Origin of the sequence: Actinoplanes sp. NPDC051861 (assembly GCF_040681145.1) — a bacterium.
Classification (GTDB): domain Bacteria; phylum Actinomycetota; class Actinomycetes; order Mycobacteriales; family Micromonosporaceae; genus Actinoplanes.
In genome coordinates this window covers 112,824-169,982 of sequence record NZ_JBFAYE010000019.1, presented here as the reverse complement: position 1 = coordinate 169,982, position 57,159 = coordinate 112,824, and the positions used below count along the sequence as shown (strand labels likewise).

At 70.9% G+C, this 57,159-nt stretch carries 51 protein-coding genes (2 of these 51 running past the window's edge); 25 read left to right on the top strand and 26 right to left on the bottom strand.

The genetic code is table 11. The annotated features are described in order from the left end of the window. Positions 1–300: the end of an MFS transporter gene (locus AB0M02_RS35680; RefSeq protein WP_364235221.1), read on the top strand. The gene continues 1,104 nt to the left of window position 1, outside the view; only the last 300 of its 1,404 coding nucleotides appear in the window; the start codon falls outside the window, past its left edge; it ends in the stop codon at positions 298–300. A gap of 297 nt (positions 301–597) precedes the next feature. Here the strand turns inward: AB0M02_RS35680 and AB0M02_RS35675 are convergent, their stop codons facing one another. Beyond that, positions 598–2,394, bottom strand: coding sequence for a LamG domain-containing protein (locus AB0M02_RS35675; RefSeq protein ID WP_364235219.1), 1,797 nt, complete (start codon positions 2,392–2,394; stop codon positions 598–600). A gap of 129 nt (positions 2,395–2,523) precedes the next feature. Here AB0M02_RS35675 and AB0M02_RS35670 point away from each other — a divergent pair, with 129 nt between their 5' ends. Beyond that, positions 2,524–2,967, top strand: coding sequence for a hypothetical protein (locus AB0M02_RS35670; protein ID WP_364235218.1), 444 nt, complete (start codon positions 2,524–2,526; stop codon positions 2,965–2,967). A gap of 10 nt (positions 2,968–2,977) precedes the next feature. Further along, the gene (locus AB0M02_RS35665) at positions 2,978–3,748 is read left to right on the top strand and encodes an LLM class F420-dependent oxidoreductase (protein WP_364235215.1); all 771 of its coding nucleotides are present in this window, start codon (positions 2,978–2,980) and stop codon (positions 3,746–3,748) included. A 3-nt stretch (positions 3,749–3,751) separates the two neighbouring features. On the opposite strand, the gene AB0M02_RS35660 is transcribed toward AB0M02_RS35665, so the two are convergent. From AB0M02_RS35660 to AB0M02_RS35620, 9 genes are all read right to left on the bottom strand, one after another. Beyond that, a complete protein-coding gene (locus tag AB0M02_RS35660) occupies positions 3,752–5,314 on the bottom strand; it encodes an FHIPEP family type III secretion protein (RefSeq protein WP_364235214.1) in 1,563 nt (520 codons plus the stop codon). A 2-nt stretch (positions 5,315–5,316) separates the two neighbouring features. Then, positions 5,317–9,630, bottom strand: a complete 4,314-nt coding sequence (locus tag AB0M02_RS35655; protein WP_364235212.1) for an FHIPEP family type III secretion protein — start codon at positions 9,628–9,630, stop codon at positions 5,317–5,319. After that, positions 9,630–11,267, bottom strand: a complete 1,638-nt coding sequence (locus AB0M02_RS35650) for a hypothetical protein (RefSeq protein WP_364235209.1) — start codon at positions 11,265–11,267, stop codon at positions 9,630–9,632. Before AB0M02_RS35650 ends, AB0M02_RS35655 begins: the two co-directional genes overlap by 1 nt. Then, entirely contained in the window at positions 11,264–13,603 is a 2,340-nt protein-coding gene (locus AB0M02_RS35645; protein ID WP_364235207.1) for a hypothetical protein, read from the bottom strand. The genes AB0M02_RS35650 and AB0M02_RS35645 overlap by 4 nt, the downstream gene beginning before the upstream one ends. Positions 13,604–13,612: 9 nt before the next feature. Further along, positions 13,613–14,155, bottom strand: coding sequence for a hypothetical protein (locus tag AB0M02_RS35640; protein WP_364235205.1), 543 nt, complete (start codon positions 14,153–14,155; stop codon positions 13,613–13,615). A gap of 4 nt (positions 14,156–14,159) precedes the next feature. Next, the gene (locus AB0M02_RS35635) at positions 14,160–16,121 is read right to left on the bottom strand and encodes a CHAT domain-containing protein (RefSeq protein ID WP_364235203.1); all 1,962 of its coding nucleotides are present in this window, start codon (positions 16,119–16,121) and stop codon (positions 14,160–14,162) included. 105 nt (positions 16,122–16,226) lie between these two features. Next, positions 16,227–17,696: a gluconate:H+ symporter gene (locus AB0M02_RS35630; RefSeq protein WP_364235202.1), complete on the bottom strand. Its 1,470-nt coding sequence runs from the start codon at positions 17,694–17,696 to the stop codon at positions 16,227–16,229. 67 nt (positions 17,697–17,763) lie between these two features. Then, on the bottom strand, positions 17,764–19,308 hold the full coding sequence (locus AB0M02_RS35625; protein ID WP_364235200.1) for an alpha/beta hydrolase: 1,545 nt from the start codon (positions 19,306–19,308) through the stop codon (positions 17,764–17,766). A 61-nt stretch (positions 19,309–19,369) separates the two neighbouring features. Next, a complete protein-coding gene (locus tag AB0M02_RS35620) occupies positions 19,370–20,041 on the bottom strand; it encodes an SDR family oxidoreductase (protein ID WP_364235197.1) in 672 nt (223 codons plus the stop codon). Positions 20,042–20,113: 72 nt separating this feature from the next. On the opposite strand from AB0M02_RS35620, the gene AB0M02_RS35615 reads away from it, so the two are divergent. Beyond that, entirely contained in the window at positions 20,114–20,662 is a 549-nt protein-coding gene (locus AB0M02_RS35615) for a TetR family transcriptional regulator (RefSeq protein ID WP_364235194.1), read from the top strand. Here AB0M02_RS35615 and AB0M02_RS35610 read toward each other — a convergent pair. Then, complete coding sequence (locus tag AB0M02_RS35610) at positions 20,628–21,218, bottom strand: TetR family transcriptional regulator (protein WP_364235191.1); 591 nt, start codon at positions 21,216–21,218, stop codon at positions 20,628–20,630. The genes AB0M02_RS35615 and AB0M02_RS35610 overlap by 35 nt on opposite strands. Continuing rightward, positions 21,215–22,684, bottom strand: coding sequence for an MFS transporter (locus tag AB0M02_RS35605; protein ID WP_364235189.1), 1,470 nt, complete (start codon positions 22,682–22,684; stop codon positions 21,215–21,217). The genes AB0M02_RS35610 and AB0M02_RS35605 overlap by 4 nt, the downstream gene beginning before the upstream one ends. A 131-nt stretch (positions 22,685–22,815) precedes the next feature. Between AB0M02_RS35605 and AB0M02_RS35600 the strand changes: the two genes are divergently transcribed. Beyond that, positions 22,816–22,974, top strand: a complete 159-nt coding sequence (locus tag AB0M02_RS35600) for a hypothetical protein (RefSeq protein ID WP_364235186.1) — start codon at positions 22,816–22,818, stop codon at positions 22,972–22,974. 1 nt (position 22,975) lies between these two features. Then, entirely contained in the window at positions 22,976–23,869 is an 894-nt protein-coding gene (locus AB0M02_RS35595) for a PfkB family carbohydrate kinase (RefSeq protein WP_364235185.1), read from the top strand. A gap of 4 nt (positions 23,870–23,873) precedes the next feature. Here the strand turns inward: AB0M02_RS35595 and AB0M02_RS35590 are convergent, their stop codons facing one another. Continuing rightward, complete coding sequence (locus AB0M02_RS35590) at positions 23,874–24,110, bottom strand: hypothetical protein (protein WP_364235184.1); 237 nt, start codon at positions 24,108–24,110, stop codon at positions 23,874–23,876. A gap of 183 nt (positions 24,111–24,293) precedes the next feature. Between AB0M02_RS35590 and AB0M02_RS35585 the strand changes: the two genes are divergently transcribed. Together AB0M02_RS35585 and AB0M02_RS35580 are read left to right on the top strand one after the other, a co-directional pair. Continuing rightward, positions 24,294–25,223 (top strand): helix-turn-helix transcriptional regulator, encoded by a 930-nt coding sequence (locus AB0M02_RS35585; RefSeq protein WP_364235182.1) that lies wholly within the window; start codon positions 24,294–24,296, stop codon positions 25,221–25,223. Between the two features lie 29 nt (positions 25,224–25,252). Further along, positions 25,253–25,471, top strand: coding sequence for a DUF397 domain-containing protein (locus AB0M02_RS35580; protein WP_364235179.1), 219 nt, complete (start codon positions 25,253–25,255; stop codon positions 25,469–25,471). 57 nt (positions 25,472–25,528) lie between these two features. On the opposite strand, the gene htpG is transcribed toward AB0M02_RS35580, so the two are convergent. Beyond that, complete coding sequence (gene htpG, locus AB0M02_RS35575; RefSeq protein ID WP_364235177.1) at positions 25,529–27,364, bottom strand: molecular chaperone HtpG; 1,836 nt, start codon at positions 27,362–27,364, stop codon at positions 25,529–25,531. 280 nt (positions 27,365–27,644) lie between these two features. Beyond that, positions 27,645–27,845, bottom strand: a complete 201-nt coding sequence (locus AB0M02_RS35570; protein ID WP_364235174.1) for a hypothetical protein — start codon at positions 27,843–27,845, stop codon at positions 27,645–27,647. A 245-nt stretch (positions 27,846–28,090) separates the two neighbouring features. On the opposite strand from AB0M02_RS35570, the gene AB0M02_RS35565 reads away from it, so the two are divergent. The 3 genes from AB0M02_RS35565 to AB0M02_RS35555 all read left to right on the top strand — a co-directional run bounded on the left by AB0M02_RS35565 (position 28,091) and on the right by AB0M02_RS35555 (position 30,444). After that, a complete protein-coding gene (locus AB0M02_RS35565; protein WP_364235172.1) occupies positions 28,091–28,459 on the top strand; it encodes a hypothetical protein in 369 nt (122 codons plus the stop codon). Positions 28,460–28,600: 141 nt separating this feature from the next. Then, complete coding sequence (locus AB0M02_RS35560) at positions 28,601–29,446, top strand: alpha/beta hydrolase (RefSeq protein ID WP_364235170.1); 846 nt, start codon at positions 28,601–28,603, stop codon at positions 29,444–29,446. 68 nt (positions 29,447–29,514) lie between these two features. Then, positions 29,515–30,444, top strand: coding sequence for an endonuclease/exonuclease/phosphatase family protein (locus AB0M02_RS35555; protein ID WP_364235168.1), 930 nt, complete (start codon positions 29,515–29,517; stop codon positions 30,442–30,444). A 12-nt stretch (positions 30,445–30,456) separates the two neighbouring features. On the opposite strand, the gene AB0M02_RS35550 is transcribed toward AB0M02_RS35555, so the two are convergent. Continuing rightward, positions 30,457–31,035, bottom strand: coding sequence for a hypothetical protein (locus tag AB0M02_RS35550; RefSeq protein WP_364235167.1), 579 nt, complete (start codon positions 31,033–31,035; stop codon positions 30,457–30,459). A gap of 118 nt (positions 31,036–31,153) precedes the next feature. Beyond that, the gene (yiaA, locus tag AB0M02_RS35545; RefSeq protein WP_364235165.1) at positions 31,154–31,606 is read right to left on the bottom strand and encodes an inner membrane protein YiaA; all 453 of its coding nucleotides are present in this window, start codon (positions 31,604–31,606) and stop codon (positions 31,154–31,156) included. A gap of 72 nt (positions 31,607–31,678) precedes the next feature. On the opposite strand from yiaA, the gene AB0M02_RS35540 reads away from it, so the two are divergent. Further along, positions 31,679–32,563, top strand: coding sequence for an ABC transporter substrate-binding protein (locus tag AB0M02_RS35540; RefSeq protein ID WP_364235163.1), 885 nt, complete (start codon positions 31,679–31,681; stop codon positions 32,561–32,563). A 67-nt stretch (positions 32,564–32,630) separates the two neighbouring features. Here AB0M02_RS35540 and AB0M02_RS35535 read toward each other — a convergent pair whose 3' ends face one another. Further along, the gene (locus AB0M02_RS35535) at positions 32,631–33,407 is read right to left on the bottom strand and encodes a CDP-alcohol phosphatidyltransferase family protein (RefSeq protein ID WP_364235161.1); all 777 of its coding nucleotides are present in this window, start codon (positions 33,405–33,407) and stop codon (positions 32,631–32,633) included. 81 nt (positions 33,408–33,488) lie between these two features. Between AB0M02_RS35535 and AB0M02_RS35530 the strand changes: the two genes are divergently transcribed. Genes AB0M02_RS35530 through AB0M02_RS35510 form a run of 5 tightly spaced genes read left to right on the top strand, consistent with a single transcriptional unit; the run spans position 33,489 to position 37,823 of the window. Continuing rightward, on the top strand, positions 33,489–34,466 hold the full coding sequence (locus tag AB0M02_RS35530) for a zinc-binding alcohol dehydrogenase (protein WP_364235159.1): 978 nt from the start codon (positions 33,489–33,491) through the stop codon (positions 34,464–34,466). 57 nt (positions 34,467–34,523) lie between these two features. After that, positions 34,524–34,922 (top strand): 6-carboxytetrahydropterin synthase, encoded by a 399-nt coding sequence (locus AB0M02_RS35525; RefSeq protein ID WP_364235156.1) that lies wholly within the window; start codon positions 34,524–34,526, stop codon positions 34,920–34,922. After that, positions 34,919–35,947, top strand: coding sequence for a glycosyltransferase family 4 protein (locus AB0M02_RS35520; RefSeq protein WP_364235153.1), 1,029 nt, complete (start codon positions 34,919–34,921; stop codon positions 35,945–35,947). Before AB0M02_RS35525 ends, AB0M02_RS35520 begins: the two co-directional genes overlap by 4 nt. After that, positions 35,944–36,708, top strand: coding sequence for a class I SAM-dependent methyltransferase (locus AB0M02_RS35515; RefSeq protein ID WP_364235150.1), 765 nt, complete (start codon positions 35,944–35,946; stop codon positions 36,706–36,708). Before AB0M02_RS35520 ends, AB0M02_RS35515 begins: the two co-directional genes overlap by 4 nt. A 56-nt stretch (positions 36,709–36,764) precedes the next feature. After that, positions 36,765–37,823 (top strand): lysylphosphatidylglycerol synthase transmembrane domain-containing protein, encoded by a 1,059-nt coding sequence (locus AB0M02_RS35510; protein ID WP_364235147.1) that lies wholly within the window; start codon positions 36,765–36,767, stop codon positions 37,821–37,823. 101 nt (positions 37,824–37,924) lie between these two features. On the opposite strand, the gene AB0M02_RS35505 is transcribed toward AB0M02_RS35510, so the two are convergent. Continuing rightward, positions 37,925–38,614, bottom strand: coding sequence for a dihydrofolate reductase family protein (locus AB0M02_RS35505; protein WP_364235145.1), 690 nt, complete (start codon positions 38,612–38,614; stop codon positions 37,925–37,927). A 113-nt stretch (positions 38,615–38,727) separates the two neighbouring features. Between AB0M02_RS35505 and ribA the strand changes: the two genes are divergently transcribed. The 3 genes from ribA to recQ all read left to right on the top strand — a co-directional run bounded on the left by ribA (position 38,728) and on the right by recQ (position 43,250). After that, entirely contained in the window at positions 38,728–39,399 is a 672-nt protein-coding gene (ribA, locus tag AB0M02_RS35500) for a GTP cyclohydrolase II (RefSeq protein ID WP_364235142.1), read from the top strand. 68 nt (positions 39,400–39,467) lie between these two features. Beyond that, positions 39,468–41,372 carry a SpoIIE family protein phosphatase gene (locus tag AB0M02_RS35495; protein ID WP_364235139.1) on the top strand — a complete coding sequence of 635 codons (1,905 nt, stop codon included), beginning with the start codon at positions 39,468–39,470 and terminating at the stop codon, positions 41,370–41,372. A gap of 33 nt (positions 41,373–41,405) precedes the next feature. Further along, entirely contained in the window at positions 41,406–43,250 is a 1,845-nt protein-coding gene (gene recQ / locus AB0M02_RS35490) for a DNA helicase RecQ (protein ID WP_364235136.1), read from the top strand. A 48-nt stretch (positions 43,251–43,298) separates the two neighbouring features. Here recQ and AB0M02_RS35485 read toward each other — a convergent pair whose 3' ends face one another. From AB0M02_RS35485 to ppdK, 4 genes are all read right to left on the bottom strand, one after another. Then, on the bottom strand, positions 43,299–43,712 hold the full coding sequence (locus AB0M02_RS35485) for a hypothetical protein (protein WP_364235133.1): 414 nt from the start codon (positions 43,710–43,712) through the stop codon (positions 43,299–43,301). Positions 43,713–43,824: 112 nt separating this feature from the next. Next, positions 43,825–44,457 carry a YceI family protein gene (locus AB0M02_RS35480; protein WP_364235311.1) on the bottom strand — a complete coding sequence of 211 codons (633 nt, stop codon included), beginning with the start codon at positions 44,455–44,457 and terminating at the stop codon, positions 43,825–43,827. Positions 44,458–44,904: 447 nt separating this feature from the next. Continuing rightward, on the bottom strand, positions 44,905–45,312 hold the full coding sequence (locus tag AB0M02_RS35475) for a VOC family protein (RefSeq protein ID WP_364235131.1): 408 nt from the start codon (positions 45,310–45,312) through the stop codon (positions 44,905–44,907). Between the two features lie 119 nt (positions 45,313–45,431). After that, a complete protein-coding gene (ppdK, locus tag AB0M02_RS35470) occupies positions 45,432–48,110 on the bottom strand; it encodes a pyruvate, phosphate dikinase (RefSeq protein ID WP_364235129.1) in 2,679 nt (892 codons plus the stop codon). Between the two features lie 193 nt (positions 48,111–48,303). On the opposite strand from ppdK, the gene AB0M02_RS35465 reads away from it, so the two are divergent. Beyond that, on the top strand, positions 48,304–49,194 hold the full coding sequence (locus AB0M02_RS35465) for a DUF6545 domain-containing protein (RefSeq protein ID WP_364235128.1): 891 nt from the start codon (positions 48,304–48,306) through the stop codon (positions 49,192–49,194). Here the strand turns inward: AB0M02_RS35465 and AB0M02_RS35460 are convergent. Together AB0M02_RS35460 and AB0M02_RS35455 are read right to left on the bottom strand one after the other, a co-directional pair. Then, complete coding sequence (locus tag AB0M02_RS35460; protein ID WP_364235126.1) at positions 49,148–49,585, bottom strand: helix-turn-helix domain-containing protein; 438 nt, start codon at positions 49,583–49,585, stop codon at positions 49,148–49,150. The genes AB0M02_RS35465 and AB0M02_RS35460 overlap by 47 nt on opposite strands. Positions 49,586–49,870: 285 nt before the next feature. Then, positions 49,871–50,563 (bottom strand): hypothetical protein, encoded by a 693-nt coding sequence (locus AB0M02_RS35455; RefSeq protein ID WP_364235123.1) that lies wholly within the window; start codon positions 50,561–50,563, stop codon positions 49,871–49,873. Positions 50,564–50,693: 130 nt separating this feature from the next. Between AB0M02_RS35455 and AB0M02_RS35450 the strand changes: the two genes are divergently transcribed. Genes AB0M02_RS35450 through AB0M02_RS35440 form a run of 3 tightly spaced genes read left to right on the top strand, consistent with a single transcriptional unit; the run spans position 50,694 to position 54,689 of the window. Further along, positions 50,694–52,145, top strand: coding sequence for an FAD-linked oxidase C-terminal domain-containing protein (locus AB0M02_RS35450; RefSeq protein WP_364235121.1), 1,452 nt, complete (start codon positions 50,694–50,696; stop codon positions 52,143–52,145). Beyond that, positions 52,145–53,299, top strand: coding sequence for an FAD-binding oxidoreductase (locus AB0M02_RS35445; protein WP_364235119.1), 1,155 nt, complete (start codon positions 52,145–52,147; stop codon positions 53,297–53,299). The genes AB0M02_RS35450 and AB0M02_RS35445 overlap by 1 nt, the downstream gene beginning before the upstream one ends. 1 nt (position 53,300) lies before the next feature. Continuing rightward, on the top strand, positions 53,301–54,689 hold the full coding sequence (locus tag AB0M02_RS35440; protein ID WP_364235117.1) for a heterodisulfide reductase-related iron-sulfur binding cluster: 1,389 nt from the start codon (positions 53,301–53,303) through the stop codon (positions 54,687–54,689). A 107-nt stretch (positions 54,690–54,796) separates the two neighbouring features. Here AB0M02_RS35440 and AB0M02_RS35435 read toward each other — a convergent pair whose 3' ends face one another. Continuing rightward, entirely contained in the window at positions 54,797–56,578 is a 1,782-nt protein-coding gene (locus tag AB0M02_RS35435) for a rhamnogalacturonan lyase (protein ID WP_364235114.1), read from the bottom strand. A gap of 91 nt (positions 56,579–56,669) precedes the next feature. Between AB0M02_RS35435 and AB0M02_RS35430 the strand changes: the two genes are divergently transcribed. Further along, a protein-coding gene (locus AB0M02_RS35430) for a cellulose binding domain-containing protein (protein WP_364235113.1) crosses the window boundary here: on the top strand, positions 56,670–57,159 show its start. It continues 590 nt past the right edge of the window; the window shows 490 of its 1,080 coding nt (coding positions 1–490); the start codon lies at positions 56,670–56,672; the stop codon falls past the right edge of the window.

Here is a 57,159-nt window from a genome sequence, read left to right as displayed (position 1 = left end):
GGCGCGTTCCTGCTGGCCGGCATCGGCATGGGCCTGACCTTCGCACCGATCAGCACCGTCACACTCGGCAGCGTCGCCGAGTCCGAACGCGGCGTAGCCTCCGGCGCCAACAACACCATCCGCGAGTTCGGCATCGCCGCCGGCGTGGCCGCCCTCTCCTCCATCTTCAGCACCCACGGCGGCTTCACCTCACACCAGGCCTTCGTCGACGGCCTCCGCCCGGCGGTTCTGACCGGCGCCGCCGTCCTCGCTGTCGGCGCAGTCATCGCCACCCTCCTCCCCACCAAACCCACCGTGTGAAGTTGGGGTGCGCAGAGAGGCCGAACTCCACACAGTTGGTTTGTTGGTGAAACAGTTGGACTGGGACTGTTGCATCCGCGCAACATGACTGCAACGATGACCTTCAATTCAGCGCCTCCGGGAGTTCACCGCGAGGACACCGGCACCGTCCTCGCCGGTCGATCCCGCCTCGCGCCACACACCCGGCAGCGCCGGAGAGCGACCGCCGGACAGCCCCGGCGGTAGAAGAGTCTGCGTGTGCCGGCCCTCCGACCGGCACACGCAACTCTGTCTCCGAGGCGCGCGGACAGCGGCGGCTCAGCCGATGTGGACCCAGATGTCGTCGAGGGTGCCGTGGAACTGGTCGTTGTCGGTGCCCACGCCCTTGCCGCCCACGGTGAACGGGTGGACGGTGTCGACCGACAGGGCGGGTGGCACCGGGACGCTCGACTCCAAGCGGTCGTCGACCAGGATGGACAGGGTCGGGCCGGTGCGGCGGCATTCGAGGGAGTGCCACTTGCCGTCGGCCACCGATGTGCGGCTGCGGGCCACGTGCACCGCGCCGCCGGCCCTGTCGCCGATTCCGCAGCTCGGCTTGCCGCTCAGCCCGTCCACCTGAAGCTTGTACTGGCCGCCCCCGGTCGAGTACCCCTTCTGCAGGATGTTCTCCCCGCGCCCGGTCTCGGCCGGCGACAGCAGCACGCCCGCGCCGTACTTCAGCGCCTTGCTGCCCGGGTTGAGGTCGTCCGTGCCCTCGGCCTGCAGGATCAGCCGTGGGCAGCCGTCGCCGGCGCACTTCGCCGGGAACCGGATCGCCTGCCCGTTGCCGTGCGGCACCATCACTGGGGCACCGCCGTTGCGGGTGACCGCGCGCAGCAGGTGACCGCGGCCCGAGCCGTCGTCGAACGTACCGTCCGCGATCGTGGTGTCGAAGTTGTACGCGGCCACGGCCGCCACGGGCGCCGGAGCGGCCTCCTCGCGCGGCGTGACACCGGCGAACGAGACGTAGCGCTTGCGGCCCAGCCCGGCGACCGTGGTGAAGTCGCCGACCGCGCTGATCGCGCCGAGGGCCGTGCTCGCTGCCAGCTGCCGGGTCCCGGCCACCCCGTTGGCCTGCGGTGACCACTCCAGGAGGTTGCCCTCGCGGTCGACGGCCGCCAGCTTGCCGCGCGTCACCGAGCCGTCGGTGCAGATCCCGCGTGCGCCGTTGTTCGTGGTCGTGCACGCCTTGTCGAAGTGGCCGCCGACGTAGACGGTGCCGTCCAGGACAGTGATCGCCTGCGCGTCGCCGTCGAACACGCGGGTCCAGCGTGTCTGCCCGGTCCGGTTGTACGAGACGGCCCGCCCGCCCTGGCCGCCGAGCGCGGCCAGCACGCCGTCGTCGGTGGCGGTGAGCGCGAAGACCTGCGAGACCGGCTTCGGCAGGAAGGTGCGGTCGAGTACGCCGGTGGCCGGGTCGACCGCGCTGAGCCGCAGCGTGGAGCTCACGTTGTTGGTGCGGTGGAACCGCCCGCCGAGGTACACGCGGTCGGACGTGACGGCCAGGCTGTTCACGGCGTCGTCGGTGGCGGGCGCCCAGGCGTCGAGGGCGCCCGTTGCGGTGGTGAAGGCGGCCAGGTTGGACCGGGGCACGCCGTCCACCGCGGTGATCCGGCCGCCGAGGTAGAGCCGGCCGTGCCCGGCGACCAGGGCGTTCGGCTGGCCCAGGACGGTGTGCCGCAGCGAGGTGAGCAGGCCGCTGGTGGCGCCGATCCCGGCGACCGCGTCCCGGTTCTCCCCGTTGACCTTGTCGAAGTCGCCGGCCGCGTAGACGACGTCACCGTCCACGGCGAGCGCGCGCACGTTCGCGTCGGCCGCGGGCTTCCAGTCCATCAGCGCGCCGGTGCGGGCGCTGAAGGCGGCGAGCCGGGTACGGGGGAAGTTCTTGCCGCCGACCACCGCGCTGGTGAAGTTGCCGCCGACGAAGACGGTGTCACCGCGGTAGGCCACCGCGTAGACGGGACCGTTGAACGAGGGCGACACGACCGGATCCGAGGAGACGATCTCGGCGAACGCGGTGCCGCCGGCCGCGACGAGGACGGTCGCGACGCCGGTCAGCAGAACCCGGCGAACCACCGATTTACCATTTTTGGGGAGATTGGCCACGTTGGTAGCTAACTTCTCACCCCACACAAAGGTATCGGACCAGCGGTGCGCCAAAGGCTATGCTGCCCCGCGTACATCTGATCGATGAGGGGGAATGTCGTGCCGCAACGTCGCCGCACCACCCTGACCACCGCCCTGGCCGCGGCTCTGATCGCCGGCGGCATCGCCGGGTGCGAGATCGAGGTGGAACCGCGCTCCCTGCCGGTGCCGGTCAGCCTCAGGCCCGTGCCCTCGGCCTCCGCCGGCCAGCCGAAATACGTGTGCAGTGCGGTCTACGCGATCCTCACCCAGGGCGGCCTGCGGCTGGCGGAGTATGCGACCGGCGACGGCGCCGAGGCCCGCGAGGGCATGCAGAAGACGTTCGCCGACATGGCCGGCCAGATCACCACCGCCGGCGAACAGACCACCGACGCCGCCCAGCGACAGGCCGTCGACGCGATCGCCGCCGACCTCAACCGCGCCGCCGCCGCCGACGACCCGGCGGTGTTCCTGAACGGCGAATTCGCCACGATCGGCCAGAAGCTCGACGGCACCTGCACGTAGTCTTTGCCGCATGATCGATAGGCCGGTTCGGATCGGGCTGCAGTTGCAGCCGCAGCACATGGACTACGCAACCATTCGCCGCACCGCCTCCGAGGCGGACGAACTCGGAGTGGACATCCTCTTCAACTGGGACCACTTCTATCCGCTGTACGGCGAACGCGACGGCCTCCACTTCGAGTGCTGGACCATGCTCGCCGCCTGGGCCGAGTCCACCTCGCGCGCGGAGATCGGCGCCCTCGTCAGCTGCAACAGCTACCGCAACCCCGACCTGCTGGCCGACATGGCCCGCACCGTCGACCACATCAGCGACGGCCGCCTGATCCTCGGCATCGGATCCGGCTGGTTCGAACGCGACTACACCGAGTACGGCTACGAGTTCGGCACGGCCGGCGGGCGCCTCGACGACCTGGCGGCGGCGCTGCCCCGGATCGAGTCGCGCTGGGCGAAGCTGAACCCGGCGCCGACCCGCAAGATCCCGGTGCTGATCGGCGGCGGCGGGGAAAAGAAGACGCTGCGGCTGGTCGCACGGCACGCCGGCATCTGGCACAGCTTCGCGGACGCGCCGACGCTGGAGCGGAAGCTGGGGATCCTGCGGGAGCACTGCGCGGCGGTCGGCCGGGATCCGGCGGAGATCGAGGTGTCGGTCGAGGTGGATCTGTCCGGGGCGGAGCAGATGAGGTCGCTGGGGGCGTCGCTGTTCACGGTGGGCGTCGGCGGGCCGAAGCCGGATCTGGGGCCGCTGCGGGAGTGGCTGTCCTGGCGCGACGAGCAGAACAGCTGATCCTCACCCGGCGGATGACAGGAGCGAGAGACGCTCCAGGACCACCGCGTCGAACTGCGGGTCCACCTCGTCGTAGCTGAGCACCCGCAGATGTGGCAGCTCCGCCCGGAGCAGCCGGGCCAGCCGGGGCCGCACCTCGGGGCTGGTGAGCAACACCTGCGTCCAGTTCGCGTCGATCGAGTGGGACAGCAGGTCCAGCACGGCGTCGGCGGCCCGGTCGAGGTCGCTCCCGGCGGAGGCCGAGAGCGACGTCTCGATCTGTGGGTCCAGGGCATACACGGCTGCGGTGCCGGGCTGCCAGCTGTTGCTCCGGGCAAGCTCACGGCGCATGCCGAGGCGGACGAACTCCGGCAGCCGTCCCGCAACCGGAACCTCCGCGAGGAACTCGTCGCCGGCGTCCACGAGCCGTCCGGTGATCCGCCGCAGGTTGGATATCGGGACCCCCTCGGCGACCAGGCCACGCAGGATCGAGGTGACCTCCGCCGGGGACTGCGGTACCGCGGCGCGCAATGCGGGGTAGAGGTACTCGAGGAGGTCGAGCAGCCGGCCGGTGCCCGTCACGTCGATCAGGCAGTCCGCGTGCCGGCGCAGCACCGCCGCGAGCTCCAGCACGAGGTAGGTGAGCGGAGTGACGCCGTCCAGGTCGTTCGCCCGGGACACGTCCTCGGCGACGACGCAGGCCTCCTGCGAGGTCGCCGGATTCCGGGCCGGCGTCGCGTCGAACCCGAGCGCGTGTACCTGGCCGGCGGGCTCGCTGAGCAGCACGGTGCCGGGTGAGAGCCCCAGCACCGGATGCCCGGCCAAGTCATTGATCTTGAAGGCGATGCGGCAGGGGCCGAGGTGCGCGGCCGGTACGAGGCGGAACGGCGGCAGCCTCATCCCCAGTTCCTCGAACATGATGTCGCGCAGGCGCGCGAACAGGCCCTGTCCTGCGACCGGGACGAGGTCGCGGGTGAACAACTCGCGCAGGTAGTCCGGTGCGAGCTGGATGTCCAGAGTCTCCGGGCGCAGCCGGGCGACCAGGGCTTCCCGGGCCGTCGTGGGGTCCGGTCCGGCCTCGCCCAGGATCTCGGCCACCAGCGATCGTCTCGACACCGACACCCGCAGGTCCAGGACGCCGGCGAGCACCTGACGCAGCCAGTCCGGGTCCGGCCGTTCTCCGCCCAGGTCCTCGGCGTACGCCTGGGCCTGCGGCAGGCCGACGAGAACACCGGGCTGCCGGCGCACGGCTTCGACGCAGAGGTTCGCGAGGCTCTCCGCCGGGAGGGTGGCGTCGCCGTCGCGCACGCCGCTGTCGGCCTCGGCGATCCGGGCCGGAAGGGAGTCGGGGTATCGGCACCGCACGTCACCCACGACCAGACGCACCGGCTGGCCGGGCCGCGCGGGACGGTCCCCGGACCGGACCCGCACCACCGGCCGCCCCGGCACACCGAGGGCGTTCAGCAGGCCGGCGAGCCCGGCGCTGACGCGGTCGCCGAGCCGGTCCAGGTCCGTACGGGCCAGGACACCCGCGGCCGAGGGCGACACCACGGCCTCCACCGTCAAGGCGGGCGGTTCGCGTGTCATCGTCAGCTCCTCTTCTCCACCGGAGAATCACGCAGTTCATCCACGGTGAGCACGTCGAGTACCGGGCGACGGCCACGGAGCAGCCGCCGGGCCACTCGGCGCAGCTCCGAAGTCGATGTGACGACAACCAGGTCCGGGGCGTCCGGAATCGCGGCGAGCAGGTACTCCGTGACGGCGCCGGCCGGTATCCCGGCCAAGTCCTTCTCCACCTTCGCCGGAAGCCGGAAGCGGACCGCGTGAGCCGCGTTGCCGGCCAGCAGATGCGGCACCGCCCGGCGGACGGCGTCAACGGCCGCCGTGATGTTGCCGGTCCGCAGGCCGAAGTCCCGCGCCGCCGTCACGATCTCGCGCGGCGCGGTCAGCGGCACCCGTTCGGCGACGAGCCCGCGCAGCAGGCGGAGCAGCCGCAGGCGGGTGACCGGATCGGGGGCGGCCGCCCCGATCAGTGCCGCCAGCTCGCTGTCCTGCCCCCAGCGATCGAGCAGGGTGCTGCCTTCCTCGATACCGAGGAAGGCAGCACAGTTCACTCGCAACTGCGCCTCGAGGTGGTGGATCACGAACTCGATCGGCTCGGTCTCCACCGAGTGGCCGGACGCGCGCAGTTCGGCCGCCTCGGCGGCCGTCACCCACCGGCCGGACCGGCCGGTGCGTGGATCCTCGCTCACGAAGCGTCCTGGCACGAAGGTACGCGCGGCGGGATCGGCGAACCAGGTCATGTCGAGCGGTACCCGGCCCGTGGCCGTCATGCATTCATCGAGGCGGATGACGTACTCGCCGTCCTCGATCGCCGCGTTCGGGCGCGCCCGCACACCCGGCACGGTGATGCCGAGGTCGCTCTCGATCGCGCCACGCATGTCCGGGATGTACTCCTGGAACAGGCTCCATCCCTCCGTGCTGGTGTTGTCCGCCACAAGCCCCGCGCCGAGTTCGAGGACGATCGGTGCGACTACCGGATACTGCGTCTCCTCCTCGCTGCTGTCGATCTCCAGCGCCTCGATCAGGTATGCCCGCAGCGCCGTGCGCACCTCGGTCACCACGGCACCGAGATCCCCGTCAGCGGCGAGGGCCGCCCACTGGTCGTCGAGCCGCCAGTACTGTTCCGGCTCGGAGATCAGTGCGACACCGGTACGGCCGATCGCGGCCGGGTCCGCATCGATGAGCGCGGCGTGCACCGCGTCCCGGGCCGCCCTCGGATCACCGGCGGTGAGTGCACCGAAGGACAGCCTCGTGCTCACCTGCGACATGCCGGAGTCATCGGCACCCGCACCGAGCAGCGCCGCTCGCGCCAGACGCCACTGCCGCACCGCACCGCCGCTGTCACCGCCGCGGAAGGCCTGATCGCCCCGGTCACGGTAGGTGTCAGCGATGTGCCGCAGCGCGATCGCCGCCTCGGGGAACGGTGGCCGGGAGGCGTCGAGCAACGTCCGGTACCGGTGCGCGGCCCGGGCGAGCCGGCCGGCCGCGAGGTCCCGGCGGGCGAGGCCGGCCAGCGCACCGGTCTCCGGCCAGCTTCCCGGCCCGGCCGGGAGGGCCCTGACGAGCTCCTGTGCGGCGCTGAGCCGGGCGCGGTCCAGTGCCGCCCGCCGGGTGGCGGCCGCTGCTCCCAGGACGTCCAACTCGCCGGCGAGCAACCGGGCGTGCGGCCACTCCGCGGAGAGTTTCCGCAGTGCCGTCAGGTCGTCGATCACGTTGTCGACGTCGGCCGGTACGTTCGCTGTCTCCAGCACCCCGGTCATGGCCCGCCGGCCGTGCGCAAGGCGCCCCGCCGCCAGATAGGACAGCGCGAGGTTGCAGGAGATGTTGGGCTCCTCGTGCGGGCGAGCGGCCCGGTCGTCCCGGGCGCTCTCCAGGCGGGTGATCACCTGGTCGAGCAACTCACCCTTCGGTGGCGAGGCCAGCACAGCGAGCATGTATCCGGCGAAGCAGATCGTCTCGACCTGCGCGATCTCGCCGATGACGTCACGCCTGTTCCACACCCGCTCCCAGTGCTCGATCGCCGCGGACCTCTCCCCCACCGCGGTGAGTGCCTCGGCCAGCAGGGCGATGTAGTCGGCGTCGTCCGGTTCCTCGGCCACCGCCGCCCGGGCCGGAGCGACCGACTTCGCCGGGTCACCGTGACGACGGTGCAGCATGGCAAGCACCGCGCTGGACCATGCGACGCCGAAGGCGCCGGGCTCCTCCAGCGCGCGCATCGCCTCGTCGTACCTGCCCTCGTTGACGAGAATCGCCACACCCTGCTGGCTCAACGGCCCGTGCCCGGCGCGGACGTCCGCCGGCACGGCGTCGATGATCTCCCGGGCGTGCCGGAGGTTCCGCAGGTTGAGGTGGCAGGCGGCCAACTGGGCCGTCATGGCCGAGTTGGTCTCGGCGAGCAGGAGGCCGCGTTCGAGGGCCACCATGGATTCCCAGGTCAGCTCGCTCGTGTCCGCGTTCGGCATCCGTGAAGCGAAGACCAGCAGGAACGCGCGCGTGAGCAGCGTCCAGGACGTCTCCGCGTCCGGCTGGGCGAGCCGGGCTGCCTCCGCCCACCACCGCAGGCCGTCGTCGACGGCTTGCGGATCCAGACGTCCGTCCGGCCTCATGCTGCGGATCAGTGCCAGGTCCGCGAGGTACCACATGGTCAGCGGGTGGTCAGATCGCAGCCGGTGCGACTCCTCGAGCAGCTGCCGCGCCTCGTCCATGTGCTCGCCCTGCCAGTACCGGCGGCGGCCGGCCTCGAGCAGCGCGTCGGCCCGCGCCACCGGTTCCTCCGCCCGTTCGGCCACCCGGGCCAGGAGCAGTTGCGCGGCGACCTCGATGTCGTATCCGCTGCCCCACAGGTAGGCGGACTGCGCGGCCTCCCGCGCGGCTTCGTCGTCGCCGGCGGCGAGGGAGGCCTCGGCCAGCCGGAGCTGGACCTCGGCGTCCGATCCGGACCGCTCCGCCACCGTGCGCCAGAGCAGCGCCGCGGCACCGGGGTCACCGGCCGCCGACCGTTCCTCGGCGCGGTGACGCAGCTCCACCACGTCGAGCCGGTCCCGCAGTGTGGTCAAGCGCGGGTCACCGGTCAGGCCGGGATCCCGCTCTGCCACCTCGTCGAGCGTGGCGCGGGCGGCCTCGGACAACCCGCCGGCGATCTGCGCCTCGGCCAGGTCCAGGCGCACCGGAGCCTGCTCGGCGGCGGGGACCCGCGCGGCCAGTTGTTCCAGGGCGGCGGCGAGTTCCAGCGGGGGGCGGCCGGCACCCCGCAGCGCGCGGGCCAGCAGGCGGTGCCCCTGCAGATCGTCCGGGCGCTGCCGCAGATAGACCTGGACGAGCCGAAGCGCCTGGTCGGCCTCGCCGCCGGTGTCGAGCAGCGCCCGCGCGCGAACCAGGATCGCCGTGGCGTGCGTCGGAACCAGCCCGAGTGCGATCTTGGCCTCCGCCGCCGCCTCGGCGGGTTCTCCCCGGCCGGCGAACAACTCGGCCCGCAGCACGGCCGCGTCCGCTCGTACCGCCACGGGCGCCATCGGGTCACCGGCTGCCGCCGCGGCGGCCTCCAGCGCTGCGCCGGACTCACCACGGCCGGCCAGGCTGCGGGCCAGGGCCAGCCGCACGGCGCCGTGCCGAACCGCGTCCACCAGTGGCAACGCCTCGATCAGCACGCGTTCGGCCTCGTCGGACTCCCCGGCGGCAAGCAGCGTCTCGCCGAGGGCCAGGCGCAGCGAGCCGCGCCGTTCCCGGTCATCCCGCTCGTCGGCCCTCGCGCACGCGGCGTGCAGAACCGCGGCGGCCTCCTTGGGCTCACCGATCCGGCGCAGCTCCGTGCCGAGTTGCTCCATGGCCGCCAGATCGTCCGGCTGAGCCGTCAGCGCCAGACGCCAGTGCTGGACCGCGATCGCGTCCTCACCGACCAGAGACGCCAACCGGCCGAGGAAACTGTGCACGGCCGCGGCGGCCGCCGGCCAGCTCCGGTCCCGCCAACGGTCGATCAGGCCGCGATGCCGGCGAGCCAGTTCGCCGGTCAGCAACGGCTGGGCCCGCCGGAGGGCGTCCGTGGCGACGGCGTCCGACAGTTCGGCCGCGTGGACGTACGCGCGCAACGCAACGGCCGGCTGCCCGTTCTGCAGGCACGCGTCGGCGAGATGGAGCTGAAGCACGGCCACGTCCGGCTTGCGCCGCGCGGCACGGCCGAACGCGTCGACCGCCGCCGCGAACCTCCGCTCCGCCAGCAACCGGTCGCCGGCCTCCCCAGCGGCGCGCCCCTCCGCGAGGAGCGTGTGACCCAATTCGGCGTACACCTGCTCGAGCGGCCGTGCCGGCTGCGGCGGTCCGTACTCGGTGCCGGACGGATCCATCACGACCTCCCGGGATCCGTGAGGCGGGCGTAGGCGTCCGTGGCCGGCACATTGCCCGCGAGCGCTTCGATGATCGAAGTACGTTCCCCTAACCGGCCGCCGACCGGTGTATTAGCGGTGTCGCTGTCGAAGAATCGCAGCGTGTTCGGCGTACGGGCGAGCGCTCGTCGCACCAGGTTCACGTCGGCCTGCGACGGCCCGGGACCCGGGTCCGCCGGCTCCGGGGCGTTCGCGCCCTGGCGCGGTTGCTTCGCGTCCAGCAGCCGGAGCGCCTCCACCTCGATCGGCTGGACGGCGTTCTCGCCCTCCTTGATCCGGGCCAGCCAGGCAGCGTTGACCACCGCCCAGTGCTGCAGCTTCAGCTTCGGCGGCGCACTCAGGTGGTCCCGGAGTTCGAGCGCGTCGGCCCAGTCCCAGTACACGTGCGGGACGGCCCGGCGGCCGAGCCAGTCCCGGTTCCGCAGCGCCGTCCAGACCTGGTCGAGCCACGGTTGCAGGGACGCGCGGGCCGATTCGTAGATGCGGTCCTGCTCTTGGACATCCTCGGCCAGGCCGGCGCCGGCGAGGGCGATCCGCCATTCGTTGTACAGGCCGGTCGTACGGTTCGTCTCGTTCTGGAACGGCGTCTCGCCCGCGAAGATGTCGCTCAGGGGCGGCTCGTTGTACAGCTCCTCGGTCGTGTCCAGGAGCCGGAGCGTCTCGTACGCGAAGAAGAAGCGCTGCACGAACGACGGCAGCGTCGCGCCCGGCTCGGTGAGCGACGGATCCGGCCGGAACCGCAGGCGCAGCAGCGCGTAGACGTACGCGGGCCCGGCGAAGTAGGTCGCGAAGGCGTCGGCGAACAGCCGGCACAGGTGAGCCACCTGGCGGTCGGCCAGCTCCCGCAGAGGACCGGTGTCGGTGGCGCCGGACGGGTCGGCCAGATCGGGATCCAGGTTCTGGTGCCACAGCCGCTGAACCTCCGGGAGATAGCAGGCGGCATCCGGCGGATCGCCGCCGTGCGTACCGGGGTCGACCAGCCGGCGCACCTCGTCCCGCATGCTCCGGAACGCGTCCGGCGGATCCTTCTGCGCGACGAGATATCCGTACTCGTGGGCGATGAACGGCAGGTTCCACAGGTCACACGACGGGAACCGGAGCCGGATGATGGTCGCCGGAACCGGCCCCTGGCGCTCCTCGCCGACGATCAGCAACGAGCCGTTCAGCTTGCCGGCACGGCTGGACAGATCGTTGAGCAGTCCCCGGGCCACCTCCGAGAACGAGATGGGCTGATCCGGCCCGATCAGCTCGTCGTCCTTGTCGTAGCGGGGGCGCATGTCGTCCAGGTTGTTCCGCATCAGGTACGTACCGCCGATCAGCGCCAGCAGCTCGGTCGACAGGCTCGGCAGGTGGCGTTGCAGCTCCGCGTACGTCGCCCAGGCGTCGCTGAGCTTGCCGGCCCGGAGTTCCGATCGTGCGCGGCGGCTCAGTGTCCATGCCTCGTTCAGAAGGCTTCCCAATGCCCTGTCCATGCTCTTGGAGTCGCCACCGAACGGATGCGTTTCCCGCTCGGAGAGCCACAGTTGGATCTGCACGCACTCCCGCTGGGCCTCGGCCAGGCCCGCCCGCAGGACCACATCGGCGTCGTCGTCGGTCATGGCGTCACTCCGTTCGCCTTGTGCAGTGCGCAGAACTCGGTGACCAGCTCCCGTGCCACCGCATCGAGCCGTCGTGACGGTTCGGCCTGCGCGAGCCGCGCGGCCCACAGCACATTGAGGACATCGATCAGGTCGAGGCCGTCGTGGTTCCCGCCGGACTGTTCCCGCAGCCGTGCGAGGCCCGGTGAGCCCGCCCGGAGCATCCCGGCCGCACGCGCGGCCCACGTCCATCGCCGGCCCAGGTAGGCCACGCCCAGCCGGTAGTACGTCTCGACCTGGTCCGCCAGCTCGTCGGCCAGGGTGGAGACCGCGGCAGCCGCACGGCCGGCGTCCTCCCCCGCGCTGTCCAGCACGCCCGCCCAGCCGGTCGTCAGGTCGCTGATGACACCCGCGAACGGGCCGGGGCCGCGCGCTGCGTGTTCGGCGTCGTTCATCCGCCGCAGGACGTGCAGGATGACCGCGGCACGGTCGGCGTGCGACGGATGGCTGCCGCGCGGCGCAGCGGCCGCGACCGGCTCCAGATGCCGCAGCACCATCGCGGCCGCGAAGGCGGGCCCGGCCGTGTACGTGGCCAGCACGTCGGCGAAGTGCTCCTCCAGGCGGGCAGCGGTCTGTTCCGCCGGGGTGCCGCCGGCGGACACCGTGGCCACGCGCCGGGCACGCCAGGCCGTGAACGCCTCGGTGTCCCGGGCGACCAGGTGGCCGAACTCGTGGACGACCAGCGGCAGGCTCCACGGCGACCAGTCCGGCAGGCGTACCCGCATCAGCCCGGTCGCGGTCTCCAGCATCGGTTCCGGGCCCAGCACGGTGTGCGTGCCGTGACCGATACCGGTGCGCCCGGTGAGATCGGTCAGCAAGCGGTCGGCGAGCGCGCACGTGCCCGCGGGCACGCCGGCCTCCGGGCCCTGATCACGGTCGAGGTGGGCGGCGACCAGCATGGCACCGCACAGGAACTCGCGGGCCTCACGCCGCACCGGAACGGCGCGCTCGGCGAGACCGGCCAGCTGCGGCCAGTCCGGCGCCGGACCGCCCCGGACCCGGTCCAGGTGATACCGCTGCTCGCTGAGCAGCCGAAGGAATCGGGCGCGGACGGCCTGGCGGGCAGCGACCGGAACGCACTCGTTGTCGAGGCAGGCGCGTAACGCCGCCCACTCCCGGTCGAGCAACCACAGGCGGGTCGCCACGACGCCCGGCGCGCCGAGCCGCCGGGACGGGCGCGGCATGATCCGCCGCACACCGTCCAGAAGGTCCTGCCCGGCTTCGGTCAGACGGTCGTCGGCGGCGCCGGCCAGCTTCGCCCGCCAGAAGACGTTGAGCGCCACGGTCTCGGACAGTCCCGCGTCGAGCACCGCGGGCGGCCCACGGTGGCTGAACCAGCTGTCACACTGTGCGCCCGCCCACTGCCAGGTCCGGTCGGTGACCGGAAGCAGGTGCCCGGCGAGCGGCCGCACGACGCGGGTGTACAGCAGGTCGTGACCGGCCACCGCGGGAAGGCCGCCGGGCAGTAGTTCGGCCGCGAGTGCGTCGAAGCCGGCCAGCACGTCACGGTAGAGGTTCGCCGCGCACCCGCGTGCCGCGGCACCGGTGTCGAAGCGGGCCAGCACGTCGCGAACGGCCCGGATCCGCTGCGGCCAGCCGGGACCGGCCGGGTCCAGCTCCCGGGTCAGGAGAGCGATCGGGTACGCGGGCCCGGCGGCCACCGTGGCCACCATGTCGGCGGCGACGACCCGCAAGTGCTCGGGCAATGCCCCCGGCGCCACCCCGAACAGGTCCGCCGCGTCCGCCTCGAACTCGGCGGCCAGCGGTCCGGTATCGGCTCGTTCGGCGACGGCGAGCAGCGCCACCGGCCGGGCGAGCAGCGGCAGATCCCAGAGGCCGAGCCCGGGGAACGGAACTCGGACGACGGTACTCGCGGTGCCGGGCGGCAGGGCCGGGCCCGCCACGACGACGATCGGCTGATCGACACGGAGTTGTCCGCGCAGTCCGTCCAGCCACTGCTGGGCGAGCCGGGAGAACCCGCCGTCCAGTGGGGACGCGGCGGTGTCCGGCGCGCCGCCGAGCGCGAGCCCGCCGACCAGGCCCAGCACGTCGCCGGCGGCCGCGCGGATCTCGGCGCGCGTGGTCTGCAGAGCCTGCCAGAAACCGGCGTCAACCGGGCCGGTGACCAGGGTCCGCAGATCGTCGAGCAGCGCGGCGGCCGCCGCCAGCCGGGCCTTAAGCTCCGTCGCCACCCATGGGCGATCAGCCGGCACACCGGCCCGCACCAGCGCGCCGAGCCGCTCGTGATCGCGCTCCAGGTCGTACACCTGGTGCCGGGCGGCGGTCTGTGCTCGCATGTCGTCGTCCTAACCCGGCCGGGAACCCTGCCATCCCAGGACAGCGTGGGCATGGCTGAGTGCGGACTCGAGCCGGCGTGCGGCGTTCGGGTCGCCACCCTCACCACCGAGGGTCTTCGGCCGCCCGGTCATCGGGGTCGCCGCACTCGCGAGTTCGGCGAGGGCCGCCGTGGACTGACGGCCGCGTTCCTCGGCAGCCGTGCGTTCCTGCCCCTCGCGTTCGGCGACGCGGGCCGCCGACTGTGCCATGCTCTCCGCGTTCTCCGCCCGCGGTTCGCTGGTCACCCGGTTGAAGTAATAGCCGATCACGTAACCGACCAGCGGGTTGACGAACAGCAGCAGATCCTTGACCTGGGCGAAACCGTCCGGGTCGGACGCACGGACCACCGCTACGACCAGCAGCACCCCGGTGGCGAGCATGACGAACGCGGCGAGGGCCGTGGCGGTGTACTCCCGCAGCCGAACCAGTTTCGGATCGGCCGTGACGCTGCCGAGCGGATCCGGCACCGCATTGGCCGGATCAGGGCTGCCGGCCGGGGCCGGATTCGACATGTCCCTACCTCCGTTCCATCACCTGAACACCCGGGACCACGGTCGTGTCGGCGTCGCAGTACAGCGCGTACATCAGGCCCAGGGGGTTGCGGTCCTCGTAGAGGAAGCCGCGGCGCAGGTCCAGGAGCGTCTCGCCGACGGTCCGGCCACCACGCAGGAAGGTCTCGAAGAAGCGGTGTGCCCACTCGGCGGCGAATTCGGCGGGCACGTCACACTCGGTCCCGATCATTCCGCGCGCGCCGCGCGCGATGAAGTAGCGCAGGAAGCCCGCATAGAACAGCGGGCCCAGGGTGGCCGACCCGCACGCATTGATCATCACGAGCGGTGCGCCGCGCAGCGGGCGCCGTGGCGAGACCGACAGCTCCCGCAGGGTCAGCTGGGACTGATCGGAGAGTCCCAGGTACCCGTCGACGCCGGCCTCGTCGACCACCGCGTGGCAGTAGAAGTACCAGATGTGCGGCTCCCCGTCGCCGTCGAGAGCCTCCCGGACCTGCGCCGCGGTGGACGCGGTCGACAACTCGACCAGGTTGGTGGTCCCGGCGTTCGCGCGCCGCAGTTCCTCCCAGTACGCCATCTGGCCGGCGACCGCGCCGACCTGGAACTCGGCGTCGATACCGAGGTCGTAGGCACACGCCACCGAGATACGCGGCGAGGTGGACAGCTCCACCGGCACGTCAGCGGTGCTCCGCAGCAGAAGGTGCTCGATCACGTGCCGGAAACCGAGGAAGCACTCCGGGTCGACGTGATCGAGGTCCTCGGCCAGATAGAGCAGCCCCCAGGGCAGGATGAACTGGTCCGAGACCACCTGGATCTTGAGATTCTGCAGGGCGGCGACCGTACGCAGCCGGTTCGCGAAGTCCTCGGCCGCGACGTCGCCGTCGTAGAACACCGCACGGTAGAGCCGGAGTCCCGCCTCGGCGAGCACGGCGAGTGACTGCCGGGACAGCTGCTCGTCGATCCGGACGCCGTTCTGGTACTGCTCGAGATCGACGAGCCGCGCGAGGGCCGTCCGCGCCTCCGCGAGAAGGCGCCTCAGGTGCTCGCCGGTCAGCCGCAGCGTCGCCTCGGCGCGGATCGCGCCGAACGACGTCAGGGTGTAGCCGTCGCGGTCCGGCCGGATGACCAGCGAGAGCTGCCGGGTACGCAGGGCCGGTGCCGCCGCCAGCGACCGGCCGATGCTCGACACCTCGCCGACCCGGCGCTCTCCGGGGGTGACGATCAGCCGTATCCGCATCCCAGCCACCAGGTTCCCCGCCTTGTACAGCAGGGCCGTGACCTCGCCCTCGGTCGCGTCGTCGGGAACGATCAGGTCGAAACGGGCGAGGTTGCGCGACGAGCCGGTCCGCGGCAGCCACAGCCGGCGCGCCGTGCCGTCGAGCACGGCGAAGTCCCGCGTGGTCACGATGACGTCGAGGACGACCTCCTCCTCGCCCGTGGCGAAGACGCTGCGGTCGTCGAACGTCACGCCGGCGCCGGTGGTGCCTACGCCGACCGCCAGCGTCACCAGCGCCGGCCGGTCCGCGTCGTCGGGTTCGAGCCGGGCCTGCAACCGCCGCGACGGCACGGGCGGGCCCGGCGCGGTCGGCCGTCCGTCGAGATGGACGCGGGTGTCGGACACCGGCTCGGTGGGGCCGGGCAGAGACGGCGGAGGCTCAGGGTGGCGGAGATCAGCCTGCGGAATCGGCACTCGCAGCAGGGCCTCGGTCTGACGGCACAGACGGGTGTCGGTCGCCAGCAGCACACTCAGGTGGGCACGCAGTTCCATCAGCGCCGCCCGATCGTGCGGGGACGCCTCGATCGCGCGGCACAGCAGCAGCCCGCGAGGCGTCGCCGACAACGGCCGGCCCACCAGTTCCCACAGTGGCCCACCGAGGCGTCGCGGCGGCGTGACCTGCGCGGACAGGTCCGCCGCGAACCGCTGCACGGCCATGTTCGCGAGTGTGCGGGCTTCGCCGGCCGGGGACATGGTCGCCTCCCTCACCTCGTGTGTCCCACCTCACACGAGATGTGGCCATCATGCGGCGGTGCCCCTGACGACGTCTGTCGCGTAGCAGACTGAGCGCGGATCGCGCTAGACGACCAGGCTGAGCAGCATCACGCAGGCGAAGCCCACCACCGAGATGATCGTCTCCATGACGGACCAGGTCTTGATGGTCTGGCCGACGGTCATGCCGAAGTACTCCTTGACCATCCAGAAGCCGGCGTCGTTCACGTGCGAGAAGAACAGTGAGCCCGCCCCGATCGCCAGCGCCAGCAGGGACACCTCGGGCGTGGACAGGGTGGTCGCCAGCGGTGCCACGATGCCCGCGGCCGTGATGGTGGCGACTGTCGCCGACCCGGTGGCGACGCGGATGCCGACGGCCACCAGGAAGCCCAGGACCAGGGCGTTGATGTTCGCGTCGCGGGCGGCGTCGGCGATCACGTTGCCCACGCCGGCGTCGATGAGGACCTGCTTGAAGCCGCCGCCGGCGGCGACGATCAGCAGGATGCCGGCGATCGGCGGGAGGGCGCCGCCGAGGACCGCGGAGGTCTCCCTGCGGTCGAAGCCGGCTCGGTGCCCGAGCGTCCACATCGCCAGCAGCACACCGGCGAGCAGGGCGACGACCGGGTCGCCGGCCACCTCGAGGGCGTTGCGCAGCGGGGTGTCCTCGACGAGGACGAGTTCGGCGATGCCTCGGGCCAGCATCAGCACGACGGGCAGCAGCACGGTGAGCACCGCGGGCCAGAAGCCCGGGTCGCGGCGCCGGCCGGTGATCTGCTGGTCGACCAGTTCGGCGGGGTCGCCGGCGCCGGGGTTGACGAGGTCGTCGCGGTCGACGAAGTCCTGGCCGCCGGCGGGACCGGATCCCGGGCGCTCTCCGACGGCGGCGAGCACCGGCGGCACCGAGAGGGGCACCCGCTTGGCGATGAAGTTGCCGAAGACCGGCCCGGCGATGATCACCGTCGGGATCGCGCAGATCAGGCCGAGCATCAGGGTCAGGCCCAGGTCGGCGTTGAGGCTGGCGATCGCCACGAGCGGACCGGGATGCGGCGGCACCAGGCCGTGCAGCACGGAGAGCCCGGCCAGGGCCGGGATGCCGAGGCGGAGCAACCCCACATCGGTACGCCGCGCGGCGAGCAGCACGATCGGGACGAGGAGGACGACGCCCACCTCGAAGAAGAGCGGGAGCCCGATGAGGGCGGCGACCCCCGCCATGGCCCACGGCAGCGCGGCGCCGGAGACGCCGTTGACGATCCGGTTCACGATGCCGTCGGCGCCGCCGGACTCGGCGAGCAGCGCGCCGATCATCGAGCCGAGGGCGATCAGCAGGCCGACGCTGCCGACGGTGTTGCCCAGGCCGGTGGTGAAGGAGTCCACGGTGGCGCCGGGCGCGGCACCCGCCACCAGGCCGAGCACCGCCGACCCGCCGATGAGGGCGAGGAACGGGTGCCACTTGGCCCAGGCGATGAGCAGTACGACGGCTGCGATGGCGAGCACCGCGGCGAGGACGAGCTGGCCGGTACCGGCGTCGGTGATGGCCTCGGCGGCGATGGTCGACATGGAGCGGCGTTACCCGGGAGCAACGCCTTTCAATCCCTCACGTCACATCACCGCCGAGGCCTTTCCGTCACCGGCCGAACGGGCCCACCAGTTGCGGCAGCGGGTTCACCACGCCGGAGCCGGAGCTCAGCGAGGCGGCGGCCGGAGCCGGCGGCGCGTCCGGGAAGACCGCCGGGCAGTGGGTGCCCTTGGCGGGGGTACGCCGGTCGATCAGGTACGTGTCGATCGCGTCCCGAGCACACGGGCTGAGCCAGTACGTGCCGTGGCCGACCCCGTCGTACGTCAGGAACGTCGCGCTGGGCAGCTGGCCGGCGAGGCTACGCCCCCACTCGTAGGGCGTGGCCACGTCCCACCGGCTGTTGGACAGCAGGATGGGCGGCAGCTTCTTCGACGCCCGCAGCTTGTGCGGCGGGTTGGTGACGCCGAACGGCCAGTTCTGGCAGCTGGTCAGGTCGGTCCACGCGAGCGGGTTGTACCGGGTGTGCGGCGCGAGCCGGCGCTGTTCCTTACGGATCGCGTTGAGGATCGGGTACGCCTTCACGTCGAACCGGAAGTCCGAGCACATCACCGGCCAGTAGCCGAACTCGGTCGGCTCCCCGCGGAAGCGCTGCGCCAGTCCGGGCGAGTCGCCGCCGAGCCAGAGCAGGTCCTCGGCGAGCCAGAACCACGTCACCGGGTCGTACAGGTATCCGAAGATGAACGAGATGACCTGGTCGGACGAGACCGGGTCACCCTCGACCTCCAGCTCACCGGCGTCCGCGCGGGCGAGCAGGCTGTCGAAGTAGGCCAGCGCGTCCTGGTCGTGCAGCGCGCACGCCTCGGTCCGGTCGCACCAGGAGTCGAACTGCTTGAACGAGCCCTCCATCGCCAGCGACTCCCACTTCTGGTAGCCGGCGATGGTCTGCGCGTGGTCCATGTTCGAGTCCAGCGTCATGGCGCGGATCCGGGTCGGGAACAGCTCGGCGTACTGCTGGCCGATCATGGTCCCGTACGAGACGCCGTAGTAGCTGATCTTCTGCTCGCCGAGCCCGGCACGGATGGCGTCCATGTCGCGGGCCACGCTGGCGGTGTCCACGTACTTGGCGAGCGGCCCGGTCAGGTCGAGGCACGTCTGCGCGAGCGTCTTGTTGGCGGCGCGCAGCGACGCGTACTCCTCGCTGTTCTGCGGGAAGAGGTACGCGCCCTGTGCGATCACGGCGTCGCTGTCGCACATCACGGCGTTGCTGCGTGCCTGGCCGCGCGGGTCGAAGCCGATGATGTCGAACCGGTTCACGATCGCCGGGGAGAACGCCTCGGTGGCGCCGTAGGCGAAACTCACCCCGGATCCGCCCGGACCGCCCGGATTGATCAGCAGCGAGCCGATGCGCTGCGACGGGTCGGCGGCCGGCACCTTCGCGAGGGCCAGTTTGATCTTTGATCCGCGCGGTTTGGACCAGTCGACCGGCACCTCCAGGGTGCCGCAGACAACGCCTTCCGGCGGTTCCTCGGCGGGGTCGCAGGGACCCCAGGCGATCTTGCTGACCGGCGCCGCGGTGTGCGCGGCGGCCGGTGCGGCCGGGGCGAGCCCGGCCAGCAGCGTCACTACGAGCAGGGGTACGACTTTGCGTCTCATGGGCAACCTCATGGTCGGCGGCAGAGTCGCAACCCATCTAAGCCAGCCGATGCAACCCCTGTCACCCGGCAAGGCCCGCCTTGACCCGTCCGGTCAGCTCGTCGCCGAGGATCTCCTGGTCACCGCGGGCGAGCGCGTCCAGGGCGAGCGCGGCGACGACGGCCGGGTCGCTCTTCTGCTCCGGCGGGATCGAGGCGGCCATGTCGGTGTCCATGTAGGCCACGTGCAGCCCGGTGACGGTGATGCCGCTCGGCGCGAGCAGGTCGCGGCTCGCGTTGGTGAGCGCCCAGGCGGCCGCCTTGGCCGCCGAGTAGGAGCCGAGCGGGCCCGGGTGCAGCCAGGACAGGATGGACAGCACGTTGAGCACCGCTCCCCCGCCGTTGGCCGCGATGACCGGGGCGAACGCGCGGGTGACGGCGAGGGTGCCGAAGTAGTTGGTCTCCATGTCCGCGCGGATGCCGTCGAGGTCGCCGTCGAGCAGGTTCTGCCCGGCCGAGACGCCGGCGTTGTTGATCAGCAGGGTGGCGTCGGAGGCGGCAGCGGCGGCCTTGGCGACGGATTCGGGGTCGGTGACGTCGAGCTGCAGCGCGATCGCGCCGGGCAGGTCGATGGCGCGCGGGTCGCGGGCGGCGGCGTAGACCTTGGCGCCGCGCTCGATCAGCTGGGCGGCGAGGTGACGCCCGAAACCGCGGTTGGCTCCGGTGACTACGGCGACTGCTGTGGTGAGTTCCATGCCGGTTAGATTACGGCCATCATCTAAAGCGCGCCACGTAATAGATGACACACATCATCTATAGTTGCGGTCATGGGACGGGTGTCGCAGGCGCAGGCAACGCAGAACCGGGAACGTATCGTCAGCACGGCCGCGCGGCTGTTTCGCGAGCGCGGAGTGGCCGGGGTGAGCGTGGCGGACGTGATGGCCGAGGCGGGGCTCACGCACGGCGGGTTCTACAAGCACTTCGCCTCGAAGGAGGCGCTGGTCGCCGAGGCGGTCGCGCGCGCCTTCCTCGACCAGGCGGAACACCTGCCGGACGGGCGGGCGGCGCTGATCGAGCAGTACCTGTCGGCCGAGCACCGGGACCACCCGGGACAGGGGTGCCCGTCGGCCGGATTCGGGGCGGACGTGAGCCGGTCCTCGGGTGACAACGGAGCGCGGTCCGCGTACACCAAAGGGGTTGAAGGTTTCGCAACCCACCTCGGAGCCGGCGGCGAACCGGATCTGGCCGCCCTCAGCATGATGGTCGGGGCCCTGATGCTCGCGCGCGCGACGGCCGGCACCGACCTCTCGGACCGCGTCCTGGCAGCGGCGAAAGCCGCGCTCAGCCCAGCGGAAGGCCCTGCTGGAGCAGCGTGAGCGCTCTCTCCAGACGCTCGTGGTCAGCCGGAGTGACGCCCTCCGCGGGAAGCCCCCCGGACGGCACCACCGAGAGCATCGCACCGACCGCCGCACCGGCCATGACCCGCGCGGAGAAGTCACCCGGCGGCAGCCCGGCCCGCTCGGCGATCACCCCGGCCAGCAGGTCGATGGCGTCCGTCATCTGGTGCATGACGCGCGCGCGCAACTCGGGGACGCTGTGAAAGAGTCGCTGGCGGCGCTGCTCGAACTCCCAGGCCTCCGGGCTCAGGTCGGCGAAGACGTCTCTCATCGCGAGCAGAATCGCCTGGATCGGCTCCACGCCGGCAGGCTGGGCGCGGATCGCCACGACCAGCACCGCGTCGACGTCGTCGATCAGCACCACATCTTCCTTTGTCGGGAAATATCGGAAGAAAGTGCTCGGCGAGACCTCGGCCGCGTCCGCGATCTGATCCACTGTGGTGGCCGCGAACCCCTGCTCCTCGAACAGCCGCATCGCGTGGTCGCGGATCGCGGCCCGGGTCTTCGCCTTCTTCCGCTCACGCAGGCTGGTCATACGCCCGATTCTGCCAGCACCTTCTCGCCGGCCGGCATCACCACGAGGGCGAGCGCCGCACCGACCGCGGCCACCGCTCCGGCGACGATCAGCGAGACGGACATGCCGTGGGTGAACGCGTCCCGCACCTGCGCGAGCAGCACCGGATCGCCGAGGCGCCGGGCGGCCGCGACACCCTCGGTGACGCTGTCTCCGGCCGCCGGGGGCACACCGTCGCGGTAGACGGCGTTCAGCACCATGCCGAGCACCGCGACGCCGATCGCGCTGCCCACCTGCCGCAACGCCTGGATCAGTCCGTTGCCCACGCCGCTGCGCTCCGGGCTGAGGGCGCCGAGCGCGGCGTTCATCGAGGGCGGCAGGGTGAAGCCGAGACCGATTCCGGCCAGGGTGATCCAGGCGGCGATCCAGCCGTATCCGGTGTCCGGGCCGGTGAGAGCGCCCGCGAAGAGCGCGACGGCCATCAGCGCGAGCCCCGCGGCGATGACGTTTCTCGCCGGGCGGGCGGTCAGCCGGTTGGCGATCCGGGCACCGGCCATCAGCCCGCCGATCACCGGGAGCAGGCGCAGGCCGGTGCCGAACGCGTTCGCCCCACCGACCGCCTGGAACAGCTGCGGCAGCGTGAAGAGCAGGCCGAACAGCGAGAATCCGGCGAGCGTGGCGAAGAGCGTGCCGCCGAGGAAGGCGCGGTTGCGGAAGAGGTCCAGGTCGATCAGCGGCGCGGCGGCACGGCGCTGCCACAGCGCCAGGCCGGCGAGGGCGAGCACGCCGGAGGCGATGGAGATCTGGGCGGGCACGTCGCTCCAGCTGTCTTCACCGGCTTTGATGATTCCGTACGTCAGCGCGCACAGTCCCCCTGCGGACAACACGACTCCGGGCAGGTCGAAGCGCCTTCCGCGATCGCCGTACGACTCGGGGACCCAGGCGGTGACGGCGATCAGCCCCGCCGCCACCAGGGGCAGATTGATCAGGAAGACCGATCCCCAGTGGAAGTGGTCGAGCAGGTACCCGCCGAGCAGCGGGCCGAGCGGCACACCGAGGGCGTTCGCCGTGACCCAGACGGAGAGTGCCCTCGGCCTTTCCCGCTCGTCGAACAGCACGGTCACGACGGCACCCATCAGCGCCAGGATCACGGCGGAGGCGAGCCCGAGGACCGCGCGGGCGGCGATCAACTGTCCGGTCGACGCGGCGTAGGCACACGCGGCCGAGGCGGCACCGAACACGACGAGGGCGCACAGGAGCATGCGCTTACGGCCGAAGCGGTCGCCGAGCATGCCGGCCGGCAGCAGCGCGGCGGCGAGAACCAGCAGATATGAGGTGGTGAACCACTGGAGATCACCGGTGGAGGCGTCGAGGTCCCGGGCCAGGGTGGGCAGCGCGACGCTGAGCGCGGTGCTGTCCAGACCGATGGCGACGGTGCAGAGGGCCAGTGCGGCGAGCGCGTACCAGCGCGCGTTCGAGGTGGTCATAAAATGAGAGTAGCTGTCAAAAGCTAGTGACTAGCAATTTCCTGAGCGCGGTCTCAGCTTGGGCGTGCCGCCTGCGACCGTTGCGGGCCTGTGTCACGATCTTGGATGGCGTCCGCGCGGTGGAGGGCTGGATGAAGAAGATCCTCGGATGGGTCCTGGTGTTCCTGCTGGTCTTCTGGATCGGCACCAACCCCGGGCCGGCCGCCGACGTGGCACGCAGCCTCGGCGACGGCGTCGCGGAGATCTTCTCCAACATCGGGACGTTCTTCGTCGACCTCTCCAACAACTGACATGCGCGTCCTCTGCGTCGGACTGGCGACCGTCGACCTGGTGCAGAGGGTCGACCGTTTCCCCGCCGCCGACGAGAAGATCCAGTCCACGTCGGCCTCCGTCGCCGCGGGCGGCCCGGCCACCAACGCCGCTGTCACCGCGGCCGCCCTCGGCGCCTCGGTCACCCTGCTCACGGTGGTCGGATCACACCCGCTGGGCGCCCTGATCCACGCCGACCTGACAGCCCGCGGCGTGACGGTGATCGACGCGGCCCCGGACCTCACCGACCCGCCACCGGTCTCCGCGGTGACAGTCCTGTCCTCATCGGGCACCCGAACCATAGTCAGCCGCAACGCCGGCACCCACAGCGCCGACCTCCCACCCGGCGGCATCCCCGAGGCCGACCTCACCCTGGTCGACGGCCACCACCCGGTCCTGGCCGTCGCCGCCGCCCGCTCCGCATCGCGCCTGGTGGTGGACGCGGGAAGCTGGCGCCCGGTCTTCACCGAGGTCTTCCCCCACGCGGAGGTGGTGGCCTGCTCAGCCGACTTCCGCCACCCGTCCGCCCCGTCCCCGTCCGTTTTGTCCCCGTCGGCCCCGCTCGCCCTCGACGAGGCGACGGCCGCAGCGGTCGGCGCCCGCAAGGTCGTCGTCACCCACGGCCCCGACCCGGTCCGCTGGTTCGACGCGGGCGGCGCCGGCTTCCGAGCGGGCACCGCAGGCGTGTGGGGCGAAATCACCGTCCCACCAGTCCCGGCCACAGACACGGCCGGCGCCGGCGACGTCTTCCACGGCGCCCTCTGCGTGGCACTGGCGCAGGAAGCGGACCTTCAGGCCGCCATCAGTTACGCGATCCGCATCGCCGGCATCCGCGTCCAGCACCCCGGCCCGCGGGACTGGCTCGCCCACCTCTGACCGGTCAGATCCCGGCGATGAGCGACACCACGATCAACGCCAATGCCACCGTCATCAGGATCGCGACGGCCGCGGCCGAACCCACCACCCGCATGATCTCGCGGAGCGGCAGGAGCGCCTGCCGCATCATTCGCAAGGCCGCCAGCAGGAGAAAGACAGCCGCCAGCAGGAGCAGCACACCGGGGAACGAGGTGGCCTCGCCGGGTTGGGCATGAAGTGAATCAAGTACTACGATGTGCATGAGCCGACCCCTTCGATGATCGGTTCTGAATTCAGAGACGCCTTCGGGTGCCACCGAGGGCGTCTCTTCGCGTCACCACGACCTACCCGTGCGGGTGACAGCTTCAGTCTCACGCGTGTCACCGCGCCCTGACAATTGCCACGGAGAATTTGACACGCTACGTTTGCCGCCGTTGCTCTTGCCATGAATCAAATTGCCAACAAGCGGGTTGCCGGTTCGCATGTTGCCAGCTGGCGAATTGCCCTAACGTGGCCTGAGGAGGTGGTTGACGTGGCCAGGCGAACGAGTCCCGTGCTGCTCCGCCGCCAACTCGGCGACGAGCTGCGCCGCCATCGGGAGGCGGCCGGCGAGAAAGCGGGCGACGTCGCCAAGGCCCTCGGCGTCCAACCCGCCGCGATCAGCCGGCTGGAGAACGGGCAACGGCGACCCATGCTGCTCTACGTCGCCGCGCTCTGCGATCACTACGGCTTGGACCGCGAGACCACCGAGCAGCTGAAGGGCCTGGCCCGCGCCGCCCACCAGGAGGGCTGGTGGGAGAAATGGAACACGGCCGATCCCTGGGAGTCGGCGTACGCGGGCTTCGAGGCCGGCGCGAGCGTCATCAAGTCCTACGAGCTCGGATTCGTTCCCGGCCTGCTGCAAACGGCGGACTACACGCGAGCCGTCGTCATCGCGCTGCTTCCCGAGATCAGCCAGGACGCCCTGGAGAAGAATATCGAATTCCGGGCCCGGCGGCAGGACGTCCTCGTCACCGCGGATCCGGTCGAACTCCACGCGATAATCAGTGAGAACGTCCTGCGCACGATGATCGGCGACCCCGACGTCATGCGCGGGCAGATGATTCACCTTCGGGAACAGATGAAGCTTCCGAATGTGAAACTCCAGGTTCTTCCGTTCACCGCCGGATCGGCGATCAGCCAGGTCGGATCCTTCACGGTTCTGGAGTTTTCGGACGGGTTGACCGGCGACATCGTCCACACCGAAACGGCCCTGGGCACCACCGCGGAACGAGGGAAGAAGGAGTCGGTGCGCTGCAAGAGCTATTTCACGAAAATTGCCGCAGCCGCCGCCGACGAAGAGACATCGATCAGAATCATCGAAGCACTCCTGTAAACCGTCGAAGACAACCCAAGGGTCCAATGATGAATCCTGCCGAATCCAACAACGAGCCGCTGGCATGGCGCAAGGCCACGAAGAGCGGAACTTCGAATTGCGTCGAGTTGGCCAAGGTGGACGGCGACACCGTCGCCTTCCGCAATTCACGCCAACCGGACGGCGCAGTCGTCACGTACACCCGGGCCGAACTCGAGGCCTTCATCGATGGCATCAAGCGCGGGGAGTTCGACGACCTTCTCCGCTGACAGGCCCAAAGCAGTCTCGCCCGGCATCCCACGCGGATGCCGGGCGAGTTCTGTCTCTCAGACCGTGCGGGCCAGCCGGTCCGCCAGCAACTTCGCGAACCGGGCCGGGTCCTCCAGATCGCCGCCCTCGGCCAGCAGCGCCGTCCCGTACAGAAGCTCGGCGGTGTCCGGCAGGGCCGGGTCCTCGGCACCCCGCTCGTGGGCGGCCCGCAGACCCGACACCAGCGGGTGGTTCGGGTTCAGCTCGAGGATCCGCTTGACGCGCGGGCCCTCCTGGCCCATCGCCCGGTACATCTTCTCCAGTGCCGGCGTGATGTCGTCGGAGTCGCTGACCAGGCACGCCGCCGAGGTGGTCAGGCGGTGGGAGAGGCGGACCTCCTTGACCTGCTCGTCCAGCTTCTCCTTGAGGAAGCCGAGCAGCGGGCCGAAGTCGCCCTCCGGCTCCTTCTCCTCCTCGTCCTTCTTCAGGTCGACCGAGCCTCGGGCGATCGACCGCAGCTTCCTGCCGTCGAAGTCGGGGACGGCGTCGACCCAGATCTCGTCGACCGGGTCGGTCAGGATGAGGACCTCGTAGCCCTGTTCCTGGAAGGCTTCCATGTGCGGGGAGTTCTCCACCTGGGAGCGGCTCTCGCCGGTCAGGAAGTAGATCTCCTCCTGGCCCTCCTTCATGCGTTCCACGTAGGCGGCCAGTGTCGTCGGCTCGGTGCCGTGCGTGGTGGCGAAGGAGGCGATCTCCAGGATGGGCTTGTGGTTGTCCGGCTCGCTGAGCAGGCCCTCCTTGACCGCGCGGCCGAACTCGCGCCAGAACGTCGCGTACTTCTCCGGGTTGTTGCTCATCAGGTCCTTGATCGTGGAGAGGACCTTCTTGACGAGCCGGCGGCGGATCATCTGGATGTGCCGGTCCTGCTGCAGGATCTCGCGGGAGATGTTCAGCGACAGGTCGGCGGCGTCGACGACACCCTTGACGAAGCGCAGGTAGTCGGGGATCAGCTCCTTGCTGTCGTCCATGATGAAGACGCGCTTCACATAGAGCTGCAAGCCGCGGCGCGCGTCCCGCTGGAACAGGTCGTGGGGTGCGCGCGACGGGATGAAGAGCAACGCCTCGTACTCGAAGGTGCCCTCGGCCTTCATGTTGATGATCTCGAGCGGGTCGGTCCAGTCGTGGCTGATGTGCCGGTAGAACTGGTGGTACTCCTCGTCGGTGACCTCGCTGCGCGGCCGGGCCCACAGCGCCTTCATCGAGTTGAGTGACTCGCCGTCCTTCGTGATCGGGAAGGCGATGAAGTCCGAGTAGCGCTTGACGATCTCCCGGATCTTCCAGTCGTCCGTGTAGTCGTAGAGCGCGTCGTCCTCGTCCTTGGGCCGCAGGTGCAGCGTCACCGTGGTGCCGACCGGCGCGTCCGGCGCGTCGTCGATGGTGAACGTGCCCTCACCCGCCGACTCCCAGCGCGTGCCGTGCCCCTCGGTGCCGGCCCGGTGCGTCACCAGCTCGACCTTGTCGGCGACCATGAACGTCGAGTAGAAGCCCACACCGAACTGGCCGATCAGCTCGGGGCTCTCCTTGGCCTCCTTGAGCTTGGTCAGCAGCTCCGCGGTGCCGGACTTGGCGATCGTGCCGATCAGCTCGACGACCTCGTCACGGGTCATCCCGATGCCGTTGTCCCGGACGGTCAGCGTGCGCGCCTCAGCGTCCGCCTCGATCTCGATGTGCAGGTCGGAGGTGTCCGCCTCGAGGCCGTCCTGCAGCTTCGCCAGGCGCAGCTTGTCCAGCGCGTCGGACGCGTTCGAGATCAGCTCCCGCAGGAAGATGTCCTTGTTCGAATAGATCGAATGGACCATCAGCTGCAACAGCTGCCGCGCCTCGGCCTGGAACTCCAACGTCTCCATCGTCACCCGTTCCCGTCATGTCCGGTGGTTCACACCGATCGTAGGACGGAGTCCGGAACGCCAAGGCACCGGTGGGAGCAGACCCAAGATCAAATTCATAAAAGCCATGTCGTAGCGGGGTGGAGGGTACAGATCGCCGCTCCCGCCGAGGGCCGCGCGGCGGCGAGCTGGCCGCTGACGCGTCCATGACGCTCACCACCACCCGGCGACGTGCGTGAGTGGTTGCGCCCAAGAACCCAAAACCCGAAACCCGCGCGGCCACTCACGCCGGATTCGAGGCCATCCCTCAGCAGCCCGGCCCCGAGGCGACCCCGTTGACAATGCGGTAGCGGGAGATGTCGCCCTTCACGTAGCTCTTCAGCTGGGAGATCGACTTGGGTGACTCACCGTGCTGGGCCAGGTAGCCCACGATCGCCGTGTCGACGGTGCGGCAGGTGGCCTGGTCCGCGACGGCACGGGAGGAGGCCTCCAGCTGCTTGACGTTCAACGCAGCGTAAGAAGCGCCTGAAATACTAACCGTAACCGCAGCCGCCATGGCCAGCTCCATCATTCGCACCGGAGCAGGCTAGCGATGATCACGGAAAGTATCCACCTGGCCGATCGGACGATCTTGAGCACGGAGCGTGATCTGTGCCAGAAGCGCGAATGAATCGCCGTGACTCTTTATTCGATCAGGGCGGGGAACGTACGGTGATTACTCGGAGCAACGGTCTGATCACGCTGGAGGATCCCATGCGTCGCGCCGCTGTCGTTCTCGCCCTCACCCTCGCCGGTCTCTGGATCGCCTCCCCCGCTCAGGCGTTCGCGCACACCAGGGTGCAGAATCCCGCCCTGCACGCCGTGCTCGACGGGCTGACTCTCCTGGTCGTCTCCGCGCCGGTGTGGACCGCGCTGCTGTGGAGCGGCGGCAATCGGTGGCAACTCGCCGCCCTGATCGCCCTCGTGCAGATCCCGGTGGCGATCATCGGCTTCGTGCCGATCGTCGACCCCTACCTGCACCTGGCCCTCTTCGTGATCGCACTGGGCATCACGGCGATGTCGCTGCGGGTGGTCCGCCATCAGCAGCGGGCCGCCACCGCACCCGCACCCGTCCGCCACTAGATGCCCCCGACGGCCAGGCCGCACGACGGCCTGGCCGTCACTTATGTCCAGGAGCGAACAGGTTTCTCTCAGCGGGACGGACCCGCGATGTGATGCCCATTTAACGTGCCCGCAAGTGAGGCTCGCCACAATGATCCGGTGGTGACCGAGACGATGATGCCCGTCAACGGCATCCAGGTGTGCGTGGAGACCTTCGGCGAGCCTACTGAGCCCCCGTTGCTGCTGCTGGCCGGGGAAGCCAGTTCGATGGACTGGTGGGACGACGAGTTCTGCCGGCGGCTCGCGGCCGGCGGACGGTTCGTGATCCGGTACGACCACCGGGACACCGGCCGGTCGACGTGCTTCCCAGCGGGCGTCACGGCGTACTCGGGCGTGGACCTGATGAACGACGCGATCGGGGTGCTCGACGCGCTCCGGATCCCGGCGGCCCATCTGGTCGGCATCTGCCTCGGCGGCGCCCTCGGCCTGCGGATCGCGGTGCAGCATCCGGAACGCGTGCTCAGCCTGACACTGATCTCGACAACGGCCGGCGACGCCCATTCACACGAGACCCCGCTCTCCTCGGGAAGGGCCGCGACGATGGTCGACACGCGCACCGAGATCGACTGGTCCAGCCGCCGGTCCGCGATCGCCGGGCTGATCGCGGAGGCACGGGCGCTCGGCGGCCCGTTCACACCGGACGAACCACACCTGCGCCGCCTTGCCGAACGCGTCTTCGACCGGGGCGGCGACCTGGCCACCGCACGGCAGAACCACAGGCTCGCCGGGTACGGCATGCCGGTCCGCGATCGGCTGAACGCCATCACCGCACCAACGGTCGTCCTGCACGGCACACTCGACCGGCGCTTCCCCGCCGAACACCCGGAGGAACTGGCCCGCTCGATCCCCGGCGCACGCCTGGTCTGGCTGGACGGCGTCGGCCACGAGTTCCCGCCCCGCGCCGTCTGGACCCGAGTGCTCACCGAGATCCTGGGCACACCAGTCTGAGTCCCGCACACGCCAAGCCGACCCCCGAGTCGCCGGGCTGGATCCCGGGTGCGCGGGCTGCATCCCGGGTGCGCCGGGCTGACATCATCGGCCCGGTGCTGATCCGCGCCGCCGTGCCCGTCGCCGTCCTCGCCACGGTCGTGCTCGCGTTTCCGAGCCTCGTGCCCGGCAGTTATGGCAGCCTCGTGGAGACGTTCCACCCATGGCTGGGACTGATCATCCCGCTGCTCCTGGCACTGGCCGCCTGGCAGCGCACCCCGGTCGCCCTGCTCACCGCGCTGCTCCCGCTGGCGACCTGGGCCGTGGTCTTCGCCGGCCACATCCTGCCCGCTCAGGGACGGGACACCGGGCTGATCGCCGTCCAGCACAACGTCAGCGACGAGAACCCCGATCCCGCCGCGACGGTGCGCACGCTGATCGCCGCCAATCCGGATCTGATCGGTCTGGAGGAGATCACTCCGGCGGCGTACCCGGCCTACGCGACGGCGCTCGCACCCCGCTTTCCGCACCACAGCGTGCAGGGGACGGTCGCGATCTGGTCGCGGCACCCGCTGAGCGAGGCGCGCCCGCTCAACATCCGCCCGCCCGCCTTCGGCGCCGACTGGAATCGCGGTCTGCGCGCTGTCGCGCACACCCCGCACGGCGAGGTGGCGATCTACGTCGTTCACCTGCCCTCGGTGCGTCCAGGGCTGGGTGGTCTTGATTGCGTACGCCGAAACGAGAGCGCAATCCTCCTGGGAACAGCCCTGGCCGCCGAACCACTCGAACGCGTCGTGCTGCTCGGCGACCTCAACAGCACAGTCGACGATCGCGGCCTGGACCCGGTCCTGAGTCACCTGCACACCGTGGACTCCACGTTCGAGTTCAGCTGGCCGGCCGCGTTCCCCCTGGCCCGCATCGACCAGGTCCTCACCCGCTCCTTCTCGGTCGCACAGATCCAAACCCTCCCCCGAACCGGAAGCGACCACCTCCCGATCGTGGCCCGCCTGACGCTCTGACCGTCCCCCGGCTCACCCCCGAAGGCCCGTCTTCAGTGTCAGCCCGGCCGCCACCGACCCCGCGCAACACCCCAGATACAGCATCAGGAAGAACACCCCGCCCCCACTCCCGAACCCCGCCAGCATCAGCGCGAACATCAGCGCCCCCGCCGCCGAGCCCATCGTCAGGATCCAGGCGGCTGCTTTCTGGGCCGGTGTCCAGTTCGCCGAGCCGGTTGCGATCAGCAGGCCGGCGGCCGGGGCGACCACCGGGAGCACGAACGTGCCCGCCATCAGCAGGGTGATCGCCGCGTGCTCCGGGCCGCCGCCGGCGCTCGGGGAAGGCGCCGGCGCGGGCACCCGGACGGCCGGCAGGCGCAGGTGGGTGGGCATGCCGCCGCGGCGGACGGCGGCGGCGAGCTGCTCGGGCGGGCCGAGCCGGCCCAGCACGAGCGCCGGGTCCTCGGCGAGGTCGCGGCGCAGGGTGATGTAGTTGGCCACGGTCGACATCAGGTCGTCGCGTGACTCGGGCGACAGGTCCTCCGTCGCCGCCCAGAGCGCGGCCAGATAGTCGAGCACGAGCGTGTCGGTGTGGGCCAGCGGTGCGGTCATCGTCCCTCCCGGGATCGGCGTCGCCGACAGCTTCGCGGAAGAAGCCACCCGGGCACATCCATCCATGGATTTACCGTTTCTCAGCCGGCATACATCTTTCGGCCGACCTACCGAGGTCTCACACGTCGCGCGGCGGACGGTAGGGCTCCGGGTTGACGGGCGCGCGGAACTGGAGCGTGTCGCGCACGTTCTTCTGCACCGCCACCGCCGCGAACAGCGTCATCGCGAACGCGAGCCCGTAGAAACCCTTCTCGCTGAGGGCCATCGTGGCGTTCCACAGGCCGATCACGAGCATGACGACGGACAACCCGACGACCGACCAGGACAGGCCGAGGTAGAGCGCCGACACCGGCAGCCCCTCCGCCCGGTCGCGTACCGACTTCTGCAGCGACACGGCGGCGAACAGGCCGAGGACCAGCACCGCCGCGTAGAAGCCCTTCTCGCTGCGGGCCATCGTGGCGTTCCACAGGCCCACGGCGAACGACACGACGCCGAGCACGAGCGCGGCCCACGAGGCGCCGACGAACGCGGCGGTGGGCTTGGCCGGTGAGGAGGGCGGCGGGTAGGCCATGAGGCCCACGCTACGGCGATCGCCCGGCCCGGTCCGGCGAGTTGCGCCAACCGGGCAGGGCAGGATGGTGGCATGCGCCTGGTGTCCCTGCTGCCGTCGGCGACCGAGATCGTGTACGCGCTCGGGCTCGGTGGCGATCTGGTCGGTGTGACATTCGAGTGCGACGAGCCGGTCGAGGCCCGGAGCACGAAGACCGTGGTGGTGGGCGGGCGCGACACCCGCGGGATGAGCCCGGGCGAGATCGACGAGTACGTGCGTACGCAGATGGCGGCGGGCGGCGACCTCTACACGCTGCACGCGGACGCTCTGGCGGGCCTGGATCCCGATCTGATCCTCACCCAGGACCTGTGCCGGGTCTGCGCGGTCCCGTCGGGTCACGTCGACGAGGCCCTGAGCCACCTGGGATGCCGGTCGGAGGTGCTGGCGCTGGACCCGTACACGCTGCGCGACGTGCTGGGCACCTTCGCCGAGGTCGCGAGCGCGGCCGGCGTACCGGAGAGGGGCCGTGACCTGGTCGCCTCGCTGGAGGAACGCCTGGGCCGGGTGGCCGCCGCGGTGGCCGGCCGCCCCCGTCCCCGGGTGGCCGTGGTCGAGTGGGTGGATCCGCCGTTCGGCGCGGGCCACTGGGTGCCGGACATGATCGTCGCCGCGGGCGGTGAGCCGGTCGCGTGCCGGCCCGGGCAGCGGTCGGTCGCGGTGACCTGGGCCGAGCTGACCGCGCCGAAGCCGGAGGTGGTGCTGGTGACCCCGTGCGGATATCACCTGGACGGCGCGATCCGGCAGGCGGACGCGGTGGTTCCGCACTTCCCGGGCGCCGCGGTGTGGGCGATCGACGGGGACGGCCTGGTGGTGCGCCCCGGTCCCCGCCTGATCGACGGTGTGGAGGCGATCGCCGCGATCCTGCACCCGGACGCGGTGCCGGCTCCCCCGGCCAATACTGTCCACCGGGTCGGCTGACCGGCTCAGCGGGTCACCGAAGCGGGTCGCCGAGGCGGGTCGCCGAGGCGGGGACGCAAAGGACCTCTCAGCGGGTCGCCAACGCGTGGGCGCGCGGCGCGGACCAGCGGCTGCGGGCCTCCTCGCGGACCCGCGACGCCCGGTACAGCCAGGCCACGTCGCGGCCGAACGACCACGTCAGCGAGCCCAGCGCCACCGCGAGGGTCGCGACCGACAGCCAGGACGGCAGCACGCCGCTGACCACCACGACGAGCAGGATGCCCTGCTGGGCGGCGACGACCTTGCGGCTGAACTTCGGCGGGAGCGGGGCGTTCAGCCAGGGCGCGGCCCACGAGGCGGCGACGAAGACGTAGCGGAACGCGCCGATCGCCAGTGCCCACCAGCCGTACTCGGTGGACGCGGCGATGCTGAGGACCAGGATCAGGAACGCGTCGACCTCCATGTCGAAGCGCGCGCCCAGCGGGGTGCTCGTCCCGGTACGCCGCGCGACCTGCCCGTCCACCCCGTCCATGGCCAGCGCGACGGCGGCGATGGTGACGAGCAGCGCGGTCGGGACCGGGTCTCCGGCCAGGCTCGTGGCGACCAGGGCGGTGACGCCGCCGGTCAGGATGGCGCGTCCGAAAGTGACCGCGTTCGCCCAGCCCAGGTCCTGCATCCCGGCACGCTGTAACGCGACACCGAGCAGGACGCACAGCGCGACTCCGAAGACGAGTCCGGCGAACCAGCCCGCGGCACCGATGCCCACGAAGACGGCGAGGGCGGCGAGAAGAAGGATCTGGGCCGCGAACCCGGCCAGCGGAGCCCGGGCGGAACTCGTCGTGGTCGTGTCGGTACTGAAGGTCACCGTTCCTCCTGGACGTAGGGTTTAGCCGCTGTCCCCTACACACGCTTGCCGGGGACTTTCGGTTCAGAGAAAGGACGGCTGTTGTCATCTGATGCTCGTGCGTTCTGGTTGAAGTGCCCGGGATCGGGCGAGATACGCACCGAGCGGGTGCCCGATCCCGGGCCGGGTGACGTGACGGTGCGCACCCTGCACTCGGGGGTGAGCCGGGGCACCGAGACCCTGGTCTTCCAGGGGCGGGTGCCGGAGAACCAGTGGGCGACGATGCGAGCGCCCTTCCAGGAGGGTGACTTCCCCGCGCCGGTGAAGTACGGCTATCTCAACGTCGGGATCGTCGAGGCCGGCGACGCCGGCCTGATCGGGAGGACGGTCTTCTGCCTCTACCCGCACCAGACCCGCTACACCGTGCCGCGCGAGAGTGTGACCGTGGTGCCGGACGGCGTGCCGGCGGCGCGGGCGGTGCTGACCGGCACGGTGGAGACGGCGGTGAACGCCGTCTGGGACGCGCACCCGCAGATCGGCGACCGGATCACCGTGGTCGGCGGCGGCATGGTCGGCGCGTCGGTCGCGGCGGTGCTGGCCGGCCTCCCCGGCACGGACGTCGAGCTGGTCGACATCGACCCCACCCGGGAAAACACCGCTAAAGCGCTGAATATCCGGTTTGCCGAGCCGGACCATGCCGCGACCGATCGTGATCTCGTCATCCACGCCAGCGCCACTCAACCCGGCCTCAAGACCTCCCTGAGCCTTCTCAAGACCGAGGGCACAGTCGTGGAGCTCAGCTGGTACGGCGACCGGGAGATCGCCGTACCCCTCGGCGAGAACTTCCACTCCCGCAGACTCACGATCCGCAGCAGCCAGGTCGGCGGCATCGCCCCGTCACGAGGCCGAACCTACGCCGAACGCCTGGCCGTAGCGCTCGACCTCCTGCGCGACCCCCGCTTCGACGCGCTGATCACCGGCCACAGCGCCTTCGACGACCTGCCGGACGTCCTCCCGAGGCTGGCCGGCGGCACCCTCCCCGCGCTCTGCCACGTCATCGACTACCCGGGCGGGAATTGATCTTTCAGGACCGGGTAACCGTAGTACCGGCACGAACCATCAGAAGGAGATGAGCCCTTGTTCAGCGTCACCGTCCGCGACCACATCATGATCGCCCACAGCTTCTCCGGCGAGGTCTTCGGTCCCGCCCAGCGGCTGCACGGCGCCACCTTCGTGGTGGACGCGACGTTCCGCCGTCCCGACCTGGACGACGACAACATCGTGGTGGACATCGGCAAGGCGAGCGAGCAGCTGCACACCATCTGCTCCGGGCTCAGCTACCGCAACCTCGACGACGACCCCGAGTTCACCGGTGTCAACACGTCGACCGAGTTCCTGGCGAAGGTGATCGCCGACCGCCTGGCCGTGCGGATCAAGGCGGGCGAGTTCGGCCCGGGCGCGTCCGGGCTGACCGGCATCGAGGTGAAACTGCACGAGTCGCACATCGCCTGGGCGAGCTACGAGCGCATCCTGTGAGTTTTCCGCTGGTCGCGGTGCTGCCGGGCGGGATCGACGACCCGGCGGCGCCGAGCGGCGGCAATCGTTACGACCGGGAGGTGCTCCGGCGCCTGGCCGTTTCTTTTTTGAGCGTACGCGAGGAGCACGTCACCGGAACCTGGCCCCGTCCCGCCCCTTCCGAGCGGAAGGGACTCACGGCCGTTCTCGAGGCGATCGGCGACGGCTCGACGGTCCTGATCGACGGACTCGTCGCCGGCGGCGTGCCGGACCTCCTCGAGCCGCACGCCACCCGGCTACGGCTCGCGATCCTGGTCCACCTCCCGCTCAGCGACGAGACCGGCCTCTCCCCCGACGACGCCGCCGAACTCCGCGCCCTGGAGGGCCGGTCCCTGCACCTGGCCGCCACGGTGATCGCCACCAGCACTCCCGCGGCACACCAGATCACCGCGATGCACGGGCTGACCGGCGTGCACGTGGCCCCACCCGGCGTCGACCCCGCTCCGCTGGCCGAACCCTCCCCCGGCGGCGGCCGCCTCCTCAACGTCGCGTCGCTGACCCCGCGCAAGGGCCAGGACGTCCTGCTCGCCGCGCTGGCCCAGCTCACCGACCTGACCTGGACCTGCACGTTCGCCGGCGCCGGCCGCCCACCGCACACCGACCTGCCCGGCGTCCGTTTCCCCGGGCCGCTCACGGGTGACGCCCTCGACGCCGCCTACGCGAACGCCGATCTGTTCGTGTTGCCGTCCCGCGCCGAGACCTACGGCATGGTGGTGACCGAGGCCCTGGCCCACGGCGTCCCGGTCGTGGCCAGCGACGTCGGCGGCGTCCCCGAGGCGCTCGGGTCGGTGAACGGCGAGGTTCCCGGGCGACTCGTCCCGCCCGGCGACGCGGATGCCCTCGCCGCGACGTTGCGCGAGTGGCTCACCGACCCCGGGCTGCGGGAGCTTTGGCGAGAGCGCGCCCGGGCCCGCCGCGAGACCCTGACCGGCTGGGACGAGACGGCCCGCCGGATCGGCGAGATCCTTCTAGGAGTGGAACAGTGACCGGAGAATTCAGTCCCGACTGGCTGACCCTGCGTGAGCCCGCGGACGCCGCCGCCCGCGCCGCCGACCTGGTCGGTGAGCTGCCCGGCGAGGTGCGGGTGATTCGTGACCTGGGGTGCGGTACCGGTTCGCTGGGCCGCTGGCTGGCACCGCAGCTGCCGACGCCGCAGCACTGGGTGATGACCGACCGGGACCCGGCGCTGCTGCGGCTCGCCGCCGACGGGATGCCGTCCGAGGTCACCGTCAGCACCCACCTGCGGGACGTCACCGAGCTGACCGTCGCGGACCTGGCCGGCACCGACCTGGTCACCTGTTCGGCACTGCTCGACCTGCTCACCGCCGAGGAGGTGGACGGACTCGTCGCGGTCTGCGCCGAGGCCCGGGTGAACGCGCTGTTCACGCTCTCGGTGACCGGCGAGGTGACGCTGGACCCGGCCGACCCGCTGGACGAGACGATTCAGGACGCGTTCAACTCTCATCAGCGGCGCGAGGAGGGCGGGCGGCGGCTGCTGGGGCCGGATGCTCCGGCGTACGCGGTGACCGCCTTCGAGAAGGCCGGCGCCCGGGTCCTGTCCCGGCCCAGCCACTGGCGACTCGGCCCGGCACTGTCCGCGCTCACCGCCGAGTGGCTGCGGGGCTGGACCGGCGCCGCCACCGAACAGCGGCCTGACCTGGTCGTCGACGCCTACCTCACGCGGCGTACGACCACGGTTCCGTACGCCTCCGTGGGACATCGGGATCTTTTAGCGATCTTCGAGTGAACCCTGACCTGGTGATCGGGCGTACTAGTCCCTGAGAGCGACGAGGGGACGAGAAAGTGACGCGATCGATCTGGGCCTGGCTGCGCCTGTTGGGCGGCGCAGCCATCCTGGCCCTGGTGCTGTGGCGACTGGGCACCGGAGCGTTCCTGGACGGGCTGCGCGTGCTCGACACCGGCGCGCTCGCCGCGGCGCTGCTGATCGGTGCCGCGACCACCGTCCTCAGTGCCTGGCGCTGGTGCCTCGTGGCCCGCGGTCTCGGCATGCGGCTCCCGCTGCGGGACGCGATCGCCGATTACTACCAGGCGCTGTTCCTCAACGCGGCGCTGCCGGGCGGAGTGCTCGGTGACGTCGGGCGTGCCGTGCGGCACGGGCGCGACGAGGGCGACCTGGGCCGTGGCGTCCGGGCGGTCGTGCTGGAGCGCACAGCCGGGCAGTTGGTGCTGCTGCTCGTCGGAGTGGCGGTGCTCATTACCGTACCCTCGCCGGTTTTGACCTTGGCGAAGCAGAACGAAGCCGGTCTCGCCGCGGTGACCGTGGGTGTCGCGGTGGCCGGCGTCCTGGTCTTTCTGCTGATGCGCCGCATGCGGCGTGGGCGTTCCCGGGCAGCCGGTGCCGCACGCACCGGGCTCACCGAGATCCGCTCAGGTCTTCTCTCCCGGCAGGCCGGTCCGGGCGTGCTGCTGGCCTCGGCGGCGGTGCTCGCGGGGCACCTGGCCACCTTCATGATCGCGGCCCGCGCCGCCGGAAGTGCCGCCTCGCTGCTGCAACTCGCGCCGCTGCTGCTTCTCGCGCTGCTGGCCATGGGCCTGCCGATCAACGTGGGCGGCTGGGGACCGCGCGAGGGCGTGATGGCGTGGGCGTTCGGCGCGGCCGGGCTGAGCGCGGCGCAGGGGCTGACGATCGCGGTGGCCTACGGCATCCTGGCCTTCGTGGCCGCCGCACCGGGCGCGGCGATCGTCGTGGTCCGCCTGATGGCCCGCTCCCGCGAGCGCTCCGTCGCCGCGATCGCGCCGGTCTCCCCCGCGCCGGTCATGGCCGCGCAGCCGATCCTCGTGCCGGCGCCGATCCAGATGGTCCGGCGGCAGCCCGCGTACTCCGGCGGTGTCGCCGCTTGATCTCCGCGTTAGGGCCCGGTTCAGTGCTCGGCGTGCCCGGAACGTCCGGAGGCACGGCGGGCGCCGGTTCAGTGCTCGACGTGCCCCGGACGGGGCCCGGGTCAGTGCTCGAAGCGGTCGGAGAGGGCGTAGCGCAGCAGCACCACGTCCCCGATCTGCCGCACCTCGGCGAGCGCCGCACGGTTGCGCGGGCCCCACGGGAAGTCGCCGTCGTGGACGAAGCGCGGCGCCCGCGAGTCGCCGACGAAGAACGGCGCCACGACCAGGTGCAGCTCGTCGGCGATCCCGGCGGTCAGGAACTGGGTGTGCATCCGGCCGCCGCCCTCGACCATCAGGCGGCCGATCCCGCGGGCGGCCAGGTCGGAGGCGACCCGGCGCACGTCGACCGGATCGCCGCCGTCCACCACGGTGGCGCGGTCGCCGAGCAGCTTCTCGGCGGCGACCAGCGACGGCGCGGCACAGTAGACCAGTTTGGCGCTGTCCCCCGTGGTGAAGAAGGACGCGTCCGGGTCGAGGTGGCAACTGCTCGTTACGGTGACCTTGACCGGGTCCGGCTGTTCGCCGCGGGCGATCCGCGCCGCGCGACGCTCCGCCGAGCGCACCAGCAGCCGCGGGTTGTCCTGCCGGATGGTGGACGCGCCGACCAGGATCGCGTCGCACCCGGCGCGGACCTCGTCGACCCGGTCGAAGTCGGCAACGTTCGAGAGGAGCAGCCGCTCCGGACCGGCATCATCGAGATAGCCGTCGATCGACATGCCACAGCTCAACAAGATGTAAGGACGCTCAGCCACCGATGATCTCCGCATTTGGAAGGTCTCCCCACGATAATCCCCGCGTGCGGAGCGCGATCCCGGGGCAGATCATCGGTAGAGCCGGGCACGGCGGGAACCAAGAAGGAGGACCGATGTTCGAGGACCGGGCAGGGGTGGCGACGGTGACCAAGGCGACGATCCGGCGGCAGGTCACCGTGCCGTTGCGCTTCCCCGACGGGTACGCCACGACCGCGCGGGTGATGACCTTCGACGGGCTGGCCGACGGGAAGGAACACCTCGCGCTCGGCCTCGGCGACTGGCAACGGGCCCTGACCAAGTCGGCGGCCGGCGGGCGGGCTCCTCTCGTACGGCCGCACAGCGAGTGCCTCACCGGTGACGTCTTCGGCAGCCAGCGCTGCGACTGCGGCCCGCAGTTGCGCGAGGCGGTGGAGCGGATCGCCGACCAGGGCGGTTTCCTGCTCTACCTGCGCCAGGAGGGCCGTGGCATCGGGCTGTACGCCAAACTGGACGCGTACGCGCTGCAGGACGACGGGCTTGACACGTACCAGGCGAACGTGGCGCTCGGGCGGGGCGAGGACGAGCGCGACTACACGGCGGCGGCGCAGATGCTGCTCGCCCTCGGCGTGAGCCAGGTGCGGCTGCTCAGCAACAACCCGGACAAGGCCGCGCAGCTCACCGGCCTGGGCATCGACGTGACGCAGCGGATCCCGACCGGGGTGCACCTGTCCGCGGCGAACGTGCGCTACCTGAGCGTCAAGGCCACCCACACGGCACACACGATCGACCTGCCGCTCGCCGAATGAAAGCCCCTTAGGGGGTGACGTCCGGCGCCTTCTGGCGGCAACTCCGGCACGATGAGATGGTGGCGGGCGTGAAACTTCCCGGGGCGGACGAGCTGGAAGCGATGGTGGCCGCGGTCGATCAGCTGCCGTTCATCGTCGCGGTGTGCGAGGGGCCGGACCTCAACCTGGTCGCGTGCAACGCGGCCACCCGTGCGGTGCTGCCCGGCCGGGAGGTGATCGGCCGTCCCATCCGGGACGTGCTCGCCGACCTCGCCGGGCAGCAGTTCGTGGACGCGTACTACGAGGTGTACCGGACCGGGCAGCCGATCGCCGGGCAGCAGTGGCGCGCGCACCTGGACCAGCCGGACGGGTCCGTCCACGAGATGTTCGCGACGTTCACGATCATCCCCTGGCTCGACGCCGGGGGCGGGCTGCGCGGCGTCATCGGCGCGGCGTTCGACGTCACCGAGCTGACCCGCACCCGGCAGGCCGCCGAGGCGGAGGCGAGCCGGCTGCGGCGGCGCTACGAGCAGAGCCGCGACGTGATCACGGCACTCCAGCGGGAGCTGCTGCCGTCCGGGCTGCCGGTGCTGCCGGGACTGCAGGTGGCGGCGAGCTACCTGCTGGCGGACGCGGAGACAGCGGCCGGCGGGGACTGGTTCGACGCGGTGTCCCGCCCGGACGGCCGGGTCGCGCTGGTCGTCGGCGACGTCGTCGGGCACGGCGTGACGGCGTCCGGGGTGATGGGCCAGCTGCGAGCCGTGCTGCAGGAACGGCTGGACTCGGGTGCGAGTGCCGGCGAGGCGCTCGCGTCCGCGGACCGGCTGGCGAACCGGGTACGCGCGGCGCACGCGGCCACCGTCTGCCTGGTGGTGCTGGACCCCGGCACGGGCGAGATGACGTACTGCACGGCGGGGCATCCGGCGCCGCTGGTGATCTCGGCGGCGGGCACGCGGTTCCTGCCGGGCACCGGTGGGATGCCGCTCGGCACCGGGGGCACGTTCCCGGTGCGGACCGCGTGGCTCGGTGAGGGCGACGTGCTGCTGCTCTACAGTGACGGGATCCTGGAACGGCCCGGCGCCGGGGCGGACACGGCCGACGAACTCGCGCGGGTGGCGGCGGACGCGGCGGCGGGACGGGCGCTGCACGACCCGGGTTCCACCGCGGCGGACCGGGTCTGCGCACAGACGCTCGAACTGCTGGTCCGTTCGGGTGGCCATGCGGACGACATCACTCTTCTCGCGGCTCAGCGCGTGTCACCCGTACCCTCTCTGGTTCTTGATCTGCCCGCTGAGCCGGCGGCGTTGCGCTCAGCCCGCGCCCGGCTGGGATCCTGGCTGAACGCGGCGGGTGCGGCTGAGCATGACGCGTTCGCGCTGCAGCACGCCATCGGCGAACTCGCGACCAATGCCATCGAGCACGCGTTCGGCGGTGATTTCGGAAAAGACATCATTGAGGTACGCGCGACGCTCGATCAATCGGGAACGGTGTGCGTGACGGTTGCCGACCACGGTGGGTGGCGCGCGCCCGTCCGGCAGCCGGCGCGTGGGCGTGGCCTGGCGCTGACCGCGCAACTGGTGCAGAGCCTGCGGGTGGAGCCGGGCGAGACCGGGACCGTGGCCACCGTGCGGCATCCCCTGCACCGGCCGGCGCGGCTGCTGACCCGCCTGGACGAGGCGCCGGTGCTGCGGCTGCCGTCCGACGAACTGACGATCAGTGAGCTGCGTGACGAGGCCTCGGTGCGGCTGGACGGCCCGGTGGACGCGGCGTCGGCGGCACAGGTACGACAGGAGCTGCTACGGCGCAGCCGCGGTGGGACGGTGGCCATGGAGGTGGACCTCTCCGGAGTGACACACCTGGCCAGTGCCGGGGTGTCGGCGCTGTTCCTGCTCGCCGAGAGCCACCAGGGAAAGGCGCCGTTGACGCTGGACGCGGCGCCGGGCACGCCCGCCAGGACGATCCTGGAACTGGTCGGGCTTTATCCACAGGGCTGAACGATCTTCCGTTCGGCTCTCTACTATCGCGGGGTGACTTCAGCCATTCCGGTCTCCGATGCCACCGACGCCCTCAATCGGATCTTCGGCTATCCGTCGTTCCGCGGGCAGCAGGAGGAGATCGTCTCGCACGTGATCGGCGGCGGTGACGCCCTGGTGCTGATGCCGACCGGTGGCGGCAAGTCGCTGTGCTATCAGATTCCGGCCCTCGTGCGCCCTGGCACCGGCGTGGTGGTCTCGCCACTGATCGCGCTCATGCAGGACCAGGTGGACGCGTTGCGCACGCTGGGTGTGCGGGCCAACTTTCTGAACTCGTCGCAGGACTTCGAGGAGCGGCGGATCGTCGAGGCCGAGTTCGTGGCGGGCGAGCTGGACCTGCTCTACGTGGCGCCGGAAGGCCTCGGGACACCGGGCGTGCAGCGTCTGCTGGACCGGGGCCGGATCTCGCTGTTCGCGATCGACGAGGCGCACTGCGTGTCGCAGTGGGGCCACGACTTCCGGCCGGACTATCTCGGGCTGTCGATGCTGCACGAGCGGTGGCCGGACGTGCCGCGGATCGCGCTGACGGCGACGGCGACGCCGGAGACGCGGGACGAGATCGCGGCGCGGCTGCGGCTGGATTCGGCACGCCATTTCACGGCCAGTTTCGACCGGCCCAACATCCAGTATCGGATCGTGCCGAAGAATCAGCCGTCCAAACAGCTTCTCGAGCTGTTGCGGACAGAGCACGCCGGGGACGCGGGAATCGTGTATTGCCTGTCGCGGGCATCGGTGGAGAAGCACGCCTCGTTCCTGACGGAGAACGGGATTCCGGCGCTGCCCTATCACGCGGGGCTCGACGCGCGGACGCGATTCGAGAACCAGGCTCGGTTCCTGCGCGAGGACGGGCTGGTGATGGTGGCGACGATCGCGTTCGGAATGGGGATCGACAAGCCGGACGTGCGGTTCGTCGCGCATCTGGATCTGCCGAAGTCAGTGGAGGGTTACTACCAGGAGACAGGACGGGCGGGCCGGGACGGGCAGCCGTCGACGGCCTGGTTGGCGTACGGGCTTCAGGACGTGGTCCAGCAGCGCAAAATGATCGACAGTTCCGAGGGGGACGTGTCGTTCCGGCGTAATGCGGCGCGGCATCTGGACTCGATGCTGGCGTTGTGTGAGTCCGTGACGTGCCGGCGCGCTCAGCTACTTGCCTATTTCGGACAAGTCGGTCATGCGGATTCTTGTGGCAATTGCGATGTCTGCCTGTCGCCGCCGGAGTCGTGGGACGGGACGGTCGCGGCGCAGAAGCTGCTGTCCACGGTGTTCCGGCTGCAGAAGGAGCGCGGGCAGAAGTTCGGTGCGGGCCAGTCGATCGACATCCTGCTGGGCAAGCGCACCGAGAAGGTGGCCCAGTTCCGGCACGACTCGCTGACGGTCTTCGGGATCGGCACCGACCTGCGGGAGGCGGAGTGGCGGGGCGTGGTGCGGCAGTTGCTGGCGGGCGGGTTCCTGGCGGTCCAGGGTGAGTACGGAACACTCGCCCTGACCGAACGCAGCAGCGAGGTCCTCCGCGGCGAACGCAAACTGATGATGCGCCGCGAGGTGGCCCCGGCCCGCGCGGCCCGCACCTCGTCATCCCGCGCGACAGCCCCGGCGGTCGACATGCCGGAGTCGGCGATGCCGTTGTTTGACCGGCTGCGGGCCTGGCGCGGTGCGACGGCCAAGGAACAGGGCGTCCCCGCCTACGTCATCTTCCACGACGCCACGCTGCGGGCGATCGCGGCGCTGGCCCCGGCGACGATGGAGCAGTTGGGCACGGTGAGCGGGGTCGGCCAGAGCAAGCTGGCCAAGTTCGGGGAGCAGGTGCTGGCCGCGGTCAACGAGGAGGACCCGGCCTGAGCAGAGCCGCGGGGGCAGGTCAGACGGCGGGCGGAATGTCGGCGACCGTCACCTGGCCGTCGACGAGGACTTCGACGAGCGTGTCGCTTCCCAGGGGTGGAGCCAGAACGCCGGCTGTGCGTTCACGATGTCCTCGGCGTGCTGGATCACCAAGGCCGTCTCCGCGACAACGTCGGGGATGGAACCGCCGCCCCACAGAATCGCTGTGCGGCCGGCGTGTTCGGACAGGATCTCCGACGCCACGCCGGGCCAGTCGCGCTCATGGTCGTGGTAGAAGCGCTGTGACCGGAACGGCGCTCTCCCCCAGTCGATCTCCTGGCAGTTGAGGGCCGGGAACCTGCCCGTCGTCGCCGCCGCCAGCCTGTGGCTCTCGTCAGCGGTGAGAATCGAGACCTGGCCGTCCGCCACCAGCCCCGGGTCTCGCATGAGAGCGGGAAGGTTGTTCCCGTGGAACGTGGACATGTCGCCGCCCGTCACGTGGTCGCCGGTGAATCGGGGTGGTTGCCGGCGCTACGCCTCGTCGCGCCCGGCACGCCGGGCGGCGTTGGCTGGTGGCAGCGCCGCCCGGGGTGAGTCAGGGTTCGCGGATTGCTTCGCCGGCTAGTTCGATTTGGACCTTTTTGCCTACCAGGACGCCGCCGCTTTCGAGGAGGACGTTCCAGAGCAGGCCGAAGTCCTCGCGGTCGAATTCGGCGGTGGCGCTGAAGCCGAAGATGTCCCGGCCGTAGGGGTCGCGGCGGGCGCCGCCGAATTCGAGGTTCATGTTGATGGGGCGGGTCACGTTCTTGATGGTCAGCATGCCGCTCACCACGAAACGGCCGGATGCCCTGGTGGCGGCTGGTGGCAGGTCGGCGACGGTGCCGCGGCGGCCCAGTGGGTTGTTGCGCAGGCGGGCCCAGTGGAAGATCGGGTCGCTGTCCGCCTCCCATTGGATGGCGGTGCTGCGGTACTCCAAGGTGGGGAACCGCTCCACGTCCAGGAAGTCCGCGCTGGACAGATGGGTGTCCCGCTCCGGGTTGTGCGTGTTGATGGTGGCGGCCTGGATCGTCGCGCTGATCGACGACCGGAGCGGGTCGCCTCCCACGACGATCGTCGCGGACGCCTTGGCGAACTCGCCCCGGATCGGGCTGACCATCATGTGCTGTGCCAGGAACCCGATGCGCTTGTGTGCTTCGTCCAGTGTGTAGACGCCTGGATCCGGAATCATCAGACCGTTCCACTCGCGAATCGGCCGGTCGACCTTCACGTAGCCTCCCCCTCGGCAACATCCGGCACCCTGAAGCGCGGGCCCCCCGGCTCGCTCAGGTGCTGGATACGCGGCGATTCTAGGCTCCACGTTGGTCACACAGGGTCCCCGAGTGTTGCAATACGTGGCCGCCGCCACAGTCGTTCGACCCCACAAGATCGTTGATTTCGTACTATTCGGTACGGCTCGCCCACATCGACCGGAGGCGCTCTGAACTGCGAGGATGCAGCTCTCAGGGAGGCTCGGCCGCGGTTGTTGAGCAAGTGTTGTCAAAAGCCGGACACGCGACGACCCGGTAACTCGCTGTCACGACAACACTCACGCCATGGAGTCAGGCGACAACGCCGAAAGGCGCGCGAGGCCGCACCACCGACACGGTGGCGCGGCCTCGCGGCGTTGGTGACAGGGTTACTGCTGGCCGATGTTGACCATCCAGGGGACGCCGTAGCGGTCGGTCAGCTGGCCGAACTCGTCGCCCCACATCTGCTTCTCCAGGGGCATGGTGACGGTGGCGCCCTCGGTCAGCTTGGACCAGACGTCGTGGAGGTTGCCGTCCGGGGTGCCGGAGAGGCTGACGGTGATCGTGTTGCCGGGGTTGAAGTCCATGCCGGGGGCGGTGTCGGAGGCCATCAGCGTGTTGCCGTCGGGCAGGGTGAGCATCGCGTGCATCACCTTGTCCTTGATCTCCGGGTCGGGCGTGCCGAACTCGCCGAACGTGTTGAGCCGCAGCTCGCCGCCGAGCACGCTCCTGTAGAACTCCATGGCCTCGCGCGCGTTGCCGTTGAACGTCAGGTAGGGGTTGAGCCGGGACGTCATGACAGCTCCCTTGCCGATAGACCCGTCGGGATTCGCTTTCACCCCGCACCGTAAACCCGCCCACCGACAAGTTCGGCGCGAATCGGAAGGCTGTACCCGGTCGGGTTTCGGGACGGGGCCTAGCGGTGGTCGGAGCCCTCGGACTCGACGGCGGCGCGGCCGGCTTCGAGGCGGGCGATGGGTACGCGGAAGGGCGAGCACGACACGTAGTCCAGGCCGACCTGGTGGAAGAAGTGCACCGAGTCGGGGTCGCCGCCGTGTTCGCCGCAGACGCCCAGCTTCAGGCCGGGACGTGCGGCCCGGCCCTCCTCGGCGGCGATCTTCACGAGGCGGCCGACGCCGTCCGCGTCGATCGACTCGAACGGGGAGATGCCGAAGATGCCCAGTTCGAGGTAGCGCCAGAAGAACGCGCCCTCGACGTCGTCGCGGGAGAAGCCCCAGGCCATCTGGGTGAGGTCGTTGGTGCCGAAGGAGAAGAACTCCGCGGCCTCGGCGATCTGGCCGGCCGTCAGGGCCGCGCGCGGGACCTCGATCATGGTGCCGATCAGGACCTGGACGCCCGACGAGCCGACCACCTCCGCGATGATCTTTTCGGCCTCCGTGCGTACCGTCTCCAGCTCCTGAACCGCACCGACCAGCGGGACCATGATCTCCGGGCGCGGCTTGCCGCCCTCGGCGGCAAGCGCGACCGCGGCCTCGGCGATGGCACGGACCTGCATGGCGAAGAGGCCGGGGATGACCAGGCCGAGACGTACGCCGCGAAGGCCCAGCATCGGGTTCTGCTCGTGCATCCGCCGGACCGCCGCGAGCAGTTGCTCGTCGTGCTCCACGTGCTGGCCGTGCTCGTGCTGGACCGCCACCCGCACGGCGAGTTCCTCCAGCGACGGCAGGAACTCGTGCAGCGGCGGGTCGATCAGCCGGATGGTGACCGGGAGCCCGTTCATCTCGCGGAAGATGTCCAGGAAGTCGGCGCGCTGCAACGGCTGCAACGCCGCGAGGGCGTCGTCGCGCTCGGCGTCGGTGCGGGCCAGGATCAGGCGTTCGACCAGTTCGCGGCGGTCGCCGAGGAACATGTGCTCGGTGCGGCACAGCCCGATGCCCTGCGCGCCGAACCGGCGGGCGCGGGCCGCGTCGGCGCCGGTGTCCGCGTTGGTGCGCACGCGAAGGACACGGAGCGAGTCGGCGTGCGTGAGGATCCGGTGCACCGCCGCGACCAGCGGGTCGTTGGCCTGGGCGGGGTCGAGATCGCCCTCGAAGTACTGCACCACCTCGCTCGGCCGCACCGGCACCTCGCCGAGGTAGACCCGGCCGGTGGTGCCGTCGACCGAGATCACGTCGCCCTCGTCGACGACCGTACCGCCCAACGAGAAGGAGGAGGGGCCGACGGAGAGTTCGTCGGCGCCGCAGACGCAGGTCTTGCCCATGCCCCGGGCCACCACGGCCGCGTGCGAGGTCTTGCCGCCTCGGCTGGTCAGGATGCCCTGCGCCGCGATCATGCCGGGCAGGTCGTCGGGGTTGGTCTCCCGGCGGACCAGGATGACCGGTTTGCCGGTGGCCGCGACCTCGACCGCGCGCTTGGAGGTGAAGACCACTTCACCGTACGCGGCACCGGGCGAGGCGCCGACCCCACGGGTGATCGAGGACGGGTCGCCGGACAGGTCGAACCGGGGGAACATCAGCTGGGCCAGCTGCGCGCCGGTGACCCGGGTGAGCGCCTCGTCGAGGTCGATCACGCCCTCGTCGACGAGCTGGGCCGCGATCGTGAACGCGGCGGCGGCGGTGCGCTTCCCGACCCGGGTCTGCAGCATCCACAGCTTGCCGCGCTCGATGGTGAACTCGATGTCGCACAGGTCCCGGTAGTGGCCCTCGAGGGTGGCCATGATCTGCATGAGCTCGTCGTACGACTTCTTGTCGAGCCGTTCCAGGTCGGACAGCGACAGCGTGTTGCGGATGCCGGCCACCACGTCCTCGCCCTGCGCGTTGGACAGGTAGTCGCCGTACACGCCCTGCTCGCCGGTGGCCGGGTCGCGGGTGAACGCGACGCCCGTGCCGGAGTCGGAGCCGAGGTTGCCGAAGACCATGGCGACCACGTTGACGGCGGTGCCCAGGTCGGTGGGGATGCGCTCCTGCCGGCGGTAGAGGACGGCGCGGTCGGCGTTCCAGGACCGGAAGACGGCGCCGATGGCGAGGTCGAGCTGCTCGCGCGGGTCCTGCGGGAAGTCGTGACCGGTGTGTTTCAAGAACACTTTTTTGTACGCGGTGACCAGCCCACGAAGATCGTCGGCGTCGAGCTGGACGTCGTCCTTGACGCCCTTGGCCGTCTTCGCCTTGTGCAGCGCCTCCTCGAACTCCTCGCCGGGCACGTCGCAGACGGTCTTGCCGAACATCTGGATGAGACGACGGTACGAGTCCCAGGCGAACCGGTCGTTGCCGCCGGCCTGACGCGACAGCCCGTCCACCGACTCGTCGTTGAGCCCGACGTTGAGGACCGTCTCCATCATGCCGGGCATCGAGAACTTGGCGCCCGAGCGCACCGAGACGAGCAGCGGGTCGGACGGGTCGCCGAGCCGCCGGCCCATGTCGCGTTCCAGCGTCGCCAGGTGCTCGTCGATCTCGCCGGACAGGCCGTCGACCTGCGTACCGTCGCGAAGGTATTCCTTGCACGCCTCGGTGGTGATCGTGAATCCGGGAGGAACGGGCAGGCCCAGGTTCGTCATCTCCGCGAGATTGGCGCCCTTGCCACCCAGCAGGTCTTTGAGGTCCTTGTTTCCCTCATGGAAGTCGTAGACGAACTTCATGCCGCACACACCTCCGGTTACGAATCCGCGGCCGAATCATGTTCGTGCCCCGAGATTCGTAAGGCTAAGCACGACTGCGGTGAATAGTTAACAGTCCGGTGGGCTTTTCCACACCCGCACGGAAGACTCTGTTCGGATCACGCTCTCTGCGCGCAGTTACGAGCACCGCTGGTCGCGAGGTAGCGTTTCGGCAATGGAGGGACTCCGCCGGCGAAGTGCCCGGCGACTCAGCGGGCTGCGTCTCCCGTACCCCTTCGATCTTGATCTTCTGTGCGACGAGGTCGCCGCCTCGCGCGGCAGACCGCTGCACCGCCGCCCGCTCGCGGGTCTGAAGGCCGGCGCCCCGTGCGGCCTGTGGCTGGGAATGCCCACCGCGGACTACGTCTTCTACGATCCCGGCACCTCGCCGCTGCACGCCGAGCACATCGTGCTGCACGAGATCGCGCACATCCTCTGCGGTCACGCCGCCGGGCCCGCGCACGGTGACCTCGTCGCGCGGCTCTTCCCCGATCTGGATCCCGCCCTGGTCGCGCGGATGCTGGGCCGCGCCGGGCACACGACGGCGCAGGAGCGCGAGGCCGAGATGCTCGCTTCGATGATCCGGACGGCGGGTTCACCGGCCCGCGACCGGGCATGGCCGCGAACCAGGCGCCGGGTCAGGACCGTTCTCGCCGCCTACCGGATGCTGATCGTGCTGCGCCCGCTGTGGAGCGCGATGCGGTCCGCGTTCCCCGAGGTCGTGCTGTGGCGCCCGGCCCGCTCGGCCGTCGAGTTGCGCGGCGTGGCCGGGGTACGGCTCCGGCTGTACCGCCGGGTCATCGAGATCCGCGACGGCATGCTGGCCCTGCGCGATCACCTGCCCGCCGGGACGGCTCCGGAGGGGGCCGCCGCTGAGGCCCGGGCCATCGCGGCCGCGTTGAGTCGCCTCGCCGCCGGGGAGCCGCCGGCCGACCCGCCGGGTCGCTGGGCGCCCGTCGGCCCGGACATGGCCGACGAGATCGCCTGGCTGTCCCGGGTCAGCGTCGCCTATCGCGCGCTCAACGAGGGTGCTCCGACTCCCACACCCGCTGGATCAGCTCGCTGATCGCGGCGCGGCCGCTCGGCGACACATCCGCCGCCCGCAGCGCCATCTCGGTCACCCCGGCCTCGCTCAGCGCCCGCAGCAGATCCAGCTGCCGGTCGACCCGCGCGGTCGTCTCGTCGTCGAGAAAATACGCCACCGGGACGCCGAAATACGTCGCGAGCGCCGTCAGATGCTGAACAGTCGGGTTGTCGCGGCGGCCGGTGCGCAGCTGCCAGATGTAGGTGTGCGAGATCGGCACACCCTGCCCGGCGCGGATCGCCTCGGCGACCGCCATGTAGCTGGGCTCCGGTCGCCCGGTGGCGCGGAACAGCCGGTCCAGCTTCTCGGCAATCGAGAAGACCCCCGCCGCACCCACCATCCCGCACCACCTCCCGCCGGGCCCCGTGCTCATCAGAGGACGCCATGAGCAGCGGCGATGCCGATGCACATCCCCCGATGTAGGCGGTCCGTAAACTGAGATTGACGAGCCGGACAAAAGCCTAGGCGAGCTTCGAACCGCGCTCAAGAAACATCACCGGGACGGTGGAGTCCGCATCGGACAGTCGGGGGATGCCGCTCCCGGTCGCTCGGAGGACCCGGGAAAATAAGGGCGCCGCTGCGAATTCCACGGGGGAAGAACTCGCAACGGCGCAGAGCGAACATTAGACCAACCGCGTCGCGCTCGCAATCCCGGGTGTCACGCGACTCGTTGGACAACCGTGCCGACCAGGCGCTGCCAGTCCTGGTCGAAGCTGGGTGACGGGCTCGCGTTGTCCAGGCGATAGACGGCGTACGAGTCGACAAGCACCACGTTCCGGCTGTTCAGCACGGCGACCGCGGTGTCGGCGGTGCCCGGGTGCGCCGCCTCGTACAGCTTGTGGCGGACGATCACGAAGCCGGACCAGCCACCCTCGTCGATCGGGCGTACCTCGACGGTCTCGGAGTAGGCCGGCTCGTTGCGGTCCGCCGTGGTGGTCGCGGGCACGTCCGCCGACGGCGGGCACTGGTCGGCCACCGCCTTCAGCAGCGCCTGCCCGCTGGCCGCGCTGGCCGCGTCGCCGTAGACCAGGGCGGTCTGGTGCAGGGTCTGCGCGCCCTTGGAGCCCTCGTCCGCGAGCGGCGACGAGACCACGTCGGCGCCCGGCGGCACCTGCGGCGCGGTGGAGGTCCCGCCGCAGAAGCTCACCATCTGCTGCGGGTCGGCGCTCTCCTCAGGCGCCTTCCACGTCGGGCCGACCTCGCCGGCCTGCAGGAAGGCACCGCGCATGGTGGTGAGGGTGATCAGCCCGGCGTCCGGCTCGGACTCGTCCGAGTCGCATCCGGCGACCAGGGTCGCGAGGCAGGCGGCGGCCGCGACGAGAGCGACGCGGCTGCGGGCGGTCGAGAACATCCGGCCATCTTGACAGACAGCGACGAGAGAAGAAAAAACATCGACACACGGTGACCACAAGGACACCCGTCGCGCGCGGCGTCGATCACCGTTAGCGTTGCGGTAGGCGACGACGCCGAGGAGGCCCCCGATGAGCGGGATCGATGAGCTGGCCGCACGGCTGCGCACCGAACTCGGCGCTGACCAGGTGCTCACCGACCGGCAGCAGCTCCGGACGTACGAGTGCGACGGCCTCACCCATTACAAGGTCATCCCAGCCCTGGTCGCGCTCCCCCGCACCGCTGAACAGGTCGCCGCCGTGGTCCGCGCGTGCGCCGGGGCGGGCGTGCCGTTCGTGGCGCGCGGCTCCGGCACCGGTCTCTCCGGCGGTGCTCTCCCGCACGCCGACGGCGTCCTGATCGTGACCTCTCAGCTGCGCCGGATCGTCGACATGCGGCCCGCGGACGAGCGCGCCGTCGTCGAGCCCGGCGTGATCAACCTGCAGGTCACCAAGGCCGCCACCCCGCACGGCTACTACTACGCCCCCGATCCGTCCAGCCAGCAGATCTGCTCGATCGGCGGCAACGTGGCGGAGAACTCGGGCGGCGCCCACTGCCTCAAGTACGGCTTCACCACCAACCACGTGACCGGCCTGCAGGTGGTCACACCGGACGGCGACCTCGTCCAGTTGGGCGGCGCCGCACCGGACACACCCGGCTACGACCTGCTCGGCGCGTTCGTCGGGTCCGAGGGCACGCTCGGCGTCGCCACCGAGGTCACCGTGAAGCTCACCCGGCTGCCGGAGACCGTCCGTACGCTGCTCGCCGCGTTCGCCTCCACCGACCAGGCCGGCGCCGCCACCTCGGCGATCATCGCGGCCGGTGTGGTGCCGGCCGCGATCGAGATGATGGACGCGCTCTCCATCGAGGCCGCCGAGGCCGCGGTGCGGTGCGGCTATCCGCGGGGCGCGGGCGCCGTGCTGATCGTCGAGCTGGACGGGCCGGCCGCCGAGGTGGACGCCCAGTTCGACGAGGTGAGCTCGCTCTGCGACAGCGCGGGCGCGTTCGAGATCCGGGTGGCCGCCGACGACGAGGAGCGGCAGCTGATCTGGCGCGGCCGCAAGTCGGCGTTCGCCGCGGTGGGCCGGATCAGCCCGGACTACATCGTGCAGGACGGGGTGATCCCGCGGACCTCGCTGCCGGAGGTGCTGCGCCGGATGAACGAGGTGGCCGCCGAGCACGGCGTGCGGGTGGCGAACGTCTTCCACGCCGGCGACGGCAACCTGCACCCGCTCGTGCTCTTCGACGGCAGCGTGCCGGGCGAGACCGAACGCGCCGAGACCGTCTCCGGCGCGATCCTCGACCTCTGCATCGAGCACGGCGGGTCGATCACCGGGGAGCACGGCGTGGGCGTGGACAAGGCGCGCTACATGCCGCGCATGTTCACCGACACCGACCTGGACACGATGCAGCTGGTCCGGTGCGCGTTCGACCCGGACGGCCTGTCCAATCCGGGGAAGGTCTTCCCGACACCACGGTTGTGCGGAGAACGGCCGGGACGGCGCAGCGGCGCCTTCGAGTACCAGGGCGCGGAGGTCTTCTGATGACAGTGCTCGACGATCTGGCGGTCAAGGCCGGCGACGACGACGCGGTGGGCGGCGTGCCGGCCCGCCTCGTGGCGGCGCCGGGGTCCACCGAGGAGGCGGCCGCGCTGATCGCCGCCGCGCAAGACCTGCACGTCGTGGTCCGCGGTGGCGGCACGAAGCTGCACTGGGGCAATCCGCCGCGCGAGCTCGACCTGATCATCGACACGCGCCGGCTGGCCGGGGTGCGGGAGCACGCTGCCGGCGACCTGATCACGGTGGTCGGCGCGGGCACGCCGATGGCGATGCTGCACGCGCTGCCCGGCCAGCAACTCGCCCTGGACGCGCCGCCCGGTGCGACCGCCGGCGGCACGGTCGCGGCGAACTCCAGCGGTCCGCGCCGGTTGCGCTACGGCACGTCGCGGGACCTGCTGATCGGCATCACGGTGGTCCGCCCGGACGGGAAGATCGCCAAGGCGGGCGGCCGGGTGGTGAAGAACGTCGCCGGCTACGACCTGGGCAAGCTCTACACCGGTTCCTTCGGAACCCTGGGGCTGATCACCGAGTGCGTGTTCCGGTTGCATCCGGTCACCCAGGCGGCTTCTTTCGTACGCGTGACCGCACCGCCGGGCTGCGCCACCCGGGTCCTGGCCGCCCAGGCCGCCGCCAGCGCTCTCGAGGTGCATGCCGCGCCCGGCGCCGACCCGGAGATCGCGGTGCTGCTCGAGGGCACCGCGGCCGGCCTGCGCGACCGGGCCGAGGCGATGGCCAAGCTGCTCGGCGGTGGTGAGGTCAGCACCGAGCCGCCGTCCTGGTGGGACACTCCGCCACCGGGCGACGTCCTGGTCAAGCTGACCGGCGTCCTCTCCCAGGTGCCCGCGCTGGTCGCCACCGCGGTCGGGGCGGGCGCCACGGTCACCGGCTCGGCCGGGACGGGCGTGCTCTACGCGGGTTTCCCGGCCGACGGCGGCGACCCGCGGAGCCGCCTCGAACTGCTGCGCGCCGCGACGGTCCGGGCCGGCGGCCACGCCGTCGTGCTGTCCGCGCCGGACGAGGTCCGCGACACCCTCGACCTGTGGGGACCGGTGCCGGGGCTGGCGCTGATGCGACGGGTCAAGAACCAGTTCGACCCGGGACACCGGTTCGCGCCGGGGCGGTTCGTGGGAGGGATCTGAGATGACCGACGTGCACGCGACGCACGGGACCGGCGAGCCGCCGCCGGACGCGCTGCGGGCCGCCGAGGCCACGAACGGGCCACACGGCGGGCCGGCCTTCGACGCGGACCACCCGCCGTCCGCCGATCTGGTGTCGGACTGCGTGCACTGCGGGTTCTGCCTGACCACGTGCCCCACGTACACGCTGTGGGGTGAGGAGATGGACTCGCCGCGCGGGCGGATCCACCTGATCGGCCAGGGACTCGACGGCGAGCCGCTCAGCGACTCGATGGTCCGGCACTTCGACAACTGTCTCGGCTGCATGGCGTGCGTGACCGCCTGCCCGTCGGGGGTGAAGTACGACCGGCTGATCGAGGACACCCGTGCCCAGGTCGAACGGCGCCACGAGCGAGGTGCGCGGGACCGGGCACTGCGGGCGGCGATCTTCGCGGTCTTCCCGTACCCCCGAAGGCTCCGCGTGCTGAAAGGGCCGCTCCGGGCGTACCAGAAATCGGGTTTGCAGAGGCTCGTGGCCCGCACCGGCCTCCTGCGACGACTGGCACCCACCCTCGCCACCCTGGACGGCCTCGCGCCGCGGCTGCGGAGCGTGCCCCGGCCGCCGGCTCGCGTCCGCGCACGTGGCACGCGCCGGGCAGTCGTCGGGATGCTGACCGGATGTGTCCAGTCGGCGTTCTTCCCGGAGGTCAACTCGGCGACCGTGCGCGTCCTCGCCGCCGAGGGATGCGAGGTGCTGATCCCTCCCGGTCAGGGCTGCTGCGGCGCGCTGAGCGTCCACAACGGGCGCCGCACCGAGGCACAGCGGTTCGCCCGCCGCCTGATCGACACGTTCGAGTCGACCGGGATGGACTACTTCGTGGTCAACGCGGCCGGGTGCGGGTCGTCTCTGAAGGAGTACGACCAGCTGCTCGCCGACGACCCGGCCTATGCCTCCCGCGCCGCCGCCTTCACCGCGAAGGTCCGTGACCTGTCCGAACTCCTCGTCGAACTCGGGCCGGTTGCCCACCGTCACCCGCTGCCGATCACGGTGGCCTACCACGACGCCTGCCACCTCGGGCACGCACAGGGCGTACGAGCCCAGCCCCGCGCCCTGCTGGCTCAGATACCCGGCCTGACGGTGCGGCCGATCGCTGACGCGGAGATCTGCTGCGGCTCGGCGGGTGTGTGGAACGTGCTCAATCCCGGACCCGCCGCCGAACTCGGCGACCGCAAGGCCGCCGCCGTGCTGGACACCGGGGCCGAGCTTCTCGTCACCGCGAATCCCGGCTGCCTGATGCAGGTGGCCGACGCGGTGCGCCGCCGGGGCGGCTCGATCGCACTGGCCCACACCGCCCAGGTCCTGGACGCCTCCATCCGTGACCTGGGCGGTGCGGGCCTGCTCCGGGGGCGGTGACCCACCATTCACCCCCGGAAGCGTGCGGAGCCGGGCCCGTTCCCAATGCCCCGGCGTCCGCACCTTGCCCCGGCGCTGCTTCCCGTCCCTGCGCCGTGGGTGCTCATCTAGCTCATCGAGAAGCTCGGGTGCGGGGGCTGGTTGTAGGCCGTGTTCTGCCAGGCGATCGCCGTCCGATATTGAATGTCGTGCATCAGCGTGACGACACGCAGGCTGGTCGCCACCGGGGTGCTGTAGATCCGCAGCCGCGTGTTGTCGGTGGTCGGCCAGATCACCTCCTCGCGCCAGTCGCCCAGGATGTCGGCGGACAGCGACGGCGTGGCCTTCGTGCCGTTGTTCGAATGCACGTCGGAGGCGGTCAGTAGGCGGGTGTCGGCGGACGTGCCGTACTTGTCGATCCGCGTCTGGTCGAGCAGCTCCCGCTGGGCGTCGCCGTCCCACCAGATCACGAAGTTGGTGGAACTCGGCTTGCGGCTGGAGACGACCGCGCCGGACGGTGAGCGCACCCCGCTGGGCGCCGACGACCAGGACTCGGCGCCCGCGCTGCCGGCCCAGATGTCGGCGGAGACGCCACGGCCGTTGTCGCCGGACGCCGGGGTGGACCAGAGGACCTGACCGGTACGCGCGTCGGCGAACCACGACGACGGCTTGCTGGAGTCCTCATCGACCTTGAACACCTCGAGGCCGGACCGGTTCGGGTCGAGGTCGCCGACGTGCAGCGCGTCGCCGTGGCCCAGGCCGGTGTTCCACAGCCGGGCGCCGTTGTCGTCGATCGCCAGCGAGCCGTAGATGATCTCGTCACGCCCGTCGGCGTCCACGTCGGCCACGGACAGCTGGTGGTTGCCCTGGCCCGCGGTGCCCGAGTTGGTGGAGCTGTTGCTGTCGAACGTCCAGCGGCGGGTCAGCGTGCCGTTGCGGAAGTCCCAGGCGGTCACCACCGAGCGCGTGTAGTAGCCGCGGGCCATGATGAGGCTCGGGCGCTGGCCGTCCACGTAGGCGGTGCCGGCCAGGAAGCGGTCGACGCGGTTGCCGTACGAGTCGCCCCAGCTGCTGACGGTGCCGCGCGGGGGCACGTAGTCGACGGTGGAGCGGATCGCCCCGGTCTGGCCGTTGAACACCGTGAGGAACTCCGGGCCGGACAGGACGTATCCGCTGGAGTTGCGGTAGTCGGCGCTCGCGTTCCCGATCACCTGACCGGTGCCGGAGACGGTGCCGTCCGCGGTCTTCATGGCGACCTCCGCCTTGCCGTCGCCGTCGTAGTCGTACACCTGGAACTGGGTGTAGTGGGCGCCGGCCCGGATGTTGCGGCCCAGGTTGATCCGCCACAGCCGGGTGCCGTCCAGCCGGTAGCCGTCGATGTAGACCGGGTCGGTGACGCCGGACTGCGAGTTGTCCTTGGCGTTCAGCGGTTCCCACTTGAGGACCAGGTCCAGCCTGCCGTCGCCGTCGAGGTCGCCGGTGGAGGCGTCGTTGGCGGCGTACAGGGAGCTGTTGGGGTTCTGGATCGGCACGTCGAGGTAGCCGTTGCCCGCGCTCAGGGAGGCCGCCGAGGCTGCCTGCTCGGCGCCGTTCACGACCGGCCGGACCGTGTAGGACTGACTCGCCGCCGCGCCCGGGTCCAGATAGTTGGTGACCGACGTGGTGGCGATCCGGGTGGACCCCCGGTAGAGGTTGAACGTCGTGCCGGCCGCGTCATTGGCGAGCAGACGCCAGCTGACCAGGTTTCCGGTGGCGGAGTGGACGCTGATCAGGCCGCGGTCGAGGGCTTCGCGCTGCTTACCGTCGGTGAGCGGGGGGACCGGGGGTGCGGCTTCGGCGGGGATTGCCGCACTTGAGAGGACCAGGCCGGCTGTCAACAGGACGGCGGCAACGGATCTGGTGGGGGCCATTCTCCTACCTCACATCGATGTGCGTTAATGGGAGCGCTCCCAGCGTGCGCCGTTCCCGCACGCTCGTCAAGAACGCCTCAGGAGGCATCCCATGCATCGACGAAGACTCGCCGCTCTCGGCGCCGTCGCAGCACTCCTCTCCGGCGCCGCCGTCGCCACCGCCACCAGGGCGGACGCGGCCGCCGGATGTGCGGTGAAGTACACCGTGTCGTCCCAGTGGCCGGGAGGCTTCGGCGCGAACGTCGAAGTGACCAATCTGGGCGATCCGGTCACGTCGTGGTCGGTCGTGTTCACGTTCACGGCTGGGCAGACCATCAGTCAGCTGTGGAACGGGTCGGTCTCGCAGTCGGGTTCGACGGTTACCGTACGTAATGCCGGCTGGAACGGTTCTGTCGCCTCCGGAGGGAAGGCCTCGTTCGGGTTCAACGGGTCGTGGACGGGGTCGAACCCGGTGCCGCCGGCGTTCTCCCTGAACGGGGTCTCGTGCACCGGCGGGGTCGTGCCGTCGTCGCCCTCGTCGCCGTCACCCTCCCCGTCCACCTCCACCTCCACTCCCCCCACCGGCGGGCCGACCAAGATCA

Coding starts and splice junctions, on each gene's coding strand:
- AB0M02_RS35610 (WP_364235191.1), bottom strand. CDS start 21,218: ATGACCAGCCTGCGTGAGCGGAAGAAGGCGAAGACCCGGGCCGCGATC.
- AB0M02_RS35590 (WP_364235184.1), bottom strand. CDS start 24,110: ATGCACATCGTAGTACTTGATTCACTTCATGCCCAACCCGGCGAGGCC.
- AB0M02_RS35665 (WP_364235215.1), top strand. CDS start 2,978: ATGATCGATAGGCCGGTTCGGATCGGGCTGCAGTTGCAGCCGCAGCAC.
- AB0M02_RS35595 (WP_364235185.1), top strand. CDS start 22,976: ATGCGCGTCCTCTGCGTCGGACTGGCGACCGTCGACCTGGTGCAGAGG.
- ppdK (WP_364235129.1), bottom strand. CDS start 48,110: ATGAAGTTCGTCTACGACTTCCATGAGGGAAACAAGGACCTCAAAGAC.
- AB0M02_RS35460 (WP_364235126.1), bottom strand. CDS start 49,585: ATGAGCACGGGGCCCGGCGGGAGGTGGTGCGGGATGGTGGGTGCGGCG.
- AB0M02_RS35640 (WP_364235205.1), bottom strand. CDS start 14,155: ATGTCGAATCCGGCCCCGGCCGGCAGCCCTGATCCGGCCAATGCGGTG.
- AB0M02_RS35630 (WP_364235202.1), bottom strand. CDS start 17,696: ATGTCGACCATCGCCGCCGAGGCCATCACCGACGCCGGTACCGGCCAG.
- AB0M02_RS35580 (WP_364235179.1), top strand. CDS start 25,253: ATGAATCCTGCCGAATCCAACAACGAGCCGCTGGCATGGCGCAAGGCC.
- ribA (WP_364235142.1), top strand. CDS start 38,728: ATGTTCGAGGACCGGGCAGGGGTGGCGACGGTGACCAAGGCGACGATC.
- AB0M02_RS35605 (WP_364235189.1), bottom strand. CDS start 22,684: ATGACCACCTCGAACGCGCGCTGGTACGCGCTCGCCGCACTGGCCCTC.
- AB0M02_RS35435 (WP_364235114.1), bottom strand. CDS start 56,578: ATGGCCCCCACCAGATCCGTTGCCGCCGTCCTGTTGACAGCCGGCCTG.
- AB0M02_RS35440 (WP_364235117.1), top strand. CDS start 53,301: ATGACCGACGTGCACGCGACGCACGGGACCGGCGAGCCGCCGCCGGAC.
- AB0M02_RS35615 (WP_364235194.1), top strand. CDS start 20,114: ATGGGACGGGTGTCGCAGGCGCAGGCAACGCAGAACCGGGAACGTATC.
- AB0M02_RS35660 (WP_364235214.1), bottom strand. CDS start 5,314: ATGACACGCGAACCGCCCGCCTTGACGGTGGAGGCCGTGGTGTCGCCC.
- AB0M02_RS35465 (WP_364235128.1), top strand. CDS start 48,304: ATGGAGGGACTCCGCCGGCGAAGTGCCCGGCGACTCAGCGGGCTGCGT.
- AB0M02_RS35480 (WP_364235311.1), bottom strand. CDS start 44,457: ATGATTCCGGATCCAGGCGTCTACACACTGGACGAAGCACACAAGCGC.
- AB0M02_RS35455 (WP_364235123.1), bottom strand. CDS start 50,563: ATGTTCTCGACCGCCCGCAGCCGCGTCGCTCTCGTCGCGGCCGCCGCC.
- AB0M02_RS35620 (WP_364235197.1), bottom strand. CDS start 20,041: ATGGAACTCACCACAGCAGTCGCCGTAGTCACCGGAGCCAACCGCGGT.
- AB0M02_RS35445 (WP_364235119.1), top strand. CDS start 52,145: ATGACAGTGCTCGACGATCTGGCGGTCAAGGCCGGCGACGACGACGCG.
- AB0M02_RS35550 (WP_364235167.1), bottom strand. CDS start 31,035: ATGACCGCACCGCTGGCCCACACCGACACGCTCGTGCTCGACTATCTG.
- AB0M02_RS35540 (WP_364235163.1), top strand. CDS start 31,679: ATGCGCCTGGTGTCCCTGCTGCCGTCGGCGACCGAGATCGTGTACGCG.
- AB0M02_RS35565 (WP_364235172.1), top strand. CDS start 28,091: ATGCGTCGCGCCGCTGTCGTTCTCGCCCTCACCCTCGCCGGTCTCTGG.
- yiaA (WP_364235165.1), bottom strand. CDS start 31,606: ATGGCCTACCCGCCGCCCTCCTCACCGGCCAAGCCCACCGCCGCGTTC.
- AB0M02_RS35450 (WP_364235121.1), top strand. CDS start 50,694: ATGAGCGGGATCGATGAGCTGGCCGCACGGCTGCGCACCGAACTCGGC.
- AB0M02_RS35625 (WP_364235200.1), bottom strand. CDS start 19,308: ATGAGACGCAAAGTCGTACCCCTGCTCGTAGTGACGCTGCTGGCCGGG.
- AB0M02_RS35585 (WP_364235182.1), top strand. CDS start 24,294: ATGAATCAAATTGCCAACAAGCGGGTTGCCGGTTCGCATGTTGCCAGC.
- AB0M02_RS35600 (WP_364235186.1), top strand. CDS start 22,816: ATGAAGAAGATCCTCGGATGGGTCCTGGTGTTCCTGCTGGTCTTCTGG.
- AB0M02_RS35485 (WP_364235133.1), bottom strand. CDS start 43,712: ATGTCCACGTTCCACGGGAACAACCTTCCCGCTCTCATGCGAGACCCG.
- AB0M02_RS35475 (WP_364235131.1), bottom strand. CDS start 45,312: ATGACGTCCCGGCTCAACCCCTACCTGACGTTCAACGGCAACGCGCGC.
- AB0M02_RS35655 (WP_364235212.1), bottom strand. CDS start 9,630: ATGGATCCGTCCGGCACCGAGTACGGACCGCCGCAGCCGGCACGGCCG.
- AB0M02_RS35635 (WP_364235203.1), bottom strand. CDS start 16,121: ATGTCCCCGGCCGGCGAAGCCCGCACACTCGCGAACATGGCCGTGCAG.
- AB0M02_RS35645 (WP_364235207.1), bottom strand. CDS start 13,603: ATGCGAGCACAGACCGCCGCCCGGCACCAGGTGTACGACCTGGAGCGC.
- AB0M02_RS35650 (WP_364235209.1), bottom strand. CDS start 11,267: ATGACCGACGACGACGCCGATGTGGTCCTGCGGGCGGGCCTGGCCGAG.